48 protein-coding genes (1 of these 48 running past the window's edge) are annotated in these 57671 nt (G+C 40.9%); 8 read left to right on the plus strand and 40 right to left on the minus strand.

From position 1 onward, the window contains the following. Window positions 1-562 precede the first annotated feature (562 nt). The gene (gene rpsT, locus T489_RS0103975) at window positions 563-826 is read left to right on the plus strand and encodes a 30S ribosomal protein S20 (protein ID WP_031578754.1); all 264 of its coding nucleotides are present in this window, start codon (window positions 563-565) and stop codon (window positions 824-826) included. 574 nt (window positions 827-1400) lie between these two features. Here rpsT and tilS read toward each other — a convergent pair. From tilS to rpsB, 18 genes are all read right to left on the minus strand, one after another. Beyond that, window positions 1401-2831, minus strand: a complete 1431-nt coding sequence (gene tilS / locus T489_RS0103980; protein WP_177178484.1) for a tRNA lysidine(34) synthetase TilS — start codon at window positions 2829-2831, stop codon at window positions 1401-1403. Window positions 2832-2959: 128 nt separating this feature from the next. Beyond that, on the minus strand, window positions 2960-3916 hold the full coding sequence (gene accA / locus T489_RS0103985) for an acetyl-CoA carboxylase carboxyl transferase subunit alpha (RefSeq protein ID WP_031578757.1): 957 nt from the start codon (window positions 3914-3916) through the stop codon (window positions 2960-2962). A gap of 667 nt (window positions 3917-4583) precedes the next feature. Beyond that, on the minus strand, window positions 4584-8114 hold the full coding sequence (gene dnaE / locus T489_RS0103995; RefSeq protein WP_031578758.1) for a DNA polymerase III subunit alpha: 3531 nt from the start codon (window positions 8112-8114) through the stop codon (window positions 4584-4586). A 182-nt stretch (window positions 8115-8296) separates the two neighbouring features. Next, a complete protein-coding gene (rnhB, locus tag T489_RS0104000) occupies window positions 8297-8920 on the minus strand; it encodes a ribonuclease HII (protein ID WP_031578759.1) in 624 nt (207 codons plus the stop codon). Window positions 8921-9211: 291 nt separating this feature from the next. Next, complete coding sequence (gene lpxB / locus T489_RS0104005; RefSeq protein ID WP_232218280.1) at window positions 9212-10441, minus strand: lipid-A-disaccharide synthase; 1230 nt, start codon at window positions 10439-10441, stop codon at window positions 9212-9214. Then, on the minus strand, window positions 10425-11213 hold the full coding sequence (gene lpxA / locus T489_RS0104010; RefSeq protein ID WP_031578761.1) for an acyl-ACP--UDP-N-acetylglucosamine O-acyltransferase: 789 nt from the start codon (window positions 11211-11213) through the stop codon (window positions 10425-10427). The genes lpxB and lpxA overlap by 17 nt, the downstream gene beginning before the upstream one ends. Window positions 11214-11236: 23 nt before the next feature. Beyond that, window positions 11237-11689: a 3-hydroxyacyl-ACP dehydratase FabZ gene (gene fabZ / locus T489_RS0104015; protein WP_369791969.1), complete on the minus strand. Its 453-nt coding sequence runs from the start codon at window positions 11687-11689 to the stop codon at window positions 11237-11239. A 13-nt stretch (window positions 11690-11702) separates the two neighbouring features. Then, on the minus strand, window positions 11703-12734 hold the full coding sequence (lpxD, locus tag T489_RS0104020; RefSeq protein WP_031578763.1) for a UDP-3-O-(3-hydroxymyristoyl)glucosamine N-acyltransferase: 1032 nt from the start codon (window positions 12732-12734) through the stop codon (window positions 11703-11705). A gap of 57 nt (window positions 12735-12791) precedes the next feature. Beyond that, window positions 12792-13307, minus strand: a complete 516-nt coding sequence (locus tag T489_RS0104025; protein WP_031578764.1) for an OmpH/Skp family outer membrane protein — start codon at window positions 13305-13307, stop codon at window positions 12792-12794. A 244-nt stretch (window positions 13308-13551) separates the two neighbouring features. Further along, entirely contained in the window at window positions 13552-16005 is a 2454-nt protein-coding gene (bamA, locus tag T489_RS0104030; RefSeq protein WP_031578766.1) for an outer membrane protein assembly factor BamA, read from the minus strand. Window positions 16006-16032: 27 nt separating this feature from the next. Continuing rightward, window positions 16033-17415 carry an RIP metalloprotease RseP gene (gene rseP, locus T489_RS0104035; RefSeq protein ID WP_031578767.1) on the minus strand — a complete coding sequence of 461 codons (1383 nt, stop codon included), beginning with the start codon at window positions 17413-17415 and terminating at the stop codon, window positions 16033-16035. A gap of 8 nt (window positions 17416-17423) precedes the next feature. Next, window positions 17424-18614: a 1-deoxy-D-xylulose-5-phosphate reductoisomerase gene (gene ispC / locus T489_RS0104040; protein WP_031578768.1), complete on the minus strand. Its 1191-nt coding sequence runs from the start codon at window positions 18612-18614 to the stop codon at window positions 17424-17426. 5 nt (window positions 18615-18619) lie between these two features. Further along, window positions 18620-19597, minus strand: a complete 978-nt coding sequence (locus tag T489_RS13450) for a phosphatidate cytidylyltransferase (protein ID WP_037318658.1) — start codon at window positions 19595-19597, stop codon at window positions 18620-18622. Between the two features lie 247 nt (window positions 19598-19844). Next, window positions 19845-20600 (minus strand): isoprenyl transferase, encoded by a 756-nt coding sequence (locus tag T489_RS0104050; protein WP_037318661.1) that lies wholly within the window; start codon window positions 20598-20600, stop codon window positions 19845-19847. Between the two features lie 14 nt (window positions 20601-20614). Next, window positions 20615-21172 carry a ribosome recycling factor gene (frr, locus tag T489_RS0104055; protein ID WP_031578771.1) on the minus strand — a complete coding sequence of 186 codons (558 nt, stop codon included), beginning with the start codon at window positions 21170-21172 and terminating at the stop codon, window positions 20615-20617. A gap of 64 nt (window positions 21173-21236) precedes the next feature. Further along, entirely contained in the window at window positions 21237-21953 is a 717-nt protein-coding gene (pyrH, locus tag T489_RS0104060; protein ID WP_031578772.1) for a UMP kinase, read from the minus strand. Between the two features lie 313 nt (window positions 21954-22266). Next, a complete protein-coding gene (gene tsf / locus T489_RS0104065; protein ID WP_031578773.1) occupies window positions 22267-23166 on the minus strand; it encodes a translation elongation factor Ts in 900 nt (299 codons plus the stop codon). A gap of 76 nt (window positions 23167-23242) precedes the next feature. Then, window positions 23243-23965, minus strand: coding sequence for a 30S ribosomal protein S2 (gene rpsB, locus T489_RS0104070; protein WP_031578774.1), 723 nt, complete (start codon window positions 23963-23965; stop codon window positions 23243-23245). Between the two features lie 481 nt (window positions 23966-24446). Between rpsB and map the strand changes: the two genes are divergently transcribed. After that, window positions 24447-25253, plus strand: a complete 807-nt coding sequence (map, locus tag T489_RS0104075; protein WP_031578775.1) for a type I methionyl aminopeptidase — start codon at window positions 24447-24449, stop codon at window positions 25251-25253. Window positions 25254-25306: 53 nt separating this feature from the next. Here map and glnD read toward each other — a convergent pair whose 3' ends face one another. The 12 genes from glnD to T489_RS0104135 form a co-directional block, all read right to left on the minus strand. Beyond that, window positions 25307-27928, minus strand: a complete 2622-nt coding sequence (glnD, locus tag T489_RS0104080; protein ID WP_031578776.1) for a [protein-PII] uridylyltransferase — start codon at window positions 27926-27928, stop codon at window positions 25307-25309. 372 nt (window positions 27929-28300) lie between these two features. Next, the gene (gene nqrF, locus T489_RS0104085) at window positions 28301-29527 is read right to left on the minus strand and encodes an NADH:ubiquinone reductase (Na(+)-transporting) subunit F (RefSeq protein WP_031578777.1); all 1227 of its coding nucleotides are present in this window, start codon (window positions 29525-29527) and stop codon (window positions 28301-28303) included. A gap of 15 nt (window positions 29528-29542) precedes the next feature. Beyond that, window positions 29543-30136 carry an NADH:ubiquinone reductase (Na(+)-transporting) subunit E gene (gene nqrE, locus T489_RS0104090; protein ID WP_031578778.1) on the minus strand — a complete coding sequence of 198 codons (594 nt, stop codon included), beginning with the start codon at window positions 30134-30136 and terminating at the stop codon, window positions 29543-29545. Continuing rightward, window positions 30136-30792, minus strand: coding sequence for an NADH:ubiquinone reductase (Na(+)-transporting) subunit D (locus tag T489_RS0104095; protein WP_031578779.1), 657 nt, complete (start codon window positions 30790-30792; stop codon window positions 30136-30138). Before T489_RS0104095 ends, nqrE begins: the two co-directional genes overlap by 1 nt. Further along, window positions 30792-31583, minus strand: coding sequence for a Na(+)-translocating NADH-quinone reductase subunit C (locus T489_RS0104100; RefSeq protein WP_031578780.1), 792 nt, complete (start codon window positions 31581-31583; stop codon window positions 30792-30794). The genes T489_RS0104095 and T489_RS0104100 overlap by 1 nt, the downstream gene beginning before the upstream one ends. A 3-nt stretch (window positions 31584-31586) precedes the next feature. After that, window positions 31587-32846, minus strand: coding sequence for an NADH:ubiquinone reductase (Na(+)-transporting) subunit B (locus T489_RS0104105; RefSeq protein ID WP_031578781.1), 1260 nt, complete (start codon window positions 32844-32846; stop codon window positions 31587-31589). 3 nt (window positions 32847-32849) lie between these two features. Then, entirely contained in the window at window positions 32850-34202 is a 1353-nt protein-coding gene (locus tag T489_RS0104110) for a Na(+)-translocating NADH-quinone reductase subunit A (RefSeq protein ID WP_031578782.1), read from the minus strand. 292 nt (window positions 34203-34494) lie between these two features. Beyond that, a complete protein-coding gene (locus T489_RS0104115; RefSeq protein WP_031578783.1) occupies window positions 34495-35898 on the minus strand; it encodes an AmpG family muropeptide MFS transporter in 1404 nt (467 codons plus the stop codon). 285 nt (window positions 35899-36183) lie between these two features. Further along, window positions 36184-36672, minus strand: coding sequence for a YajQ family cyclic di-GMP-binding protein (locus T489_RS0104120; protein ID WP_031578784.1), 489 nt, complete (start codon window positions 36670-36672; stop codon window positions 36184-36186). A 127-nt stretch (window positions 36673-36799) separates the two neighbouring features. Continuing rightward, the gene (dxs, locus tag T489_RS0104125) at window positions 36800-38689 is read right to left on the minus strand and encodes a 1-deoxy-D-xylulose-5-phosphate synthase (RefSeq protein WP_031578785.1); all 1890 of its coding nucleotides are present in this window, start codon (window positions 38687-38689) and stop codon (window positions 36800-36802) included. Between the two features lie 3 nt (window positions 38690-38692). Continuing rightward, a complete protein-coding gene (gene ispA / locus T489_RS0104130) occupies window positions 38693-39583 on the minus strand; it encodes a (2E,6E)-farnesyl diphosphate synthase (RefSeq protein WP_031578786.1) in 891 nt (296 codons plus the stop codon). 73 nt (window positions 39584-39656) lie between these two features. Next, window positions 39657-39908: an exodeoxyribonuclease VII small subunit gene (locus tag T489_RS0104135; RefSeq protein ID WP_031578787.1), complete on the minus strand. Its 252-nt coding sequence runs from the start codon at window positions 39906-39908 to the stop codon at window positions 39657-39659. Window positions 39909-40154: 246 nt separating this feature from the next. Between T489_RS0104135 and T489_RS0104140 the strand changes: the two genes are divergently transcribed. Beyond that, entirely contained in the window at window positions 40155-41030 is an 876-nt protein-coding gene (locus T489_RS0104140) for a ketopantoate reductase family protein (RefSeq protein ID WP_198020412.1), read from the plus strand. 13 nt (window positions 41031-41043) lie between these two features. Further along, window positions 41044-41613, plus strand: a complete 570-nt coding sequence (locus T489_RS0104145; protein WP_031578789.1) for a DJ-1 family glyoxalase III — start codon at window positions 41044-41046, stop codon at window positions 41611-41613. A 119-nt stretch (window positions 41614-41732) separates the two neighbouring features. Here T489_RS0104145 and thiI read toward each other — a convergent pair whose 3' ends face one another. Continuing rightward, on the minus strand, window positions 41733-43223 hold the full coding sequence (thiI, locus tag T489_RS0104150) for a tRNA uracil 4-sulfurtransferase ThiI (RefSeq protein ID WP_031578790.1): 1491 nt from the start codon (window positions 43221-43223) through the stop codon (window positions 41733-41735). 102 nt (window positions 43224-43325) lie between these two features. Then, window positions 43326-43979, minus strand: coding sequence for an FKBP-type peptidyl-prolyl cis-trans isomerase (locus T489_RS0104155; RefSeq protein WP_031578791.1), 654 nt, complete (start codon window positions 43977-43979; stop codon window positions 43326-43328). A 520-nt stretch (window positions 43980-44499) separates the two neighbouring features. On the opposite strand from T489_RS0104155, the gene T489_RS0104160 reads away from it, so the two are divergent. Further along, complete coding sequence (locus tag T489_RS0104160; RefSeq protein ID WP_031578792.1) at window positions 44500-46446, plus strand: ABC transporter ATP-binding protein; 1947 nt, start codon at window positions 44500-44502, stop codon at window positions 46444-46446. 16 nt (window positions 46447-46462) lie between these two features. After that, window positions 46463-47317: a 23S rRNA (adenine(2030)-N(6))-methyltransferase RlmJ gene (locus tag T489_RS0104165; RefSeq protein WP_031578793.1), complete on the plus strand. Its 855-nt coding sequence runs from the start codon at window positions 46463-46465 to the stop codon at window positions 47315-47317. A 272-nt stretch (window positions 47318-47589) separates the two neighbouring features. Here the strand turns inward: T489_RS0104165 and T489_RS14110 are convergent, their stop codons facing one another. Genes T489_RS14110 through T489_RS0104190 form a run of 5 tightly spaced genes read right to left on the minus strand, consistent with a single transcriptional unit; the run spans window position 47590 to window position 50922 of the window. Continuing rightward, window positions 47590-48030, minus strand: coding sequence for a type IV pilin protein (locus tag T489_RS14110; protein ID WP_051621772.1), 441 nt, complete (start codon window positions 48028-48030; stop codon window positions 47590-47592). Between the two features lie 17 nt (window positions 48031-48047). Further along, window positions 48048-48662, minus strand: coding sequence for a pilus assembly PilX family protein (locus tag T489_RS0104175; RefSeq protein WP_031578795.1), 615 nt, complete (start codon window positions 48660-48662; stop codon window positions 48048-48050). A gap of 15 nt (window positions 48663-48677) precedes the next feature. Further along, window positions 48678-49670 carry a PilW family protein gene (locus T489_RS0104180; RefSeq protein ID WP_031578796.1) on the minus strand — a complete coding sequence of 331 codons (993 nt, stop codon included), beginning with the start codon at window positions 49668-49670 and terminating at the stop codon, window positions 48678-48680. Further along, window positions 49667-50278, minus strand: coding sequence for a type IV pilus modification PilV family protein (locus tag T489_RS0104185; protein WP_031578797.1), 612 nt, complete (start codon window positions 50276-50278; stop codon window positions 49667-49669). Before T489_RS0104185 ends, T489_RS0104180 begins: the two co-directional genes overlap by 4 nt. Window positions 50279-50286: 8 nt before the next feature. Continuing rightward, window positions 50287-50922 carry a GspH/FimT family pseudopilin gene (locus T489_RS0104190; protein ID WP_031578798.1) on the minus strand — a complete coding sequence of 212 codons (636 nt, stop codon included), beginning with the start codon at window positions 50920-50922 and terminating at the stop codon, window positions 50287-50289. 679 nt (window positions 50923-51601) lie between these two features. On the opposite strand from T489_RS0104190, the gene T489_RS0104195 reads away from it, so the two are divergent. Continuing rightward, window positions 51602-52762, plus strand: a complete 1161-nt coding sequence (locus T489_RS0104195; RefSeq protein WP_031578799.1) for a type III PLP-dependent enzyme — start codon at window positions 51602-51604, stop codon at window positions 52760-52762. A 200-nt stretch (window positions 52763-52962) separates the two neighbouring features. On the opposite strand, the gene T489_RS0104200 is transcribed toward T489_RS0104195, so the two are convergent. Further along, a complete protein-coding gene (locus T489_RS0104200) occupies window positions 52963-54147 on the minus strand; it encodes a 1-acyl-sn-glycerol-3-phosphate acyltransferase (protein ID WP_084155395.1) in 1185 nt (394 codons plus the stop codon). 335 nt (window positions 54148-54482) lie between these two features. On the opposite strand from T489_RS0104200, the gene crp reads away from it, so the two are divergent. After that, complete coding sequence (crp, locus tag T489_RS0104205) at window positions 54483-55118, plus strand: cAMP-activated global transcriptional regulator CRP (RefSeq protein ID WP_031578801.1); 636 nt, start codon at window positions 54483-54485, stop codon at window positions 55116-55118. Window positions 55119-55251: 133 nt separating this feature from the next. On the opposite strand, the gene T489_RS0104210 is transcribed toward crp, so the two are convergent. Then, window positions 55252-56457: an acetylornithine/succinyldiaminopimelate transaminase gene (locus T489_RS0104210; RefSeq protein WP_031578802.1), complete on the minus strand. Its 1206-nt coding sequence runs from the start codon at window positions 56455-56457 to the stop codon at window positions 55252-55254. 330 nt (window positions 56458-56787) lie between these two features. Further along, window positions 56788-57671, minus strand: the end of a protein-coding gene (locus tag T489_RS0104215; protein WP_051621773.1) for an efflux RND transporter permease subunit. Its footprint extends 2257 nt past the window's final position; 884 of the gene's 3141 nt are visible here — the last part of the coding sequence; the start codon falls outside the window, past its right edge; it ends in the stop codon at window positions 56788-56790.

Below are 57671 nucleotides of genomic sequence, written 5' to 3' on the forward strand. Positions count from 1 at the left end.
TCAGTGTATCATAACCGAAAAGACAATCTCACCGTCCGGACATAATGCTGCAGATTATAATATCTATCTCCCTCATTCTCAAACATAATACTGATTCCGCACAGTTACGCTTTTTGGATAATAATGAAAATATGACGGTTACGCTCAGTATGTACCGCCTTTGCACAGTGCCCGGCCGAGATTTAAATAAATACATCAAAAAACATGACAATCCGGCATGCTTTTGATATAATCCGCACAGTTTATTGTCCAAACCTAGTTTGATTGCAATACGCATGAAATCCTAAATTCCGGGAAGTGTCTCTTTGTGCCGTAAAGCTATCCATAAACAGGGACAAACCACATTACAGTCTGTGACATAACCGGCTAATTATGTCTAAGCGTAATAGAGACTTTTATCTGTTGTTTTTTCAGACAAAGACAATTATAATTGCGTGCATCTGAAAACCAATCAGAATTGAATGGTTTGTGTGTTTAAAGATTAACACTGATAAATTGAACGATAAACCTTAAAAGTATTGTTAAGTTTATCTTTATATTGAAGAATTTTTAGGAGTTTACTTTGGCAAATATCAAGTCTGCTAAGAAGCGTGTAATTGTTTCAGAAAGAAATCGTGTTCAGAATGTTGCTCAGCGTTCAGCTATGCGTACTGCAGTAAAGAAGGTTGTAGCTTTAATTGCTGCTGGTAAGAAGGATGAAGCAAAAGAAGCATTCAACAATGCTCAGGTTCTTCTTGACCGTGCTGCTAGCAATGGTTTAATCCACAAGAACAAGGCTGCTCGTCATAAGTCTCGTTTAAGTGCTCAGATCAAGGCTATCGCTTAATATCTGAAGTATCCTACTGATACAAACATTACGTAAAACCGGCACATTCCATGTGTCGGTTTTATTTTTTTAAATTTATTGAACTTTTTTTAAACTACTCTCTCTAACATAATAGAGCTGAGAGGCTCTCCTTCATAATAATATCTTTCTTAACTCGCTTTAACCTTAATTCTAAAGCGAGTTTTTTCATTTTATCCGGAAAAGTTCTTATAAAATAAGAATAGCTGCCGATAATTCACAGGTAAAACAGACTGTTTAGGTGATATCTGGAGACGGACCCAAATTATCCTCCAAATATAAACAGGTTAATCACAGGTTTATCTACAATGAATTTTTATCGAATTTTAGACTTCTATAACAATTTTCACTGCATTAAACAGAGATTTCATAGAACAACTGAACATATTTAGTTTATACTAACCTAAAATTTTAGATAAATTGTGGAACTTTTTACTTAAGCCATCGTCTAAAATTATACCTGCGAAACGAAGATATAATGTTTATCATTTTCTTTGTTTTTCATTCCGTGTTTTCGGTCATCAAATAAAGCGTATTGATGACCGTTTTTTTTGCCTTACATTTCCTTATCCATAAATTCAACGGTCAGCGTGACTTTACGATATTCTTTATTATTTTCATGAGCACTTTCATCTGCTGTTTTAAAAACTCCGAACACGGCCAGAGGATTGTTCATTGAATCAAAAACTACCGGATGAAGGCATCTCACACCAAGAGGGACGCCGTACTCTTTCCACAACTGCTTTAATATCTGACTGTGATTTCGGCTCTCCGGCTTCAGCCTTAAAGAAGATTTAGGATTAAAACAGAGTCTTAATTCTTTCTCTGCCACATGCATGTAAAACTGTTCTTTTAAGACGGAGCCAACGGAATGAAAGGCCATGTTACCCGAAGCTGCAGTCTGTACTTCATCTGTTTCCGGCTGCAGGCTTATACGGAAATGTCCCAGACAGACAGATTTTCCTGACTCAACTATAATCTCACCGGCTTCACTCAGTTCAGAAGTATCAGGACTTACCACAAGATACCCGCGATAAAGTCCGACAGTCATATTATCAATCATCAGTCTGGCTTTAGCATCATTACTTGTTCTGAACTTCATTATTTCAGCAAGCTGTTTTCTGGATACGCTTAAATTATGATAATGACGCAGAAAAAAACGGATAAACGCACTCTGGTATTTCTCAGACAAATCACCTGTTATATCTGCAAGGGAACCGAGGTTTAGTGTAATCCCGGAATAAAGAGATTTTTCCACATAAGCAGACACCTTTTCATTAAGCAGGTCATCCAGCAGCATAAGATCATCGCAGAGATTTTCCGAAACTCTTCTGGCCCCCGTCAGAATCTGAGGAAATCTCTTCTTAAGAACGGGAACAACCTCATGCCTGAGATAATTTCTGTCATATTTGATACTGGAGTTTGTAGGATCAGTGACGTAATCAAGCCCCCTTCCGTGACAGAATTCCTCAACTTCACTGCGGCTGACAGCAAGCATTGGTCTCGCGAGCATACCTGAAGCAAACGGCTGAGAAGACGGAATTGCGCTCATTCCGGGCAGGCCGCACCCCCTGTTAAGAGCCATAATCATGGTTTCCAGCAGATCATCTGCATGATGAGCGGTAAACAGTACGCAGTTATCCGCGGAAATGTATTTTGCCAGTGCCCTGTATCTCGCTGCTCTGGCATTTGCCTCTATGGAACCGGTTTTTTCCACGGTAACATGCTCAACATGAAATTCCACGCCCAGACCGGCACATTCCTTTTGACAGAAAACAGCCCAGTCATCAGCAACTTTCTGTAAATGATGATGAACATATACAGCCATAATGCCTGACGACAGATGTCTGTTAAGCGAAGCAAGTTCGAGAAGCATTCTGGAATCCGCCCCGCCGCTCAGAGCTATAACCCAGTTTAAATTTCTGTAAGGAGTAAAATCAATCTTTTCAGCTATTGAACAGGTTACATCCTTCTTATCTTCCGTCATAAAGGCCGCCTCTACCTTATCAGTTATACAGTTCTTATGCAGATAATAATAAAAAAACCTTAATGTTGTCATTAAGGTTTCTTATATCTTTTACAAAGACATCTTACAGCAATGCCTTTCCATGTCTTTTAGCAGTAACCGAACGCCATAAGCTTCTTATAACGATTTTCAAGAAGCTGATCTTCAGACTGCATCTTTAACTGATTGAGATCCATCAGAAGTCTGAGCTTGAGATTTTCAGACATGGTCTTGTAATCTCTGTGAGCTCCGCCTAAAGGTTCCTCAATAATATTGTCAATCAGGTTAAGTTCCTTTAATGCGGTAGCGGTAATGTTCATTGCTTCAGCGGCTGTTGAAGCCTTGTCGGCACTCTTCCAGAGAATTGAAGCGCAGCCTTCAGGTGAAATTACGGAATAGGTTGAATACTGAAGCATATTCACGCGATCACCGACACCGATAGCCAGTGCACCGCCTGAGCCGCCTTCACCGATTACTGTACAGATAATAGGTACACGAAGAGAACTCATTACCTTAAGATTTCTGGCAATGGCTTCAGCCTGACCGCGTTCTTCAGCACCAACTCCCGGATATGCACCCGGTGTGTCAATAAAGGTGATGATAGGCAGCTTGAATCTTTCAGCAGTCTGCATTAAACGCAGAGCCTTGCGATAACCTTCAGGTCTTGGCATGCCGAAATTTCTTAAAGTACGCTGCTGAACATCTCTACCCTTCTGATGACCGATAACCATTACTGATTCACCGTCAAGGCGAGCAATGCCACCGACAATGGCATTATCATCAGCATAGGCACGATCACCGTGAAATTCTTCAAAATCAGTAAAGATGTTTTCAATATAATCAAGGGTATATGGTCTTAAGGGATGACGTGAAAGCTGGGAAATCTGCCATGCACCGAGATTTGAAAAAATCTTGGTGGTCAATTCTTCCTGCTTCTTTTTCATAGATTCAATCTGATCACTAAAATCAAGACTATCGCCGATATTGGTACTGACTTTCTTAAGCTCTTCAATATGAGCCAGGATCTCAGCAATAGGCTGTTCAAAATCAAGATAATCCATATTCATAATAAGTAACACCTCATTCCTGACGAGAATTTAAGATTTTGTTCAGAAAAAACCGGCTGTACCGCCATCCCGCATATTCTGAACAACATCTGCATCCGTTATGTCTGACATAACAGATTAAGAATACAACATTACACAGCAAAACAATCTGACCTGTCAGTCATTTTTAGTACGGTCCGCATAAAAGCTTTCCAGCCATGCACGACAGGTTCCTATTACCATAACACACAACACCTGTGCCGCAGGCAAAATAAACACTGTGTTATTTAATGATTCTGAAGTTCGGGACTGAAAATCTTTTATCCACTTCTTGTTTCAAAAAAGTATACCAAACTTCCAGCAACCTTTCGATGAACCGCCCGTAACAACATATGTCACAAGCTTCCTGTTTCAGCTGCCGATGAGCAGGCTTCCCCGCGTCTTGCATGATGTAACAGGCTTTTATTCACGGAATTTCCGTAAACAGGCTCGGATAGTCCTTTTCCTACCTTTTGTTTTGTTGTCAATCCTTCCCCGAAGTCACAAAACCGGGGAGCTCCTAGAACAACATCTTTAAAGTTTTAGTATTTTAAACCAAATATCCCTTAATTTCGACAAATTAATACCACAATGCAATCAAACTCAAACAAACACTGTAAGCGGGTAACAGGTTATCCGCCCCGACAGGCTAATCGTAAATAATTTCCACTCTGTTTTTCACATAATATTCCAGTGAATCTATGATGGAATCACTCGGTATTACATAGTACTGAGTAGGAATAATCATAAATGAACGATCATTGTCTATTGCAAGCTCTAGTCTGGTATTTCCTCCCTGCCCCTCTGCTATCTCCCTAATCCTGCCGGCAATCTTCTGATCCTTAAGCTGTTCAGTATCCATATATACCCTGAGAGACTTTGCGGATCTCTGACGTGCAGTGGTGATATTTTCCACCTTGTCGATGAATATTTTCTTCATGTTCTCTCGATCATCATAACCGATCTTTCCGGTAACAATAACCAGGGTGTTCAGTTCCAGCTTGTCCTCAAAACGGGCAATCTGATCACGCCACAGGGTAAATACCATTCTGCCGGTGTTATCCATGATAACTCCGCTCATCAGGTGATCTCCTTTCGAAGTAACACTGCGCTTAACCTCTATCAGAATGCCTGCAACAGTTGCGGTAGGTCTGTCGGATGCATAACCGCCATATGAAGGAACAAGCGTTCCGATCTTGCTGACCTGCAGATAATCAATCTCATCAAGGTAACGGGACAGCGGATCGATAGTCAGATAGAGTCCGAGATACTCCACCTCACCCTGCAGAAGTTCCTTATCGGAAAAAGGCTTGGTAAACTGATAATCAGGATCCTTGAATTCATCTGCCACGTCAGCGAACATGTCAATGTACCCGCCCTGTTTTTCCTTGGAAGTAGAGTTACACAGATTCAATGCAAGATCCACGGTCTTAAGCAGAGTACTTCTGTCCTTTGGACTCTTGTTGGGACCTATCTTATCCAAAGCCCCGGCTTTAATAAGAGCCTCCAGCACTCGTTTGGAAAGATTACGGTTATCAACACGCCTGCACAGATCAAACAGACTTACAAACGGACCGTTTGAACGCTCCTTCATAATAGCCTCAACCGGAAAATCTCCAACCCCCTTTACCGCACTCAGACTGAATACTATATGACCTTCATCATTCACTATGAAAGAAGTCTGACCTTCATTGATATCGGGAGGATCCACCTTGATTTTCAGGCGACGGCATTCATTGACAAAAACTTCAATTTTTTCCGCATTGGTCTTTTCTGAAGACATCATTGCAGCCATGAATTCAGCAGGGTAATGCGCCTTAAGCCAGAGAGTCTGAAGAGTAACCAGAGCATAAGCTGCAGAGTGGGATTTATTAAATCCGTACATCGCGAACTTTTCCACCTGATCGAATATCTTCATTGCCTTGTCTACAGATATTATGCCCTTCTTCTGCACACCTTCAGAATAGGTTATACGGTGCTTGGCCATAACTTCAGGCTGCTTCTTACCCATGGCTCTTCGAAGAATATCCGCACCGCCCAGAGAATATCCGGCCAGCACCTGAGCGATCTGCATAACCTGTTCCTGATACACGATAATACCGTACGTAGGTCCCAGAACCGGCTTCAGATCTTCATGCTGGAAATCAGGATGAGGATAAGCTATAGGTTCATTGCCTCTCTTACGGTCAACGAAGTTATCCACCATACCGCTGCCCAGCGGACCTGGACGATACAATGCAACAAGAGCAATCATATCTTCAAAACAGTCAGGCTGCATTTTCTTTATCAGTTCCCGCATACCGTTGGATTCAAGCTGGAACACCGCTGTTGTCTCAGCAGAACGCAGAAGTTCAAAAGAAAGCTCATCCTTGAGGTCTATGCGGTTAATGTTTACCGGAGGCTGATTGTTTTTAGCAAGTCGCGCATTAATCATATCAACAGCCCAGTGAATAACCGTCAGGGTACGCAGACCGAGGAAGTCGAACTTAACCAGACCTGCTTCTTCAACGTCATGCTTATCGAACTGGGTTTTAAAGTCACCGCCTTCCTCATCACACATCAGAGGGGCAAAGTCGGTAATAACGGTAGGAGATATTACCACACCGCCGGCATGCTTACCGTGGGAAGTGGTTATACCTTCAAGTTTCAGAGCTATGTCAATAATGTAATGATATTCCTCATCATTTTCATACTTATCAACAAATTCCTGAATACGGTATTCCTCTTTTTTCGGATCCAGCCCCAGTGTTGCCTTCAGAGTTACGTCAGGCTTGGACAGAATGAGTTTAGACAGATTGTCCCCGAAACTGTAGCTCTTCCCCAGAACTCTGCATACACTCTTGACGGAAGCCTTGGCAGCCAGAGTACCGAAGGTAATAATCTGGGATACGGAAGTTCTGCCGTATTTTGAAGCCACATACTTGATTACTTCACCTCGGTTATCCATACAGAAGTCAACGTCGAAGTCAGGCATGGATACACGTTCAGGATTAAGAAATCTTTCGAAGAGCAAATCGTAAGGAAGAGGGTCAAAATCCGTAATCTTTATGGCATAGGCAACCAGTGAACCGGCACCGGAACCACGTCCAGGGCCTACAGGAATATTATTCTTTTTGGACCACTGAATAAAGTCCATCACTATGAGGAAGTAACCAGGGAAGTCCATCTTTATAATTACGTCAAGTTCGATTTCAAGACGTTCAAGATATCTCGGCCTGTTCTTGTTCCTTTCCTCCTCATCAGGGAAAATAACAGCCAGTCGTTCTTCAAGGCCTTCATAAGCTTCTTTGCGAAGATATTCCGCGTCAGTGAGATCACCTGTAGGGAATTTAGGCAGGTAATTGGTACCAAGAGATAATTCCACATTACAGCGTCTGGCTATCTGCCATGTATTCTCTATAGCTTCGGGAATATCACTGAAAAGTTCTATCATTTCCTCTGGGGAGCGCATGTACATCTGATCTGTGTACGGATGAACCCACTTTTCATCATGAATGGTAACCTTGTCCTGAATGGCCACTCTTACACGATGTATTTCAAAGTCCTCTTTTTTGGCAAACATCACCGGATTCGTTGCCACGACCGGTATATTTTCTTCCACGGATTTTTTAAGAGCCAGGGCAATATATTCTTCTTCCTGAGGTCTGCCGCAACGGGAAATTTCAAAATAAAGTCTGTTCGGATAACATTCCCGATAATATTTAAGTCTCTGCTCAAACAGATCCTGTCTTCCTGAAAGCAGGAATTTTGCCAGATCTCCGTTCAGCCCTCCGGTCAGCATGATTACACCGTCACTGTAATCCTTTAACCAGCTCAGATTTACTCTGAACACATGATCCAGAGCCCCCTGCTGATAACCGTATGACTGCAGATCTACGATATTTCTGTATCCAGTAAGGTTTATTGCATAAAGCTTGATTCTGAAAAAGGTATGCTCAGCCGCGTTTTTCTTGGTATCGTCATATACGTTAAGCTCAATACCGAATATCGGTTTTACCCCCTGCCCCATGCCGCATTCATAGAGTTTTACGGCATTGCACTGATTCATGAAATCAGTTATCGATACGGCTTCCATCCCCAGAGACTTTGCATTGCTGACGACCTTCTTCACATCCATTAAGCCGTCACACATTGAATAGTCTGTATGCACGTATAAGTGAACAAATTTGTTATCTGACATTTTTAGTCCTCAATAACCTGGCGACCGAAACACAGATATTGAAACGTTGCTGTTTTCGGGCTTTTATCGGATCATGTTTCATCAACAGTCCGCTCAAATTCCATTGCTGCTAATCAAAAAATACAAGCGTGAACAAAGATTTTACCCTAATTAAGATAAAAACAATACCTGTTATTTTTATCTTATGATCTTGATAGTATTTCTTTAACCGGCTTGTACGTTGTTCTGTAAAGTCCGTCTATTATCCCGAATTCATTTATGGCATTAAGATGCTGAGCCGTCGGATAGCCTTTATGTGAGGCAAAACCATATTCCGGATAGAGTTTATCAAGTTCATCAAGTTCACGATCACGTGTAACCTTGGCAATTATGGATGCGGCACTTATTTCCTTAACCAGCATATCCCCCTTGACCACAGCCTTGGCAGGCATCATCAGATGTTTTGGTATCTTATTACCGTCAACAAGAACCATATCAGGTACTATCTTTAAAGCCTCTACAGCTCTTTCCATTGCCAGCATTGAAGCCCACAGTATATTAAATTCATCTATTTCCGCCGGTGTAGCTATTCCCACTCCAACAGCCAGGGCCTTTTCCATAATCACGTCAAATAAGGCATCTCTCTTTTTCTCGGACAGCTTCTTGGAATCAGCAAGCCCTTCTATCGGATTGTCCGGATCAAGTATTACGGCACCGGCCACAACATTGCCGACCAGAGGCCCCCTGCCGGCCTCATCAGTACCGGCATATATAATATTTTCACCTGACAGAGGATAAACAAAAGGAGTCAGTTCCACTTTTGACATGACGATTCACCAAGCATATATAATTAACAGAATATCTGTCCATTATAAAAAATTTCAGACATTGAGGGCAAAAAAAGATTTTCACAGCCATGTGGATAACATCTACGGCAGAAATAAAACATCAGCCTGATTATTTCCGTACTGTTCACATGCTGTTTTTAATCACATATTATCGGTACTGTACCTACAGGTATTTTTACGACAACTGCCGGAAAACATTCCTGTATCTCATTATTGACAGAGAAAAACCGATCTGCGCTTTCCGATAGAAAATAAAGATATAAAAACTGATTATGCCTGCTTATTATCAGACAATGACACTTTCCTGTCGGAGATAACCTTTAATACGGCATCAGCGGCTATGGAATCAGAATCCATGCAGAGAAGCTTGTGAAGCCGGTTAAACTCCATAAAGATATGACGGTTGTCACTGGTGAATATCTTGTTGATTTCTTCACTGATATTATCCGGAGTACAGTCATCCTGAATCAGTTCAGGAACTATCCTTCTTCCGCTTAACAGATTAGGCAGGGAAAACATGTTAACCTTGAGCAGATGCTTGCCTATCATGGCGGTAATGTTGCTCACTATATAACAGACAACCATGCTCTTATTAAGAAGCATTGCTTCAAGTGTAGCCGTTCCTGAAGCAATTATCAGGGCATTAGAAGCACACATGACTTCCTTTGAGCGCCCAACCCATATGGTTAAGGGAATATTCGGGGCATGCTTCTGCCATATTTTTGAAATGAGCTCTGCCTTCTCTCTGGTTGTTGCGGCACTGACAAAACGCATTACAGGATACTTTCTCTGCAGTTCATAGGCCGCCTCGGCAAACTCAGGGGTCAGAAACTTTATTTCAGCCACACGGCTTCCCGGAAGAATTCCGACCACCTGATTACTCTTCATTGCTTCATCAGAAAAGTTAAGAGCAAGTCTGGCGGCGTTCATTGGAACATTCATAGGGATTTCTTTTGCAAGTCTGTGACCGACATATGTGCATGGTGCATCAAATCTGTCGTAAAAATCCTTTTCAAACGGAAGTATGGACAGCACCATGTCAGTAGCTGCCTTTATCTTGTATATACGATTCTGACGCCAGGCCCATATGGAAGGACTTACGTAATGAACCGTAGGTATTCCGCTCTGTTTTAGTTTTAATTCAACGTGAAGATTGAAATCAGGAGCGTCAATACCGATATAAACCAGCGGTTTGATTCTCTTTAATGATGAGATCAGATTTCGCCTGATTTTAAGAATTCTTGGTAAAGAACGAAGCACCTCACCGATCCCCATTACCGCAAGTTCTTCCATATCAAAAAGCTGCACGGAATTACTTCCGGCTGCTTTTTTCATTTTTGGACCGAATACTCCGATAAAACGGGCAAGAGGATCTTTTTTACGAATGGAACGTATCAGCCCTTCACCCAAAGTATCACCTGAAGACTCACAGGCTGCCACAGCATAGAAATGCTGATTATCAAACGAAGAGCTGTTTTCCATTTTATCGACAAATACCACGGGTGCTTTCTTTCAGAAAATCTACCAAAAGCTGAACTGAAGGTTCCTGTTCACACAATGGCGCAAGCTTGGTGATGGCTTCATCAACCGTCTTGCTTTCCTTGTACACAATCATGTATGCGTGTCTGATTGTAGAAATGGCTTCATTGCTGAAACCACGACGGCGTAACCCCTCTTTGTTGATACCGAAAGGTTTTGCATAGTGACCGGCAGCCATAACAAAAGGAGGAACGTCCTGATTTAAAGCAGCCATGCCGGCAATAAACGCATGATCACCTACACGACCGAACTGGTGAATAGCGGCAAGACCGCCGAAAATAACCCAGTTACCAATATGCACATGACCTGCTAAAGTAGCATTGTTGGCAAAAATACAGTCATCCCCGACCACACAGTCGTGAGCGACGTGAACATTAACCATAAACAGATTTCGACTGCCGACCTTGGTCAGACAGTTGTCCTGAACTGTACCGCGATGGAATGTACAATGTTCTCTGATAACATTGTCATCACCGATTTCCAGAAAAGTCCTTTCACCAGCGTACTTCTTATCCTGACAGTCTTCACCTATAGTAGCAAACTGAAATATTTTATTGCGCTTACCAATCTTGACCGGTCCTTTAACAACGCAATGAGAAGCAATGGAAGTTCCTTCACCAATCTCTACCTCTGAACCGATAATGGTCCACGGGCCAACCGTAACTCCCGGTCCGATCACAGCATCATCACTGACAATGGCAGTGGAATGTATAACCGCACTTTTATCAATCATAGCTACCTGCCTTAACAGAAAAATTAGCCTTTACGCTTAGCACACATTAAATCAGCAGAGCAGACAACTTCGCCGTCAACTGATGCTACACCGGTAAACTTTGCAATACCGCGTCTTTCCTTAAGATATTCAACTTCAAGAACCAGCTGATCTCCAGGAACAACAGGTCTCTTGAAACGAGCGTTATCGATTGAAGCAAAATAATAGAGTTCGTCTGATTCAGGCTTGCCTACCATAGTAAAAGCGAGAATACCAGTTGCCTGAGCCATGGCTTCAAGAATTAAAACACCTGGCAGAACTGGCTTTCCTGGGAAATGTCCCTGAAAGAAAGGTTCGTTAAAAGACACGTTCTTGATAGCCTTGAGGGTCTTGTGTTCACCTTCTGTGCAATATTCAAGAACTCTGTCCACCAAAAGAAATGGATAACGATGTGGCAAAAGATTCAAAATCTGTTGAATATCTAATTCTTTCTGTATAGTGCTCAATTCTTTATTCCTTACCTTGGTTATCTGTAATTTCTGCCAGCTTCTTTTCTACACCTACCAGACGCTTGTAAATCTTTTCGATCTGATACATACGAACCTGGGTTCTGGCCCATGTTGAAGCATCCTGAACAGGCAGATAGGATTCGTATTTACCCGGCTTCTTGATATTGGATCCTACCTGACCCAGAATCTGTACGCCGTCGCAAACAGAAATATGGCCGTTAAATACTGAAGTACCGCCGATTATGCAGTACTTACCAATACTTACGCTACCTGCAATAACAGTGGCACCTGCAATTGCGGTTCCATAGCCAATCTTATCATTATGTGCAACCTGCACTTGATTGTCTATTATAACATTATCTTCAATCACTGTGTCATCTATTGCACCACGATCGACTGTAGTGGAAGCTCCGATTTCAACGTCATTACCAATCACGACACGACCCACCTGAGGAATTTTCACCCAGCGGCCACGTTCATTGGCATACCCGAATCCGTCAGAACCGATTACCGCGCCTGACTGAAACAGACAGCGATCTCCGATAACACAGTTATGATAAATACTTACGTTTGCCCATAATTTGGTATTCTTACCGATGATGGTATTTTTACCTACAAAACAGTTAGGGCCGATCTGAGCCCCTTCTCCGATATGCGCACCTGCTTCAATTACCGCATTGGCGCCTACTGACACGTTCTCCTCGAGCACGGCTGTAGGATCAATCACGGCACTTGGATGAATACCGGTTGCACTTCTGGGTGTAGTATCAAAAATCTGAGCAACCTTGGCAAAAGCAACGTACGGAACATCCACAACAATGTAATTGTGAGAGGAAACCTCATCCACCATATCAGCCTTTACAATAACTGCACCTGCCTTGGTTTCAGAGAGGTATTTACGCATTTTGTCATCAGACAGAAAACTGATCTCATTGCTCTGTGCAGTGGCTAAGTTAGCCACTTTGAAGACTTCATGATTTCCATCGCCAACAACTCTGCCACCTAATGATTCGGCAATTTCAGAAATTTTCATATGTATAAATACCTCGATTATACCGCTTAAACCAATATCAGTAATATATTCAAATGATTACTTAGCCTTGCTTACGCTTTCAACAACCTTTTCAGAAAGATCGATTGAATCACTGGAGATGTAAAGAAGGCTTTCAGCACGAATCACCACGTCAACATTGTTCTGCTTTGCAACTGAGTCGATTGCAGCCTGAATCTTCTTATCAATCTCAGTCTTTTCCTTGAACATTAACTTCTGCTGTTCTTCACGTAATTCGCTGTACTTAACCTGAAGTTCAGTTTCAATTAACTGAAGTTCACGCTGCTTCTTTGCTCTGTCTTCAGGAGAAAGATCATTGTTACCTAAAGCCTTCTGTAAAGCGGCGCCGTCACTCTGAAGCTTATCAAGAGCCTTAGCCTTTGAAGCTGTAGCCTTGTTCACCTTATCTTCTGCTGCCTTAGACTGAGGAATCTTGCTGTAAACATAAGGAACACTTACAGTTGCAACCTTGGTGTCAGCATAGGCTTCAGAGAAAGCCGCTGTACCTAAAACAAGAGAAACACCGATAGCTAAAGAAGATAATGACTTTAACATAATCACTCCTACATAATAATCTTAATCAAAATAAACAACCTATTAAGATATTCTAAAAAAACAAATTATAAAAGGTAAAACTTTAAAAATTGAGATATTAGCATGTTGGTTGCCTAATATTACTCCATCATGCATTAACACAATGTTAGATAATATAAATGCAAAATAATTCCTTTCACATGTAAAAAACTGATGTTTTTCGGAAAAACCTGCATGATTTTCCATGCAGGTTCTTCGTTTCTCATCAGAATGTTCTGCCAAGAGTAAAGCTGAAGAATTCCGTACGATCACCGGTCTTCTTCTTGATTGGTTCAGCAATAGTAAAACCGATAGGTCCCATCGGAGACATCCATACAAGGCTTACGCCATAGGAAACTCTTATATTGTTAGGATCTGAATAATCGTAAAGATAATCGCAGTTACCCAGACACTGCTTCAAGTAGGAATCATCAAAAGTAGTATCCCAGAGAGTACCGGCATCCACAAACAGTGTTGTTCTCAGCTTTGTATCATATCCTTCAGAAGTGAAAGGAGTAGGAACAACGAGCTGGAGACTTCCCGCAACGACTGCATTACCGCCAACAACATCACGGGTGGCGATTACACCGTTATTACCAAGCAGTGAATAGTCATAAAGAGCTCTGGGGCCGATGGAGTTATACTTAAAGCCCCTCATCCATTCATCACCGCCGAGATAGAAGTTCTCGAAGAACGGCAGCACCTGGTCAAAACCGCGCTTGGTACCGTAACCGTTACCATACCCCGCCATGGCCCTGAAATTAATCACATAATCATGATCCTTGTCTATAGGCCAGAAATGAGTGGTATCAGCGGTCAGCTTATAGTACTGCGTGTCAGATCCCGGCACGGCCACGGATACGTTTGACCACTGCTTATTGCCTTCTGTCGGGAACACCCCGCGGTCAAGATAGTTTCTGACATAAGTTACGCTGCCGACATAGTTCTGAAACACTATACTGTTTGAACTGCTGTCGTCATCTGAATACATATCCCAGAATTTCTGAATCTGCACAAATGAATTGGTCTGAGACAGCTTGTTGTTTATATAACTGAAGCCGTACTTGATAAAATTATTTTCATCCAGAGGATAACCGATATTGAATCCGCCGCCCCAACGGATGTTTGTATAGTCAACCAGGTTTGCGTCGCCGGCCTTGAATTTTTCATAGAAGATGTTTTCACCGAGAGACACACCGTCGATAGTAAAATACGGCTCATTGTAAGTCAGTTCAATCTTTCGGTCATACTTATTGGTATTAATTCCCAGGGATGCCTTACCGCCATAACCAAGGAAGTTATCCTGAGAAATTTCACCATTCAGGGTCAAACCTGTTTCTGTACCGAAACCAACACCAGCCTTTATGGATCCGGTCGGCCTTTCCTTTATGGTTGTAACCAGCTCAACACTGTCAGGGTCCATTCCGGTCTTCTTTGGCTCAACTTCAACAGATTCAAAGAAACCAAGCTGATTAAGACGCGTCTTGGAAACGTTTATGGCTTCATTTGACAGCCATGTTCCATCCATCTGTCTTATCTCACGACGGATAACCTCATCCGTGGTAATGCTGTTTCCAACAATCCTTACATTGGTAACATATATACGTCTGCCCGGTTCCACGTGGAAGTTGATATTAACAATACGGTTATCGTCATCAATATCAGTTATGGCTTTTACCTTGGTATAGGCATAACCGAACTTACCCATGTAGTTAGCAAGTATTTCTTCAGCATGAGAAACCTGAGCAGCATTGTAGATATCACCTTTTTCCAAAGGAACAATGCGCTGCATTTCTTCGGCATGACCATAGGTCTCACCGATTATATGGAAATCGTTTAACTTGTACTGTTCGCCTTCCTTTACAGCAATACTTACGTATACACCTTTACGATCAGGTGTCACTTCAACACGGGTTGATTCGACATTAAAACGAACATAACCGCGGTTCATGTAATACGAACGAAGAGTTTCCAGATCTCCGTTAAATCTCTGGCTGTAAAAGTTTCTGCTGGCGATAAAATTCCACCATGGCACGGAATCTCTCAGTTCAAACTGTCCGATCAGCTTTTCTTCAGGGAAAACCTTGTTTCCGACAATGTTTATCTGTTCTATCTTGGCATTAACACCTTCAACAAAATTAAACTTAACGTCAACACGGTTACGCGGAAGATAAACAAGAATGGTATTCACCTTCGCCTGATAACGCCCCATGCTGTGGTAATAATCTTCAAGAGATGCTTCCAGCTCCTTAAGCTTTATTACGTTGAGAGTTTCACCGACCTTAACACCCTGTGAATTAATTATTTCGGTAATCTGGTCTGTCTTAATTGCATCATTACCAGCAAAAGTCAGATTCACGATTGTTGGACGTTCCTTAACATCAATTGTCAGCACGCCGTTTTCGTTAATATACGCATCAACGGAATCAAAGTTATGAGTCGCGTAAATCTTTTTAAGTGATACTGATATATCGTCCTTGGTTACAACATCCCCTACCTGTATAGGCATAGCCAGAAGCACGGCACCTTTAGTAACGCGATATAAACCTTTAACCTTGATATCGGTAATCTGCATCACCGGCTCGGAACCGTCAGCACCGGCAGAAGCAGAATTGCAGAAACACAGGGCATTGGCAATACACACAGCCAACAAACCACGTTTTAAAAACGAATTAAACATTTTTCTATAAACTTTTTATTCAATCAGCTACAAACCGTAGTATAAATCATTAAACACGGCCATTAACATCAATGCAAACAGAAGAACCATACCCACAAACAGAAGTTTCCCCATTACGGCCTGACTCAATGGTTTCCCCCTGATGATCTCAACTACATAAAAGAACAGATGGCCGCCATCCAGCACCGGTACCGGCATTAAATTCAGCAAACCCAAATTCACACTGACCAGAGCCATAAAATTAAGGTAGTACACAAGCCCGAGACTTGCAGTCAAACCAGCCCCCTTAGCTATTCCTATAGGACCTGAGACATTCTTGACTGAAATATCACCTGTAATAAACTTCTTTATAATCTGTAAAGTTACAATCCCCATTCGATAGGTTTTGACAACGCCTTTTGCAACTGATTCATCAAATGAGTACTTTCTTTCAAAATAAATCTCGTCTATAGCTTCGGCCATTTTGGGAGAAATACCTGCAAAACCCGTCACCTTACCGTCGATATTTTTTGATTCAGGAATCAGTGTAAGCTTCTGTTCCACTCCCTTTCTCTCTATAGTCAGCAAAACAGGCTTTCCGGGATTATCACGGATTGTCTGAGAGAAATCACTCCATCTGGAGTATTCCTTACCGTTGTATGCAATAATCGTATCGTCTGCCAATAAGCCCGCCTTCTCAGCAGCTGAATCCTTCTGAACCAGCGCAACGACACTCAATACTCTACTTTTCAGTGAATTAAGACCTATCTGACTCAGGAGATCGGTTTTACGAGGATCGATCTCCCAATCTGAAAGATTTAATGTAATTTCCCTGAGTTCGCCTTTTCCAAGTTCACCACGAACACCGACAACAACATCTTCTTTAACATGACTTATCAGCTCATATAAAGCTTCTTCCCAATCGGCTACATGAACCCCTCCGACTGAGACAATAAGATCGTCATCTTTAAATCCCGCTTTGGCAGCTACCCCGTTCACATCCGTAATTTCCACTGCCGGTTTGAGATCCGGAACTCCATACATAAAATTGAATGTATAGAGAAACCAGGCAAGAACTATGTTACAGAAAGGTCCCGCAAAAACGATCAGAAATTTCTGCCACACCTTCTTTTCACAGAAAGCCCTTCCCTTGTACTGAGGCAGGGTTTCAAGCTTCTGCATTTCCTTTTTTCCGGAATCACTTGAATCCTCACCGTACATTTTAACGTAACCGCCTAACGGTATGGCGCACAACGCATATTCTGTTCCTAATCTGTCTCTGAAAGAACAGATGCGCGGACCGAACCCCAGAGCAAAACGTTCCACATAAACACCGCACATTCTGGCCACAATAAAATGACCGGCCTCATGAATTGCTATAAGTACCGCAAGAGCGATAACAAAATAAAAGATACTGGATAAAACAGCCACGGTTACTCCTAAAGAACAGACAGTTCACTGAATGCTCTGGCTCTGGCCTGAGTATCAACCTCAAGAATAGACTCCAGATCAGGTGCATTTACGCAGGCAAACTGTGAAGCCACCTTGGCACAAACCTTATAAATGTCAGTAAACTTTATCTTGTTATCAAGGAATGCGTAAACCGCAACTTCATTGGCCGCATTTACGGCAGTAGTCATTGCCTGAGAAGTGGCACAGGCATCTATAGCAAGCTTAAGACAAGGATATTTCACAAAATCAGGCTCTCTGAAAGTAAGCGAACCTACCGTAAAGAAATCCAGTTCTCCGACACCGCCGTTAATACGCTGCGGATAAGCCAGGGCTCTGGCAATAGGAGTACGCATGTCCGGTTTGCCCATCTGAGCAAGAACAGAACCATCTACATACTGAACCATTGAATGAATTACAGATTCAGGATGCACAACAACCCTGATATCATCCGGTGAAGCATTAAACAGCCATTTAGCCTCAATGAATTCAAGACCTTTATTCATCATTGTTGCACTGTCTACACTTATCTTCTTTCCCATACTCCAGTTAGGGTGACTCACTGCCTCGGCGGGAGTAACGGCATCAAGTGTTGAAACATCACGATCTCTGAACGGTCCGCCTGAACCTGTCAGAATAATATTTCTGATTCCTGCTTCCTTAAGTTCGCATCTGCCGATACGCTGCTGTTCCTTTTCAGGCAGGCACTGGAAAATGGCACTGTGTTCGCTGTCAACAGGAATAATTCTAGATTTGAAACGTCTTGCAGCATCAATAAAAATATGACCACTCATCACGAGTGATTCCTTGTTTGCCAGATAAACTGTTTTTCCCTGAGTAATTGCTGAAAGTGTAGGCTTCAGACCGGCAGCACCAACAATGGCTGACATTAAACCGTCATATTCTTCACTTGCAGCCACGGTATTGAGATTTTCTGCACCAAACAGGATCTCTGTCCTGCGATGTTCGGTCTGCACCAGTTCCTTAAGCTTTTCGTAGGCGGTTCTGTCCGTCATAACTACAACGCTCGGAGAAAATTCCCTGATGATTGAAGTCATCACGGAGTAATTCTTATTTCCTGTTGCTGCGTAGAGACTGTATAAATCAGGATTTCTTCTGATTACGTCAATTGTACTTCTGCCAATAGAGCCGGTAGCTCCTAAAATAGTAATCTTCTTCATAACAATTATCCTAAAATTCGATCCAACGCAGCAAATGTGATTAAAAATACCGGAAGAGCTGCAAGAAGCGAATCAATTCGATCCAGCATGCCTCCGTGTCCCGGGAAAATGAAACCGGAATCTTTAATACCGCTTTCTCTTTTTAAAAGACTTTCCCATAAATCACCTATAACTGAAAATACAACAGTAACCACTGACGCAACTGTCAGTGCAAACATATTCATCTGGAAAGCCTTTCCGTAACAGCCGAAATATGCAAGAACGGCAAAAATAATCAGAGCAAGAACCACCCCGCCGGCAAGTCCCTCAAAAGTCTTGTTCGGACTGACGTGCGGACTCATCTTGTGTTTGCCACATGCCTTTCCGACAAAATATGCGCCGGAATCTGCTGCCCATACTAGAACCATCACTGAAAGAATTGATACCGCCCCTATTGAAGAATCGGTCACAAAACTTTGAAAACGAAGAATTCCGGCGGCCATGAAGAACGGAATGAAATATATAAATCCGGCAAGAATCTTAAAAATTTTTGAACTGACAATTCCACTGTTTTTAGGATAACGAAGCACCAGAAAAGCAGAAAGAATCCACCACACAGCACTTAGTATAAATACCCACATGACCAGGATGTTGCTTCCTTCAGAGAAAAGCAGATGCAGTCTGGTATCATCCAGCAATATGTAATCCAGATTACTTTTTTCAGTAGCTGCCGTAACCAGCAGAGTACCACTGAAAATTACCACTGATGAATACAGCAGTCTTTGCAGCACTGGCTTCCAGCCGTTCTTTTTTATGTACTCAGAGGGTGATTTCAGCAAATGTTCATCGTTTATTTCACCTCTGAAAATAAACTGAGAATATTCAAAAGCCCCGATAAAAACAATTAAAAGCAGTCCTGCCAGAAAAAACTGAGGGTACGGAGTTGTCAGCCACAATGAGGCAAGAACAATTAAAATTAAGCCTGTGATAATTCTCTGTTTCATTATTTAAACCTAAAAAAATTCTTGAACCACTACCGTCCCATGCTCCGGAACAGATAACGTGTGTCTACCTACCCCGAAACAAACTGTTGTAATATCAAATGAGCAGTAATATATTTCTGGCTGATAATTCTTAAAACAGAGTTTGCAAATCCGTACATAACCGACAGTAATGTGTAAAAATACGGTCAGACTCTGTTACATGCTCAGTCTGTAAACAGACTACAGCCGGAATCATTAATCAGTATCTCTACTGCTTTTCACCCCTAATCTGTTCGCCGGTACAGCCGAAGCGTCTTTCTCTTGAAGCAAAATAATTCACCGCCTTCTGAAAAACATCTTCATTAAAATCAGGCCATAAAATGTCGGAGACGTAAATTTCACTGTACGCGAGCTGCCACAGAAGAAAATTACTGATACGCTTTTCCCCGCCTGTACGTATCAGAAGATCCACATCCTGAGAAACCTCAAGATGCTCTGAAATCATACTTTCATTAAAGTCTTTTATGTTCAGAATATCCGTTGCAGCATCGTTTAGAATCTTTTTTACTGCATTAACGATATCCCATCTGCCACCGTAATTAACGGCGATGTTCAATAGCAGACCACTGTTGTTTTCGGTAAGTTTTTCTGCCTCGTCAATTCTCTTCCTGAAGCTATCAGAAAAAACATCCCGATCCCCAATCACCTTCAGCTTAACCTGATTTTTATGAAGTTTCTTCACCTCATTGGATAAGGCCCAGGCAAACAGATCCATCAGACCGGACACTTCATCTTTAGGCCTTCTCCAGTTTTCAGAGGAAAAGGCAAAAAGAGTCAGTACCTTTATTCCGTTCTGGCAGGCATAGGAAACAGATTTTCTTACAGATTCAACACCTGCCTTATGACCAAAGATTCGTGGCTGCCCGCGATCTTTCGCCCATCTGCCGTTGCCATCCATAATAATGGCAACATGAGATGGAACTCTCTGTTTATTTAATTGCTGGAAGTCTGCTATTTCACTCATAAACGGAACGGAAATTAAATTTCCATCAGCTCCTTTTCTTTTTCAGCTAAAAGAACATCAGCCTTCTTGATGAATGAATCAGTCAGCTTCTGAATTTCATCCTGTGACTTACGTTCATCATCTTCAGAAATTTCCTTATCCTTGAGTAATGCCTTAACTTCGTTGTTGGCATCACGACGTAAATTACGAATCTGAACCTTGCTCTGTTCAACATCAGCACGAACAACCTTGATAAGATCCTTACGACGCTCTTCAGTTAAAGGAGGAAGAGGAACACGGATACTGGTACCTGCAGTAACAGGATTCAAACCTAAACCGCTGTTCATAATTCCCTTTTCAACTGCTGAAATGGAACCCTTGTCAAATACGTTTACAACCAGGGTACGGGCATCTTCAACATTAACCTGAGCAACCTGACGTAAAGGAGTTGCTGAGCCATAGTAGTCAACCATAACGCTGTCTAAAATTGCAGGCTGGGCACGACCTGTACGAATCTTTGCAAGGCTTGACTTTAAAGCTTCCACAGCCTTGTTCATCTTGTCGCTAGTTTCTTTTTGGATTTCTTTAATCATATCTTTACTCCGCACTCTGAAGTGCCATCAAATAAAAAAAAGGTCTAAGACCGATAAATCTGAATTACTTAATTACAGTACCTTCTTCTTCACCTCTGATAACTTTTATCAGAGCACCCTTCTTGTTCATATTGAACACCATTATAGGCATCTTGTGATCTCTGGCCAGAATGAAAGCACTTAAATCCATTACCTTCAATTCTTTTTCGACAACTTCCTTGTATGAAAGTTCATGATAAAGAACTGCATCAGGATCCTTCATTGGGTCTGCGCTGTATACACCGTCAACTTTAGTTCCCTTAATCACTGCATCAGCCTGGATTTCAATACCACGAAGGCATGCGGCACTGTCAGTGGTAAAGAAAGGGTTTCCGGTGCCTGCTGAAAGAATTACTACCTCACCCTTTTCCAGTCTTGAAATCGCATCCATCCATGAATAAGGAGTCGTAATACCCTGAATAGGCATTGCTGACATCAAAGTGGTCTTTATGGAATTTCTTTCCAGAGAATCCCTCATTGCAAGACCGTTCATTACGGTTGCAAGCATACCCATGTGATCACCGACAACTCGATTCATGCCTGATTCAGCAAGCTTTGCACCTCTGAAGATATTACCGCCACCGATAACAAGTCCTACCTGTACCCCTGCCTTCACAAGCTCACCGATTTCTTCAGACATTCTCTGAAGAACATCAGGATCGATACCAAAAGCTTCTTTTCCTTCAAGGGCTTCACCACTAAGCTTTAACAAAATTCTTTTATATGCTACGTCTGAACTCATTTCATTACTACCGTATAATTAAATCCGCATGCTTAGTACAGAGATCTGACAAACTCTCAGCATGCGTATCGAAGTCATGACAGCTTTCATATTCTTCAACAAAAGTACACGCTTCAATGTATCAACTAATAAAAATCAAGTAATTATAATCTATATTTGTATTTTTAGTCCATAGAATACACGTGACATAATTTCCATATTCAACACGGCATGCGTGCAAAAACAGCCTTGTATTTCCATAGAACACGACACAAAAAAAGGACAATCCATCCGGACTGTCCTTTTCACGAAGCAAATTTATAAAAAGTTAAAATTACTTCTGAGCGGCAGCAACCTGCTGAGCAACTTCAGTAGCAAAGTCAACAACCTGCTTTTCAATACCTTCGCCTACTACCATACGAACGAATGACTTAACAACAGCGTTGTTCTTCTTAAGAAGGTCACCAACGGTGATGCTGTCGTCCTTAACGAAGTTCTGAGTGGTAAGAGAAACTTCACCGGTATACTTAGCCATACGACCATTGATAATCTTTTCAACGATTTCAGCTGGCTTTGGCTTAGCAGCTTCAGCATTTTCTTTCATAGCGATTTCAAGCTGAACCTGACGTTCATGTTCAACCTGTTCAGCAGGAACATCAGAAGGGTTTACATACTGTGGAGCAAGACCGCAAACGTGCATTGCTACATCATTTGCTAAAGCATTGTCACCACCTTCCATGTCAACTAAAACGCCAATACGCTTGTTGCCGTGGATGTATAAACCAACGTTGCTGCCCTTGATTGCAGAAATACGGCGAATTGACATGTTTTCACCGATCTTAGCGATAAGATTGTTTAAGAAAACTTCAACAGTTTCACCGTTCGCGTAAGTTAAAGCCTTGAGAGCGGCAACATCGGTAACATTGTTTTCAGCAGCAAGAGCTACAACATTGTTACAGAATTCATTGAAGCTTGCATCCTTAGCTACGAAGTCGGTTTCGCAGTTGATTTCAGCAATGAATACGCCGTTTGCAGAAGAAGCTGATACAATAACACCTTCAGCAGTTACGCGGCCGGCCTTCTTAGCAGCCTTGGCCTGACCGTTCTTACGCATATCATCAATTGCCTTTTCGATGTCACCATCAGCAGCAACCAATGCCTTCTTACAATCCATCATGCCTGCGCCGGTACGTTCACGCAGTTCCTTTACGAGAGCAGCAGTAATATTAGCCATCTTTTAATATTCCCTAAAATTCTTGAGTAAATGAGGAGAGCCTGCTCTCCTCATAATTTACGAGTTAAGTGTCAGATTAAGCTTCAGCAGCTTCTTCCTTGGCACTGGCGGTAGTAGCAGCTTCACGAGCTTCGTTAACAGTTGCAGCTACAGCGCTGAGGTAAAGGTTGATAGCACGGATAGCATCATCATTACCAGGAACTACATAGTTAACCTGATCTGGGTTTGAGTTGGTATCAACAACTGCAACAACAGGAATACCAAGCTTGTTAGCTTCCTTGATTGCAATGTGTTCAACTTCAGCGTCGATTACGAAAAGAACGTCTGGTAAACCACCCATATCCTTGATACCACCAAGGCTCTTTTCGAGCTTAGCCATATCACGGGTACGTTCAAGAGCTTCCTTCTTGGTAAGCTTATCAAAAGTACCGTCGGTAGCCTGAGTTTCGAGTTCCTTAAGACGCTTGATAGACTGTCTTACAGTCTTCCAGTTGGTGAGCATACCACCTAACCAGCGATGGTTAACGTAGAACTGACCACACTGTGAAGCAAATTCCTTAACCTGTTCAGAGGCAGCACGCTTGGTACCAACGAATAATACCTTACCCTTGTCTGCAGCCTTCTTGCTGATGAAGTTTAAAGCATCGTTGAAAAGAGCTTCAGTCTTATCAAGGTTGATGATATGTACACCATTACGTGAACCGTAAATGTACTGCTTCATCTTAGGATTCCAGTAGCGGGTCTGGTGACCGAAATGTACACCAGCTTCGAACATTTCGTTAATTGAAACTTTAGCCATTTTTTAAATTTCCTTTTTGGGGTTATTCCTCCACCGAACGGGAATGTGAACTGTAAACAGCACCCCCACATTTACCTTTTTCATATCCGGTGTGTGTAATAAACAAAAAACCTCTGGTAAATTTAACCAGACTTTTTATACAATTTGAATAAAAAGCGTGCAGATTATACATTACTATCATTATACATTTCAATATATTTTTACTCGTCCGGACAAAGTCATTCCTCATTTGTTCTCTGTGTTCCGAGATACTGATATCACAATAATCAGCAATGTTTTTAAACTTTCTTTCAGTCCTCGACAGGAATTATTTTCAATAGTGCAAAATTGAAAAACAATAATTCTTATCAATGGTATAATACACGCAAAGATTTTATTAACAGATCAACGGATGTTTGCATAAGGAGCAGTCCTGAGGCAGTAATTTGAAATCCGTCGATTCTGCCATTGAAAATGATTTTATTTATAAAAAGATACGAATATGGCCAGTAATATTATTATTAAAACTCCTGAACAGATTGAAAAGCTCAGAGTTGCAGGCAGGATTGCAGCTGAAGTTCTTGAAATGATTGAACCTTATGTTCAGGCCGGAATCACTACAGAAGAGCTTGATGACATCATGCTCAAGTTCATAGAAGATGACAGACAGGCAATTTCCGCATGTCTAGGATATCACGGTTACCCTAAATGCACCTGCATATCCATCAACGAAGTTGTCTGTCACGGTATCCCAGGAAAAAACAAACTGCATAACGGAGATATTGTAAATATCGATGTAACGGTTATAAAAGACGGTTTTCACGGAGACACCAGTAAAATGTTTGTTGTCGGACAGACTTCTCCTAGAAACCACCAGCTGGTGAAAGTGACCCAGCAGTGTCTCTATGAAGCAATCAGAGCTGTAGGTCCTGGAAAGAATCTTACAGAAGTGGGCAGAGTTATAGAAAACATTGCCAAGAAAGAAGGCTTTTCCATTGTCCGTGATTACTGCGGACACGGTATCGGTGAAGGATTCCATGAAGAGCCGCAGGTCGTTCACTACTACCCTAATCCATACAGTCTGATCCTTAAACCGGGAATGGTATTTACCATTGAACCTATGCTGAATGCAGGAACCTGGAAGGTCAAAGTCAACCGTAAGGATGGCTGGACCGTAACAACCTCCGACAAACAGCCTTCCGCTCAGTTTGAACACACCATAGTTATCACGGAAACAGGTTGCGAAGTTCTTACTTTGAGAAAGGAAGAAGAAGAAACATTAGGTCGTTACATCACCAACGCGGATTAATATTTACCCCTTAAATACTGACCGTAAATCATCATGATTTACGGTCTCTATAATCAGTCTTCTGAATTTACGGCATCGAGTTTTGAAACCAGCTGTTCACGAAGAGATTCCTTTCCCTGCTGACTTATAGCATTCCCGTTTTTATCCGTCACGGTGAAAAAGTCATCAGCTCTTTCACCGGTAGTGGTTATCTTTGCCGCATGAATAACAAGTTCATTATCGCTGAATACACCGGCAATTTTTGCCAGAAGTCCGGGTATATCCAGAGTTGATATTTCAAAAGAAGTCACTGATTTATTGCTGTCATCCAGGAATGTCACTATCGTCGGATGTTTAAACTGCTTAAGCTTTTGGGACATCGGCTTTATTCTGGAAGGTTTAAATTCACTGGCTGCAAGCGCCGTTGAAATAGCCTTTCTTATGGCAGGAATTCTGTCGAAATCGATCTGACTGTCGTTGTTATCCACAAAGGTAAAAGTATCCAGTGCATAATTGTTGCTGGTATTTGAAATTATTGAGGCAAGAACATTAAGATTCTTTTCAGCCAGAACCCCGGTTACCCTGGCAAACAGACCATTACTGTTTTTGGCGTAAACAAAAAGTTCCGTTCCATTGGTTGCCTTATTCTGACCAAACAGCACCAGAGGACGGTCTTCTCCCGAATGATTTATTATGTTCTGGGTATGCCATGCTATCTGCTCGGGAAGATATCTGATAAAGTATTCAGGCCTCAGGTTTGTCCATATCTTAAAAATATCCAGAGGATTATTCCCCATGGCTGTAAGTATTTCCATTGCTCTCTTCTGATTTTCTCTTACATGAAGACTCAAATCAGGAGGATTTTCCAGACCTTTTCGTAATGCATCCCTAGCCTCAAAATAGAGTGTTCTGAGCAGAGTATCCTTATAGCTGTTCCATTCGGTATCATTTGTACCGCAGATATCAGCCACGGTAAGACAGTACAGATAATTCAGAAGATTTTCATCACCTACTCTTCTTGCAAATTCCGCCACGACCTCAGGTGATGAGATATCTCTTCTCTGAGCCACCATGGACATATACAGATGATTTCTAACTACCCACGCCACAAGTTTGCTTTCATAGCGGTTATACCCGTGAAGCTGACAGAAATACAATGCTTCGGGAGCACCGAGTTCTGCATGATGTCCTCCCTGCCCCTTGGCAATATCGTGGAACAGAGCGGCAATAAACAGCAGTTCAGGCATACTGATGTGACTGTATATCTGCCTGAACAGACTGAATTCCGAATCTTTCTCATGAGTAAAACTGTATATATTCCTCAATACTCTCATAGTATGTTCATCTACCGTATATGTATGGAACATATCAAACTGCATCAGACCGACAATATTTTCCCAATGAGGCATGTACAGAGAAAGAATGTGGTGTTTATGCATAATAGGCAGGGCAACAACTAGAGCACGTGGATGACTGATGATTCTCTTGAAGGTGTCCCGGCATTCACTTCTTTCATAGAGATGGTAATTTATGCTTCTTCTGGCATTTCTCAGATAACGGATACAGTTAACGTGAATACCGGTAAGTTCTTCCCTCTCTGTCAGAATCAGAAAAAGCTCAAGAATAATCTGAGGGCGGGTTACAAAAATTTTAGGATCAATTACATCAATGAGATTATCCCTGAACAGAAAGTACTGATTAAAGATTTTTCCCTCAATAACCCTTTCAGGAAAAATCTTTTCATACATCAGCTGCATGCTGATTTCATTTAATTCCACCACCCTGTGAAGAGTCTGGTAGAAACGTTTCATCAGTGTTTCCACGGGGGTATTTCCTTCACCGGTATAACCGAGATAGGTTGCCACCTTCTGCTGTCTGTCAAAAGTAAGTCTGTTATCAGGTTTGTTTATTGACAGATGCAGTGCGAATCTCATTCTCCACAGAAAGTCCTGACACTCCTTGAGCTCAAGATACTCCATTCTGGTGAGCAGGCCGTTGGTATACAGTTCCCGAAGACCTGTTATGCCGAACCCCTTGTGTGCTATCCATAGAATATTCTGAATATCTCTTAAACCGCCTGGATTATTTTTCAAATCCGGCTCAAGCATGTAGATAGTGTCTTTATGAGATGAATGTCTGGCATTCTGCTCAGCCATTTTGGCTCTGTAGAAATCAGTAATCGGCCAGAACATATCTGATTCAACTCTGCTCTTGAACATGTCATATGTTTCTTCAGAGCCCGCAAGAAATCTTGATTCAAGATAATTTGTGGCAATAGTTACGTCTTTGGCTCCTTCTTCGAAGCATTCTTCAAGTGTTCTCACTGACTGCCCTATATCCAATCGCAAATCCCACAGCAGACTGGTAAATTTTGAAATCTGTTCATTCAGAGCTTCGGTTATAGGCTCCCTGCTTATAAGCAGTATGTCTATATCAGAATGAGGCTGTAGATCCGAGCGACCGTAACCGCCCACAGCCACAAGACTCAGGGTTTTATATTCATTAAAGTTGAACTGTCTGTAAAGTCTCAGCATCAGTTCATCTATAAACATGGAACGGTTAAGAACCAGTTCATTAACGGTAACTCCGGCAAAAAAAGCTTCTTTCATGTCTTCAAACTGTTTCGCAATAGCTTCGCGACCATTCTGCATCGTGATTTCAGAATCAGGCCAGAACCCTGTGTTACCGTTGTTCATAATTTAATCCTATGCTTATATATTCTTATCTTTAATTCATTATTTCCCAAGTTTATCAGGGAATTCAACTTTTTTCCGCCAACGCAGCCATAGATTTTAAGGTTAAAATCAGCCTCATGAACCAGACTTTTAAGCATGAAGCGGAAACACTGAAATTTTTTGTGAGATTATCAGTAGAGTCATAAATTAGGAGAGAACCTTATCACAAAACAGAAACATGATTACTGTTCACACCGGAATACGCCATAATCATGGAGATACCTGATGACAATCATGCAAATCTGATACCTTTTTTGAAATTACTGCACCATAAAAAAAGCCTTCGCATCAGCGAAGGCTTTTTGAATATGCTTAAAACATCAGAATTGAAAATTAACCGCCGAAGTTATCCAGCAGGATATTTTCATCTTCAACACCAAGGCTGTGAAGCATATCGATAGTAGACTTGGTCATCATTGGAGGTCCGCACATATAGAATTCACAGTCTTCCGGAGCCTTGTGGTTCTTCAGATAGTTTTCATAAAGAACATTATGAATAAATCCGGTGTAACCAGTCCAGTTATCTTCAGGTAATGCATCACTTAAAGCAATGTGCCATGTAAAGTTTGGATGTTCCTTGGCAAGCTGATCAAATTCTTCCTGATAGAACACTTCCTTGAGGGAACGAGCACCATACCAGAAGCTGATCTTACGGTTGGTCTTGATTCTCTTAAGCTGATCGAAAATATGAGAACGCATAGGAGCCATACCGGCACCACCGCCGACGAATACCATTTCAGCATCAGTTTCCTTGGCAAAGAATTCACCGAACGGACCTGAAATTGTTACCTTGTCACCAGGCTTCAGTGACCAGATGTATGAAGACATCTGTCCAGGAGGAAGGGTTAAATCGCGAAGAGGTGGAGTTGCAATTCTCACGTTCAGCATAATCAGCCCCTTTTCTTCAGGATAAGAAGCCATTGAGTACGCACGGAGAATGTGAGTATCAACCTTTGAAACCAGATCACGGAGTTTAAACTTGTCCCAATCATTCAGATATTTTTCAGGAATATCGAAATCACGGTAGTTAACAGTGTGAGGTTCAGCTTCGATCTGAATATAACCACCTGCTCTGAAAGGAACTTCTTCACCTTCAGGAATCTGCAGACGGAGTTCCTTGATGAAGGTAGCCACGTTATTGTTTGAAATAACGGTACAGGTCCACTTCTTAACACCGAATACTGAAGCAGGAAGTTCAATTTCCATATCCTGACGAACACCGACCTGACATGCAAGTCTCCAGCCTTCTCTGACTTCACGCTTGGTTAAATGACCAAGTTCGGTAGGAAGAACATCACCACCGCCTTTAGTCACCTTACAGCGACACTGACCGCAGGCACCGCCACCGCCACATGCAGACGGAACGAAGATACCCTGGTTGGCAAGTGCGGTTAACAGCTTGTCACCTGCAGGAACTTTAATAGCCTTTTCAGGATCGCCGTTGATACCGATGGTTACATCACCACTGTTTACCATGAAATGCTTGGCAACAATAATTGCTGATACAAGCAGCAGCACGATAAGGATGAATAAACCAACACCATATAATACGGTTAACATTTAACTTTATCCCCCTTAAAGCTTAATACCAGAGAAGGACATAAAGCCTAAGGCAATAAGTCCGGCAGTAATGAATACTATGCCTAAACCGTTGAGGCCCTGTGGAGTATGAGCATACTTGAGTTTTTCACGGATTGCAGCGAGAAGAACCAGAGCAATAGCCCATGAAGTACCGGAACCGATACCATAAACCACAGATTCAGCGAAGTTGTATTCACGCTGTACCATGAATGACACGCCACCGAAAATAGCACAGTTTACTGTAATTAAAGGCAAGAAAATACCCAAAGCGGAGTAAAGGCTAGGTACATACTTATCAAGGAACATTTCCAGAATCTGCACCAGTGCGGCAATTACACCGATATAGGTAATAAAACCTAAAAATGACAAATCAATACCGGTCTGGATTGCATTTGGCTTCAACACATAGGTATAAACAAGGTTGTTAGCCGGTACGGCAATGGTCTGTACAACAATTACCGCAATACCTAAACCGATAGCTGTCTTAACCTTCTTGGAAACTGCCAGGAAGGTACACATGCCCAGGAAGAAACTAAGAGCAAGGTTCTCAATAAAGACAGACTTTATAAATAAATTAACGTAATCCATTATGAAGCATCCTTACGTGAGGTGTCATACTCAGGCTTGGTATTAACCTTGTATACCTGATTGGTTAACCATATTAAGAGACCGATTAAGAAGAATGCACATGGAGGCATCAGCATGAAGCCGTTTGGCACATACCAGCCGCCGTCATTTACGGTCTTTAATAAAGTAATATCAAACCACTTGCCTGAACCGAAGATTTCACGAACGGTACCCAGGAAGCAGAGAATGATACCGTAACCGATACCATTACCGAGACCATCCAGGAATGATAATACTGGAGGATACTTCATGGCGAAAGCTTCAGCACGACCCATAACGATACAGTTGGTAATAATCAGGCCCACGAAAACAGAAAGCTGCTTTGACAGGTCATAGCTGAAGGCCTTGAGGAACTGGTCTACAACAATTACCAGAGAAGCAATTACTGTCATCTGAGCAATAATTCTTACGCTGTTCGGAATGTACTTACGTATAGAAGAAATAATCAGGTTAGAGAAAGCAGTTACGAAAGTTAACGCCAGACTCATAACGAGAGCAGTCTTCATGTTTGAGGATACTGCAAGTGATGAACAGATACCGAGTACCTGAATCATTACAGGATTATCCTTAATCAAAGGTCTTGTAAAAACCTCTTTTGCAGAAGGTAAATCACTCATTATTTCACCTCTTTATTCTTTAACTGCTGTAAGAACGGAGCATATACGTCTTCGAACCAGTACTTAACTGAGTTATTCACGCCGTCACTGGTAAGAGTTGCACCGGAAATGGCATCAACCATATATTCACTGTTCTTGTCAGCGTTCTTTTTCACTGCAAACTGATAGGCACTGTTTTCATCGTAAAGCTTCTTGTTTTTCCACTTTGCTGTGTACGCAGGATTTGCAACTTCAGCACCGAGACCAGCAGTTTCACCCTGACTGTAATACTTCAGGCCTTCAATAGTGGTACCATTGGCATTTACGGCAAGATAACCGTACATGGTAGACCACAGTCCCTGACCGTAGAACGGAAGTACAACCTTGGTGGTTGCTCCGTTTTCAACAACAAAATATACAGGCATGTACTTAGCGTGGGTCTTTATACCGGCAGAATCCTTACCTGACTCAATTACAGTATTCTTGCCCGGAAGTTTTGCTTCAGAAACGAAGTTATAGGCACCGGCATCACTGCTGCCGACAACCTTTTCTACTTCTGCATCACTTAAAAGCACGTTTCTGTCGAGATCAAGAAGTCTGGCCTTAACCTTGTCATTGAACAGTGTGGTTATATCTTCACCTTCATAATCAATACCTGCAGCTTCGAGCACGCTCTTCATACGGTCAACATTGATTTCCTTTTCCTGTAAAGGCTTAAGTACAACCACTGTCAAACATACTAAAACAGAACATACAAAGCACAGTAAACCAATTACGGTGAATGTTCTTAATGTACTATCTTTGTTAGCCATTTTTTAATTTACACTCCCCTTTACAAGAACTGGTTTAGCTGCAATGCGCTTACGACGGTTGATATTGAACTGGGATACACAGTAGTCAAACAGAGGAGCCCAGCAGTTCGCAAATAAGATAGCGAGCATCACGCCTTCTGGGTATGCAGGATTGAATACGCGAATCAGACAAACCATCACACCGATAAGGAAACCGTAAGCAATCTTACCTTTCTTGGTAAATGCTGATGAAACCGGATCGGTAGCCATGAAGAAGATACCGAAAGCAAAACCACCAACAACAATATGTTCAATAAATGACATCTGAAGCATGTGGTTAGCAGGGTTTACAGATACCATGGAGTTGCATAAGAATGACATGATAAGGAGACCTAAGAATCCACCTAAAACAACTCTTGCTGAAGCAACGCCCATAATGATAAGAGCAATACCGCCGATAAGAATACCGAGGGTTGAACCTTCACCGATACAGCCAGGAATGTTACCTAAGAATGCATCCATCCATGAGTTCAGTTTGCCGGTCTTAGAGAATTCACTGAGAGCTGTCGCACCGGTATATCCATCAACAGGAACCCATACGGCATCACCTGAAATCTGTGCAGGGTATGCAAAGAACAGGAATGCACGACCAACAAGAGCAGGATTCATGAAGTTACGACCTGTACCGCCGAATACTTCCTTGCCGATGATTACGCCGAAGGAAATACCTAAGGCAACCTGCCATAAAGGAATGGTAGGAGGAACAATAAGAGCAAAGAACAGTGAAGTTACAAACAGACCTTCGTTAACTTCATGCTTGCGGACGATACAGAATAGAACTTCCCAGAAAGCACCTACACCGAAAGAAACGGCATAAATAGGAAGGAAGAATATCGCACCTATAAGCATCTTGCTGTAAATGCCTGCATCAGATGAAAGCGAACCACCCAGCATCTGCACCAGGGCATAATGCCAGTCGGCACTGAACAGACTGAATGAACTTGAGGTATATCTAATGAAATCAGCACTTGATGCAATCGCATTGATTGTCTGATTACCAACATTAAACCAGCCCCAGAACATGCATGGGAATACAGCAAAGAACACCATAATCATCATGCGCTTGAAATCAATAACGTCACGTACATGAGTGGTGGTGTTGTGAGTAACTACGCCCGGAGTGTAAAAGAAAGTTGAAGTACCTTCAAATAAAGGATAAAACTTCTCAAGCTTGCCGCCTTTGGAGAAGAGAGGTTCAAGCTTATTAAGAATAGAAAGAATCATCTGTTACCCCTCTAACTCAATCTTGGTTAAACACTTTCTGAGCAGTCTGCCATACTCGGTCTTACCAGGACATACATATGTGCATAAAGCAAGATCTTCTTCATCAAGTTCCATGCAGCCTAACAGCTTGGCAGCATCGGTATCACCGATTTCAATAGCTCTTAGAAGCATGGCGGGAATAATATCGAGAGGCATGATCTTTTCATAGCTTCCGATTGGAACCATTGCTCTTGAGCCACCGTTAACAGCGGTGTTGATGTCGTAATCTCTAGGAGGCAGGAAGGCACTGAGAACGGTACGGGTTACGGAATGCTTCTTTGCGCCCGGCATAATCCAACCGAGGAACTCACGCTTGTTTCCTTCAGGGATAACACTCACCTGCAGGTGGAATCTTCCAAGATAATCAAAAGCGCCTGCAGCTGTATTACCATTCAGTACGGAACCGGAAATCACACGATAATTTGAACCAGAAAGTTCGTTTGCAGTGATTTCAGATACACATGCACCCTGAATTGTTCTGATTAATCTTGGTTTAATTACATTCGGACCGGCAAGGCTGATTACTCTTTCACTGTAGATGTCACCTGTTCTGAACAGATGACCGATGGCAATCACTTCCTGATAACCGATAGACCACATAACGTGTTCTTCTGAAGCTCTGTGAATGAAGTGAATATGAGTACCGGCAAGACCTGCTGGATGCTTACCAACAAAGATTCTTTCCTGAATGTTCTTTGACTTGTAATCAGTTGGCAGAGAAGCTTCACCCTTACATACGTATACATTACCGCCGGTAAGAGTACTAATTACATCAAGACCGTCACAGAAATCCTTTGCATGGCTGCTGATAACAACCTTAGGATCTCCTGCCAGAGGGTTTGTATCCATTGCAGTAACAAAGATATGTTCAGGAGCTGAATCCACAGCCGGAGTCTTGCTGTACGGACGTGTTCTGAAAGCTGTCCACGCACCTGAATCAACCAGCTGCTTTACAACCTCATCACGACTTAAGGTACAGAGATCTTCATTAGGATAAGCATTAAATTTTCTGCTACCAACAATAGCAGAATCCATTTCGATAACTAAAGACTGGAACGCCCTTTTTTCACCACGGTTAATGGCAACAACCTTACCAGGAACAGGTGCTGTATAGCCAACGCCAGGATTCTTCTTATCTGTAAAAAGAGTCTGACCCTTGTCCACAACATCACCAACTTCAACAAGCATGGATGGCTTTAACCCAGGGAAATCGGTACCTAAAATGGCTACATGCTTTACGGCATTATTACTTGCATTAACCACATTTTCCGGTTTACCGCTGATAGGGAGATCTAATCCTTTCTTGATATTTATCATTGTATTTCCAAAGAATAAATTGCAAAAGAAAGCTCTATGTCTTTACGACACACCCAAAAAATCACGACCCTCCGTCCCTTTGCAAAAAAGACAGAGTAATCGGAATTGTGGTGTAGTTTATCACACAAGTGAATATTTTTGTTATTTTAGTTTTTGGTTATATGGAATATTTATAAATTCTGATGATTATGCAACAATCAGTAAATCACTGTCAGATAAGACTTGTACTAACCGGTATCTGATTTCTAATCAACTTTTTCATGTATTCTGTTTATTCAGAAAACATGAATGATTATGCAGACACTTTTTCCTTTTCACTGTTTTCAGATACAGATTCTCCGTAAGGAGCTATATAAATCAGCATCAGCATACCCGGTATAGCAAGAGCATAACAGATGATAAAGAAGTTTTCATAGCCTACACTGTTGATAATGTACCCTGCTCGAGACGTAAAAAGAGTTTTAGGCAAAGCAGACAGAGCCGTCAGCAGAGCCAGCTGAGTAGCAATATAATTCCCTTTGGTTTCCCTGCACATGTATGCTACGAAACACGCTGTTCCCAGTCCTGCTCCCAGATTTTCACCGCACACGACAAGAGACAGGAGAAAAGAATTAGGAAATTCAAAACTACCAGCCATATCGGAATGGAACGACTCGATTCCCAATCTCCCGAGCGTACCGTTGATAAATCCGTCAGATGAAACAAGGAAGGACACAAAATCCACCTGATTCTGCCAGACATGGGTAATAAAAACAAATCCCAGGATGGTAACTATCTGTGCCAGGCCAAACCACCATAATGCTTTGTTTATACCTATTTTCAGCATTATGATACCGCCGACAATGCTGCCTACGAGCAGGGCCCAGAATCCCACAATCTTGTTTACTGTTCCTATGACTGTTTTTGTATATCCCATTTCCATGTAAAAAGGTGTAACAAGTGCTGTTGCCATGCTGTCGCCGAACTTATAAAGAAAAATAAACATAATCATGGCCAGAAGACCTATTCTGCCCTTGCGATCAATCAGTTCCTTGAATGGTTCAACCACGGATTCCTTCAATGATCGCTTGGCTGTTCTGGCTACCTGAGGTTCTCTTATAAAGAATGTTGTCATCAGACCGACCAGCATAAACAAGGCTGTTATTATAATCGTCAGACTCCACGGCAGATGATCACTTAAAAACAGGGACAGTGTTCCGGGAATCAGTCCGGCAAAACGATAGGCATTAACAAAGATTGAATTGCCCAGTCCCAGCTCCTCATCAGACAGAATTTCTCGCCGGTAGGCATCTAGAGCAATGTCCTGCGTTGCGGAAAAAAATGCCACAGTAAAATATAAAATCATTATTATGTTCAGCTGAAACCCGACCTTCGGCGAACAGAACCCCATCATTATGAAGCAATAAAGCAGAATTATCTGAGTAAGAAACATCCAGGTTCGACGTCTCCCCACACTGTTGGAATAAAACAAATCAAGAGCGGGAGCCCAGATGAATTTCCATGCATAAGGAATCGTCAGAAGAGAAAGAGAACCGATGGTACTAATGTCTATTCCTTCATCCTTAAGCCATGCCGCAACCAGATTATACAGAAAATAAAAAGGCAGCCCGGAAGTAAACCCCAGGCAGATGCACAAAAACATTCTTTTGGAATAAATTCTAGACAATACGGAATTCTGTTTATCTGTTTGAGCCATGATTTTATTATTTTCTTATTCTGTTTAATCTTTAATTATCAACTATTCAGCGTAATATCATCCATTTATTAACATAAACAATGACATTTCAAAACACACAACGATACTCAGGTAAACATCATAGCAAATATTAATTTTTTTTCTCTTAAAAAAACTTATTCAGACCAATATAATTGATAAAAACAGCTAATCATCGCAAAAAATATTTAAGAAAACAAAAAGGCAGAACAAAAGTTCTGCCTTTTTCTTCAAATAATTCACAGGAAACTGCTGATAATCTTCCGACTAGTCCCTGAAATTATTAAACTGGAACGGCTGACCTAGTTCTGAACTGCGAACAAGGGCAATAACTTCCTGAAGGTCATCTCTCTTTTTACCGGTAACACGCACGGTTTCGCCCTGAATCTGGGTGGTAACCTTGATTTTTGAATCTTTAATAAGTTTAACCACCTTCTTCGCCATGGCCTGATCTATACCGCTTTTAAGTTTCACAAGCTCGTTACATCTTTTTCCTGACGGTTCAGGTTCCTGAAAATCAAGAGAAGCAGGATCAATATTACGCTTGGACATTTTGTCACGTAAAATGTCATTCATCTGCTTAATCTGAAAATCAGCATCTGCAGATAATTTAATCTGCTTATCCTTTTCAACTAAGGTAAAGGTGGCATCAACACCTCTGAAATCAAAGCGGTTGGTAATTTCACGATTAGCATTGTCTACAGCATTCTGAACTTCATTCATCTGAAGTTCAGAAACAATGTCAAAAGAAGGCATACTCACTCCATTTATAACATACAGCACGAAGACGAAAGACTTCAGCACCGTTTCAAACATACAACGAATATCAGTCAGGAATCACTGACTGTCCGAAAAGACCATAGGTCCTCACGTTAAATTATTATTACTTAACACGGTTCAGAATATTTTTATAACCGTCAAGAAACTGTTCAGCCTTACCGACAACTGACACGCCGTCCATTCCACACTGTTCATAGATTTCAGAAGCGGTGGCCTGTTCGATAAACTCATCCGGAATACCAAGATTAAGCACAGGACATACCAGATAATTTCTGCTTACAAGCCTTGCAACCTCTTCCCCTGCTCCACCTTGTACAACTCCGTCTTCAAGAGTTACTATAACACTGTGTTTTCCGGCCATGGATACAATCAGTTCTTCATCCATTGGCTTAACGAAACGCATGTCAACAACAGTGTAGTCCTTATGCTGTTCATTTACAGTTCTGTAAATATCATGAACCAAAGGCCCCCATACAATAAAACAGATATCCTTTCCTTCCCTGAGAACATTCCCCTTTCCTATTTCAACAGTAGCATCAGTAACTTCGTTGTCAGAGAATATTCCTCCACCTCTAGGATAACGCACGGCTGCAGGATGTCCGTATGCCAATGCGGTATTAAGCATCTTCCACTGCATTCCAAGCGAACTAGGAGTCATCATAATCATATTCGGTACAGACCGAATAAATGCTATATCAAAAACACCCTGGTGGGTAGGGCCATCAGGTCCTACTACGCCGGCTCTGTCTACAGCCACGACCACGGGTACATCCTGAATTGCCAGGTCATGAATTATCTGGTCATAAGCTCTCTGAAGGAATGTGGAATATACACAGACCACCGGCAGCATACCGCCCGCCGCAAGCCCGCTGGAAAGAAGCAGAGCATGCTGCTCAGCTATGGCCACGTCAAAATAACGGTCTTTGTATTTCTGGGAAAACGGCACCATTCCTGAACCGGAACACATTGCAGGGGTTATACCCATAACCTTTTCATTATGTTCGGCCGCGTACATAAGCCAGTTTCCGAAATTTTCATCAAATGTATTTCGCTTCTTGTCAGATGTTTCCACTCCGACAGGCACATCAAATTTCGGAACCCCGTGATATGCAGTAGGATTTTCCTCTGCAGGCTGATATCCTTTTCCTTTAATGGTACCTACATGAAGAATTCTCGGACCTTTTAACTGCTTGAGGTTCTGAAGTACAGACACCAGTGTTTCTATATCATGCCCGTCAATCGGTCCGACATAGTTAAATCCCAGTTCCTCAAACAAGGTTCCCGGAAGCATCATTCCCTTAAGATGTTCGTGTGCCCTTATGGCAAATTCCTTGATTTTAGGCAGAGAAGACAGGGTTTTTCTCCCCTTCTTCAGCATATTGTTGTACGAAGGGGCACTGAGCCACATGGCCATATGTTTGGACAGACTCCCAACGCTTTCAGAAATACTCATTTCATTATCATTCAGAATGATGAGTACATCTTCATTAAGGTCACCTGCATGATTCATTGCTTCGAAAGCCACGCCGCCGGTCAAAGCCCCGTCACCTATGACAGCAACAACCTTCTTGTCATTTTTCTCAATTCTGTTGGCGATTGCCAGTCCCAGAGCTTCGCTTATGGAAGTACTTGCATGACCTGTGGAAAACACATCATATTCACTTTCCTGTCTCCACAGGAAAGGATGAAGTCCGTTTTTCTGACGTATGGTTTTCAACAGATCTCTTCTTCCTGTTAAAATTTTGTGGGGATAAGCCTGATGTCCCACATCCCAAATAAGCTGGTCATGAGGAGTGTCAAAAACGTAATGCAGTGCAATGGTAAGTTCTACAGCTCCAAGTCCGGAGGCAAAATGACCACTCGTCTTACTCACTGTACTGATTAAGAAATCTCTAAGCTCAGAAGCCAAGGAACTCAGCTTACTCACCGGAAGTTTCTTTAAGTCCTTGGGAGAATCTATCTTACTTAACAGAGGATACTGTTCACTACTCATCTGTTAATGATCCCTTTCTACTATGTACATGGCAAAATCCTGCAGAATTCTGGTATCAAAAGGCAGCGCAGCGACTGAAGCCACTGCTGTTGAAGCCAGAGATTTGGCATATTCCTTGGCTTTTTCTAATCCCATAAGCTTTGGATAGGTGCTTTTGTTTGAATCAATATCCGATCCCTGAGGTTTTCCCAAGGTTTCGGTATCGGAAATTATATCCAAAACATCATCCCATACCTGAAATGCCAGACCTATGCAGTGAGCATAGGTACGGAAACCTTTTTTGATGTTCTCATCAAGATCCTTAACACACAGAAGACCTAATTCCACCGCACTTTCAATCAGTGCTCCGGTCTTGTACTGATGGACCTTCTCAAGTTCACTCTGAGAAACCAGACGGTTTTCAGCTTCAATGTCCAACTCCTGACCACCGCACATCCCCTGATAACCGCTTCCAACGGCAAGCACTTTAAGCATTTCAACCTGATTAGAAAGCATATCCTTTTCAAACTCCGCTTTCGCAAGAACCTCAAAAGCAAAAGCCTGCAGAGCATCACCTGACAGAACCCCGGTAGCTTCACCATACTTCTTGTGCACAGTAGGATGACCTCGTCTCAAATCATCATCATCCATAGCAGGTAAATCGTCATGAATCAGCGAATAGGCATGAATACACTCTATGGCGACAGCCGGAGCATCAGCAAGCTTAAGATCTGCGTTCAAAGCATTGGCTGTTGCATACACCAGAAAAGGACGAACGCGCTTTCCTCCTAATAAAGAGCCGTAACTCATGGCCTCCTTTAGTTTAGGAGCAACGACAGGTAATCCATCTATAGCCTGTTTTAATTTTTCATTAACTCTTTCCTGATACGCTGTCAAAACTTCCTTTAAAGTCATATCACTCACCTATCATATACGTGTATCTGCTTTCTTACATTCATTATACAGATTATTGTTAATATATTCTAAACTATATTCCGGCATTAAAATCAGAAACGACATCATCTCCTGTTTTTGTTCCGTTTGCCAGAGATTGACTGTCGGTTAGTATTTTTACTTTTCCTTCTGCATCCTTTAAAGCTTTTTCACAGTCTTTAATCAGCCCCACCCCCTGTTCAAAAAGACTCAGGTGCTCGGATAACGGCAGTTTTCCAGACTCCATCTTCTTCACAAGTTCATCAATCTGTTCAAGCATTTGTTCAAGAGTCTGAGGATTATCCATAAGTTAATTTCCACCGATCAACACAAAATATTTACTAAAAGGAGGCAATAAGTCCTATAATGCGACCTTAAGAAAGAATGATTATAGCACGGTATCATTTTTCGTGCGATACATCGAACGAATGTGTTACCTCAGCCAGATTATTAACAGCCCCGTTACTACACAGATATGAAAACCATCAGATATCACGGAAACATCCGAAAAGCAAACAACAGAGCTGACTTAAAAAAACTTCACGGGAAACCAGTGGCCTGCATTATAGGAGCAGGAAGTATCGGTCAGTTGACAGCCGAACTGCTCAGACGCAAAGGTTTGTTTAAAACCTGTTTTATTGATACCAGAATCAAAAAAGAAAAACGTGTTACCTGTTCCTGTGAATCAATAAACAGCGGGACAACATACAGATGTTCCAAAGGGGTGTATCCTGAGTCCTTTGTAAAAGCTGCTGATTTAATCATTATCACTGTGAAAGCATTCTCTGTCGCCAAAATCATCAGAGACATAGCTCCTCATCTGAATCGTAAAACGCCGGTTATTCTTATGGTTAACGGTTTCGGAGCCCAGGAAGAATTAAAAAAGCTGACTCACGAAAACAGACTTTATCTGGCTTCCACCTCAAACGGTGCAACTCATAAAAAGTACAGTGTATTTGAAAAAGGACTGGGTACCACCTACGTAGGACCTCTGAAACACGCAAAAGAAACCGAAGTTATAAGATATTTTGTAAAAAGTCTTCCTTCAGGAACATATACTGATGCCATTTATGACGAGCTTCTGAGAAAACTGGCAGTAAATGCCGTAATCAACCCTGTAACAGCCATAAGAAACTGCGTGAATGCCGAAATTCTGCGCGATCCGGAAATTATTAAGAATATCATAACCGAAATAACTCCTGTCCTCAGAAAATTAGGACTCAATGACTCTTCTGAAAGTCTGCAGCGCCGTGTTGAAACCGTAGCGGCAAACACGGGAACAAACTATTCATCCATGCAGCAGGACTATTATTACGGCAGATTATCAGAAATTGATTACATTTTAGGAATTTTAATCAAAAAAGCCAAAATTTATGGTATAAAAACTCCATGTATAGATAATCTTTATCAGAAACTGAAAAACATGTGATTAAGGAGTTCTTATGACCTCAGCTCTTGTAATTATGGCTAACGGTGCGGAGGATGTGGAAACCATCTCCGTAACTGATATTCTATCCAGAGGAGGAATAAAAGTTACCACAGCAGCCGTATCAGACTCTTCAACTGAAATATCAACAGCCCACGGTCTGACCATTAAGACCGATATTCTGCTCAAAAATGCCAATGATAATTATGATGTTGTAGTTGTACCTGGTGGATATGACGGTTCCATAAACTGCAGAAAATCAGAGCTTGTAGGGAACATTCTAAAAAAACAAAGAGAACGTGGAGCCCTTATTGCTGCTATCTGCGCCGCTCCGGGATTTGTTCTGGCTCATCATGGTATCCTTGACAACACTACTGTGGCAACCGGTTATCCTGGAACCACTGATGAAATTCCCGTCAAATCAGACAAGGATGTGGTTATAGACCCTGTTAATAAGATTATTACAGCTCAGGGGCCTGCTTTTGCGGCAAAATTTGCCTTCACAATTCTAGCTGTTCTCAAAGATGTGGATACAGCTAACAAAGTTGCATCAGGAATGCTCTATACTCATGATATTACCGCTTAATTTTAAAGAAGATGAAAAAGACCGGCACACCGGTCTTTTTTCATTCATATTATTACCTGTGTCATATTAACACCTTCCGGAAAATTTGTTTCATTGTATCCGGAAGTTGCAGCAGATACTTAAAGAGCACAGCAGCTCTGCTGTTTTTCTCTCTGACGATATACCTTGACATTCTGGAAGCCCTGATCCTTTAGATACATGGCCTGCATCTTGCTCATAACTCCCTTGTCGCAGTACAGGAGATAGGTTTTTGTCTGATCAAGATCTTTAAATACGGAAGAGATCTTAAAGAACGGAATTGTCAGATGTGGTTTATCTGTCACCAGAGGTTTTGCATCGATTTCATCCTGAGCTCTGATATCAACAACTACTTCATTGCTTGCTGCATAATCAGTAATTTCCACATCTCCGCCAATCATTTCCTTTGTATCTTCTGGAATATCCCTTATATCCATCCATTTTGATGCTTCAGCAAGTTCATCAATAAGAGACATGTCAATCTTGCTTTCTTCAGACTCAACAAAATTGATATCTGCTTTGACTGTCGGACGATCGGATATAACTCCACAGTATTCAGGCATCGTTTCCGCAAAATGGATGGTACCAATCTCTCTTGCCTTATCAATGATGTCCTGCTTGTCGGTCACGACCAAAGGTCTAAGAATCAGAGTATCAGTTACTCTGTCTATCACAGACAGATTGGTAAGTGTCTGACTTGACACCTGTCCGACGCTTTCGCCAGTAACCAGAGCACCGGCGCCAAGCTTTTTGGCTATTATGGATGCAATACGCATCATCATGCGTTTTAAAATCACACCTCTTACACTGTGATCCGTTTTAGTAAGAATTTCACCGACCATCTTTTCAAACGGAACACTGATAAAACGAACCTTGTGAGATGAAGAGAATTTATCCCAGATATAGTAACTTTCCTGCTTAACACCTATTTCATGAGCGTTGCCCCCCATGTTAAAGAACAGGTAATGCACACGACAGCCTCGTCTTATGAACATATATGAAGAAACTCCGGAATCGAAACCGCCGGAGATAAGACTCAGAACCTCTTCCTGAGTAGACAGCGGATATCCTCCCATTCCCTGATAAACGGAAGTAATAAGAAACATGCGGTTATTGTCAATTTCAAGATTTATGGTCATATCAGGATTTTTCAGTTTAACCCCCTTTGAACTGAAATTCTGATTAAGACCGCCACCTACGTATTTTTCAACATCAATAGACTTAAAATCCTGATTTCCTTTTCTTTTTACACGTACACAGAAAGTTTTATCCTGAATCTTTAAACCGTATACGGCAGCTACCTTCTCGTATATATCATGCATTGAAGAATATTCATATTCCTCAGATTCCAGAATCGTATGAATTCCGGGAATACGACAAAGGAATTCGGCGATCTCGGCAGGAGTTTTAGAACAAGGGCTTTCTTCATCTAAACGAACTACAAGCTTATCCCAGCAGTCCTGAATTTTAACCTTGACAGAAGCTCTGTTGAGCACGTTTCTGATATTTCGCTGCAGAACCTTTGACATTTCCTGTCTGACAGATTTGCTTTTTACGATGATTTCAGGGAAAAACTTAATAATGTATTTCATAAGGAGTATAACTATGTGTGTAATAAAAACAAGGACACAAATTCATTGTGTCCTCTAAAATTCCATATCAGAGAAGCAAGCTTTGACTTAAAGCGTTACTTATTACTCATGATCATGCTTGTGACAGCAGCATTCATGTTCTTCATCATGTTCATGATGATGCTTACCGCAGCATTCGTGCTCATCGTCGTGGTCATGATGATGTTTGCCGCAGCATTCATGTTCTCCATCATGGTCGTGATGATGCTTGCCGCAGCATTCATGATCGTCATCATGTCCGTGACAGCAGCCGTGCGCACCGTGAACGTGGCCATGTTCAATTTCTGAATCTGTAGCCTGTCTTACATCAATAATGTCAACCATAAACTTAAGAGTCATACCGGCAAGAGGATGATTTCCGTCAACCACAACAGTATCTCCCTTGATTTCCTTCACGACAATAGGCTTCTTTCCCATGTCTGTATCAGCAAGGAAACTGTCACCGACATTAAGTTCCATGCCTTCAAACATATTGATGTCAATTTCCTGAATTAATTCAGGGTGTCTGATTCCGTATGCTCTGTCCGGCTGAACAAGAACATCAATCCTGTCCCCTTTTTCCTTACCCATCAGTGCATCTTCAAGACCGGGAACAATATTTGAATGACCGATAAGAACTTCCATGGCATCCTGACCATTAGTGGTGTCAAGAACCTGACCATTTTCATCAGTAACAATGTAATCAATTGATACTACAGTATTAGAGGTAATTTTCATAAATGAATAATCTCAGCAAATCATTTTAACCAATTTAGACAAACCTCGCTGATTATAACATAATGAATTGTATTAATACTTTAAGTTCGTTCTTTAAATTTATCTCTGTACACAAATTACTTTCTGAACTCTCACCTTGTGTTTCAATCTAAAAGTATCATCTACCGTCAATTTGAAGGAATATATCATCAAAAAGAAACGCGTTAGGTAATACTGATATTTTTTGCAGTGTGACAGCTTACTTCCTTGTAATCAACTCTTTTACTTCTGTAAAAAATAATTCTTACAATAACTTAATAAGTTCCTGCCCACGAACTCCAACAGAACATAAACTTATCTTTATTTAAAGTATATGATATATTAGCTTGCAGAAAATTTAATACATACCTCTGTACATTATTACTTTTTATTTTAGGCAATACCGGACACTGTTAAAGACGTTTCCGGTACAACATAATGCATAAGCAACCATATCACGTATCAGCGTTATATGTGCTTAAATCAGAATTAAACGAATATCATGATCTACATCAATAATCTGGAAATAATGCGTGGGACAAACTCCCTGCTTAAAGACGCAACTGCCACAATATACCCTCACAAAAGAGTCGGCCTTGTAGGGCGTAACGGGTGTGGTAAATCAACACTATTTGCAGCCATAAAAGGAGAATTATCACCTGAATCAGGAGAAATAATTATCCCTAACGGATGGGTTATAAGTTCTGTGGCGCAGGAAACCCCCGGACTTGATAAAAGTGCTCTTGATTATGTAATTGATGGTGACACCAAATACAGAAATCTGCAGAAGATGATGGAGGATGCAGAAAACTCACACAATGGCATGGCCATGGCGGAAATACATGCAGAACTTGAAAATATCGGAGCATACACTATCAAAAGCCGTGCAGAAACACTGCTTACAGGTTTGGGATTCAGTCAGGAAGAATACAACAGTCCAGTTAAAAACTTTTCAGGTGGATGGAGAATGCGTCTGAATCTTGCTCAGGCCCTTTTATGCCCATCAGACCTGCTACTTCTTGACGAACCGACGAACCACCTCGATCTGGATACTGTAATCTGGCTTGAAGACTGGCTCAAGAACTACAGCGGAACACTGATTATCATTTCACATGACAGGGATTTTCTTGACAATATATGTACCCATATCATCCATATGGAAAATCAGAAACTGAACATGTATACAGGTAATTTTACAAGCTTTGAAGAAGAAAGAGCCCACAAAATTAATCTTCAGCAGGCTCTCTACGAAAAACAGCAGGCTCAGCTGGCACATCTTCAAGCTTTTGTAGATAAATTCAGGTACAAGGCAACAAAAGCGAAACAGGCCCAGAGTCGTCTGAAAGCAATGGAAAAAATGGAAAGAATCGTACTTGCTCACTACGATTCACCTTTTTCTTTCGAATTCAGAGACAGCACTGAACTTCCTCAAACACTTGTAAGAATGGAAAATTTAAGTGCTGGATACCCTGATAAAACCGTCCTTACAGATGTCAAAATCAACCTTGTTCCAGGATCCAGAATTGGCCTTCTCGGTAGAAACGGAGCCGGTAAATCCACCTTTATAAAGACCATTGCAGGAACTTTACCTCCACTTGGGGGCTCAGTAGAAATAGCCAAGGGGATAAAAGTAGGATACTTTGCCCAGCATCAGCTGGAATATCTGGATAATGATGGTACACCATTATCACACCTTACAAAGCTTGCCGATAATCATAAGGAACTGGAGCTTAGGTCCTTCCTGGGAGGCTTTGGCTTCAGCGGAGACAAAGCCCTGGATAAAGTTGAACATTTCAGCGGTGGTGAAAAGGCAAGACTTGTTCTTGCCCTCATTGTTTGGCAAAGACCAAATTTATTACTGCTTGACGAACCGACCAACCACCTTGATCTCAATATGAGAGAGGCAATCATTCTAGCTCTGTCCGACTTCAAAGGTGCTTTAATAGTTGTTTCTCATGACAGACACCTTCTGAAAACAACAACAAATGAATTTTATCTTGTAAGCGAAGGTAAAGTTTCACAGTTTAATGGTGATTTGGATGACTACCACAACTATCTGGTTGAACTTGACAAGAAGAACGAACAGCAGAAAAAAGAACTCAGCAGATCTCAGGATGAAGGTAAAAGCAGTTCAAAGTCAGCATTTAAATCCAAAGAACAGAAAAAACTGGAAGCAGAATTCAGAGAAAGACTTCGTCCTTTAAAGAAAGAAATTGAAAATCTTGATAAAAAAATAACAAAACTAACCTCCGAAAAGAAACAGCTTGAAATTCAACTTACGGATGAAAGCATATATAATGCTGAACACAAGGATGAACTCCAGAAGGTCCTTCTACAACAGAGCAAAGTATCCTCTGAACTTGAAGAAGCTGAAATGCTGTGGATGGAAAAAAGTGAACTGTTAGAACAGCAAACAAACGAATTTAATCAATATCAGAATACAGATTAAGAACAGGAATAGAATTATGCTAAGTTATAGACACGGATTTCATGCCGGAAACCACGCAGATGTGCTGAAGCACATGGTTTTATGTCTTATTCTGCGTCAGTTAAAACAGAAGGGGAAACCACTAAGTTACATAGATACCCATTCCGGTGCCGGGGCCTATTCTCTACAAAGCGCCTGGAGTCAACAGACCTCAGAATATAAAAACGGCATTAACAAAATTTTGAACAATGAGTTACTGCTAAGAGAAGTTCCTGATTACTATAAGATTCTGAATACAGTAAACGATGGCGAGGAAACTCTTAAATACTATCCAGGTTCTCCCATGATTGCTGCACAGATGCTTGATGAAGCTGATAATGCACAGTTTTTAGAATTGCACCCGACAGAATACGACAACCTGAAATACAACCTTTATCATTACAAATACTGCCATGTACACCATCGTGACGCTGAAGAAGGTGTGTTGGCTTTACTTCCACCAGCCATACGCAGAGGTCTTATTTTTATAGACCCTTCATATGAACTCGAAAATGATTATAAACATACCGTCAGCATTGTCAAAAAGGCCTATGGGAAATTTGCACAGGGTGTATATGCCATCTGGTACCCGTTATTGGGAAAAGCCAGTGACCACAGCTACGAACTTGTAAGAAGCCTTACAAAGATCAACATAAAACGTACCATTAAAGCCGAGTTTACGGTATGTGCACAAGACACATTAATGGGTATGCATGGTTCAGGAATGATTATCTGCAATGCCCCGTATAATTTAATGGACAAACTTGAGATAATTCTTCCGGAAATCACAAAATCACTGGCATTGGATAATACCGCAAGATACAGATTGGAAATACTCACAAATGATGATTAATATGCATCAATGTGCGGATTAGACGGTATATACAATTACCTTATGGAAGAGACTTTCATACTGAAATTCTAAAATCACCAGAAAGGAAAGAAACATTTAAAATGATTCTTTCCTTTTTGCGTCTAACGATTTCTTTTTAGGGTAGCCAGACTTTAGGAACTTTTTATTAATTAAAGTTACAGGCTCACTTCAAATCATATACAAAAAAACCCGTTATCAATCACTTTGATTAGCAACAGGCTTTTAGTTATTTGTACTTTATTACTTAAATACTACCAGCAATGATTTGAATCAGCTGATTGTCCTCTACACGCATCAGTTGAACAGTTTGAAAATTTTCTTCCTAAACTGTTAATTGTTAATGTTTGGCAAGCCTGCACATCTCTAGTCTGAGATCCTCTGGCCTGTACAGTAATAAAATACTCATTACCATTATTTGAAATAAACTGTTGATAATTATAATAATTACTAACGCTATCAGGCAAAGGATTAACATTATTGTCAACGCAATTGGCATATGTGTTATTTAGTGAAAAACAGTTTTCAAACGCACTTACCAACTTTGTTAATTCCTGTTCAGCATCAGATCTTCTAGCCTGTACAACATAACTACGATATGAAGGAACAGCAATCATAGACAAAATACCAACAATAACAATGGTTATCAGTAACTCAATTAAGGTGAACCCCTTTCTATTATTTAAATCTACCATATTACCCTCCATACACATTAATCTACTTTTGGTACTCTAACTCTAACATGTGTCTGTACTATAGCTGCTGAACGGTTATTACCTACTCTGTCAAGTCCTCTTGAGGTGATTCGATAATATTCATAATTGAAATTACATTCCGAACCAGTAGCGTCGCAAGGACGAATCTCTCTCTGTTCAATGTAATAGATTGTTGTTCCATTATTTAGAACAACACAATTATTATTAGGGCATAAACTAGCATCCCATTCAGAGGCATTTCTATACCACGGATTATTCTGAGAATTAACCTCATTATTATTCCTAAGCCGTTTAATACCTCTGAAAAAATCAGCAGTATTAACTAAGCTACCGTCAATAGTCCACTGAGATACAGAGGGAGTTCCCTCCTTTTTAAACATATCAGCTCTTTTAGAAAAATCCTTTACATTGCTGGTTGCGGACAAGAAATTTATAGCTCTGTTTACACCTGAAATAGCGCTATTTGAACCCAGTGCGCGACCGTAATAAGAGTTGTCACTCTTCTGACTTTTAGAAGTAACACCTGCGAGAGTAACGGCAATAATTCCAATAATTACCGTTATCATCAATGCGACAACAAGTGCCACACCTCTTTGATTTCTGATAAACATAATATTGAATCTCCCTTACTCAAAATTAGAACCGTTAAACAAAGGAACAGTACCTGAAATTATGCGGTGCATTCTGGTTGTTCTATCATTTGGAACAACGTATTTTCCCATATTATCATTAGATACAGGATTGTTTACACATACGCGTGAACCGGTATAATTCATAGTTGACTTATTAAAGAAGGCGTCTGAAGGGCACGGACCACTAGGGCTAATTTCATTTTGGTCAAATAAAGTCAACTCAACTCGGCCATTATTGGTGTTCTGAGCTTTAATTACATTCTGACCTGTTTCCTGTGATGTAACGAATGAATATTTAACCAGATTTATAAACGGCCAAAAATCACCTACGGATTCTGCAGTAAAATAGGCATCACCCTCACCTGTGCGAGTAGTACCATACAAAATTCTCATACTTACAATTGAACCATCAATGACCTGAGGTGTGCCGACAGGTATATCCCAAGTGGCTGCGTCCCCCTGAAGAGCATGCTGTGCACATACAAGACCATTATTGTTCACAAAAATAAGCATTTCCAATTCCACAGTATCAGGGACACTGATACCTCGACAGTCAAAAGTATAGCCGTTTGCTACAGTGTTCCCGTTGTCATCTCGAACGTCATCTCTTAAGGAAGAACCAAAGAATCTGAACTTAATACTGTTGTTTCCATTGAATAAAGAACCACCATGGATAAAGACATCTCTTCTCCATGCATCTGTATTACTGAAGAAAGTATTTGAGCTAAAGGCTGAGCTCTCAGCCATAAATTTAGCTTTCTCAGCGTATCTTCTGTAGTTCATGTGCCCTGCCTGAAATATAAGATTATTAACAAGGTTATCCACCTGTCGTGCACTTTTTCCTGAACGACCTGTAGCACTGGATATACCAAAATTCAACATACTTGACGTCAGCATCTGATATAATCCCGCAACAATAATTGAGGCAACCAATATGCTTATCATAAGTTCTATTAAGCCAAAACCCTTCTTGTTTGATAAAATCATAACAACACCTCAATTCTATTGCACACAACTCCATGCTCTATACGACGTTTATTAAGAATCTCATCATTAACATTCCCCGTTATCGGACAGTAGTTATCCAAATTATCAAGAGATACAACTATGTCATTGCCATTCTGATCAGTACGATCACCCTTTTTCTTAGGTACATACGCAAAACTTATAGTTAACTGATAAGAATTTAATTTACTGAGAGCTGTCAAATTTCTTGTCAATCTAAACCTAACAGCCTGACTTACAATGGCTGGAGACCTAGCAAGCCTTGTGCAAACGTCCTCAACACCATTTGCCAAAACAGATACAGGAGAAACAGCCTGTCCCTGATATCTCAATTGAGTTTTTGCATTGGCGCAATTAAAATCAATCTCCTGTTCTCCTCCCCAAGCTAAATTACTTACAGAGTAGTTACTTACCTGAAACAACTTAATAAAATCCTGAAAAACTGCAGTTTCAGAAGTTCTGGCATAAGAACTGCTTAAAGCTCTGGAACTATAAGCCTGCAAAGCTGCAAAACCCAGCATAGCAACAGACACGATCAGCATTGAAACGAGAAGTTCCAGTAAAGAGAAACCTTTTTGCTTTCTATTCATAAATCACCTCAGTAGCCAACGCAATCAGTCGCGTTCTGTGTCATTTGTTTGGTTGTGTCGCCAGATGTTCTCATTACTATGGTCCAGGTAACAGCACGTCCGGATATAACACGACACAATCTTGCAGTGACGTTGCCTTGAACTGCCATAACATCTGTCTGAGCAGCCCCAACCAGACCAGACATACCATTCGGCAGAAAACGAATATTTGCATTCGGATTTGTTTGTGCATCAGTACCGACACTAAATCTGATATTGTTATCAGTTATATCAAAATTAGACACGAAATCATCATTATCGGTGAAATCTCCTCGTCCCGTAGCAAAGTTAGAGTTAATAAATGTACCAAACCCTCTGTTCCAGTCCCTTTGGTTAATTGGCTGTATTGTCACTGGCTGATTAGTCTGCTGGGCTGTGGTTCTTGCAAGATCAAATTCAGCAATTACAGCTTCAGCCTTTGTCGCAAGATCCTGCTCTAATTTCCAATCACGCATGTTAGGTATAGCCACCAACATTAGAATTCCTGCAATAACAATAGCCACAATCATTTCTAGTAGAGTAAAGCCCTTGTTATTACAAACTTTTTGAAACGTCACGCTTCCACCTCCTGTGTACAACGTATCCGTCATATTCAGATAAGTCATAATAATCTCCGTTAGACTCAATTTATAATAATCCACACTTTCCAATTTTAATAACTTTTTTAATCTTTGTTACACTTGGGTTAAATATTTGAGAGATAAATACAAAAAAAATTACACCAATGATAATTTTATGTAAAAAAAACAAAATTCTTATGCCAAATTAATCAATTTTTAGAATTTTTCTCTAATGCATCACTCCATAATATGTGATCTATCATTCATAAACAAGTTAAAAAATATACATTTAATTGTGTTAACCTTATTTCTATTTAGTTTTAAATAATATACTGCCAAAACAGTTATTCTCTATGAATTAACCTTTAAAAACTGCTCTCCCGTCTACACGGAATTTAATCTAAACATAATTCATGCATTCTAGTTTTTAAAAACAGACAAATATCGTGATCAATTTCAAAAACTGTTGTGTATTCACATATGTTTTATTAATAAAAAAATCAATATTAACTCATAAAAAAGTACATATTTTATAAAATTTTCTATTTTTTTTTACTTATCCAAAAATATTTATTGCACAAAACTGCATTTTTCACAATAATGCACAAACTAAAAAAATTTTTAACGCTTATTGAGAAGACCAGACTGATTTCGAATCTCCTCTTCTCTACAGCTATCTTTTGGCAGGGGTGCAAACCCATTTGTGAGGTGCTACTAGAAGCCCATGAACAATTTATTCAATACCAAACTTAATTACCGCGAGCTTATTAATAAGCATGGTTCACCTTTATTGATACTTGATAAGGCAACCGTTCGTTTTCAGTATCAGGAGCTCTCACGAGCCCTGCCGGATGTAACTCTTCATTACGCATTAAAACCGCTTCCCAACAAAGATGTTGTTTCTTCTCTTCTTGAAGAAGGAGCCTGCTTTGATCTGGCATCCAAGGGAGAGATTGATCTTGTGAGATCTCTTAAGATCAATCCTATGCAGTGTATTCACACCCATCCTATCAAGAAAGACAATGACATCCGTTATTCTTTAGATTACGGTTGTAATACTTTTGTTGTGGATAACGTGGAAGAAGCCAAAAAATTTATCCCGTACAAAGATGAAGTAAAACTTCTTATCAGGGTGAGCTTTCCTAATCCGGAAACACCTGTGGATCTATCAAAGAAATTCGGCGTCCTTCCCGAAGACTGTCTTGAGTTGCTCAAACTTGCCGGTAGTTTAGGTTTAAATATTCATGGCCTTTCATTCCATGTAGGTTCTCAAGTACCTAATGCAAACAGGCATGTTGAAGCTATTAACGACTGCGCCAAGATCATCAGAGAAGCTTCTGATTCAGGAATCGAACTCAAAGTTCTTGATATCGGCGGTGGATTCCCTGTTGATTATGAAAAAGCGGAAAGTACAAATATTTTCGACTTCTGTGCACCAATCCGTGAAGCTTTGAAGCAGATTCCATCAGAAATCAAGATTATCGCTGAACCAGGAAGATTTCTGAGTGCACCAGCCATGATAAACATATGCACTGTCGTGGGCAAGGCAGAAAGATTCAATAAACCATGGTACTATCTTGATGATGGTGTCTACTGCAGCTACAGCGGTCAGATTTTCGATCACGTGATCTATCCTAAGTTCACTCCTTACGTAGATGGTGACAAACATGAATCAGTTCTTGCCGGTCCTACATGTGACAGTATTGATATCATTGCAGAAAACATTGAGTTACCTGCTCTTGATATCGGAGATATCATCGTCGGCAAGATGATGGGAGCTTATACAATTTCTACAGCCACAGAATTCAACTTTATAAACAAGACTGATATTTTGGTTATAGATACTGAAAGAGATCCTGAATACCAGATTCCTGCTGCAGAATAACAGCACTATAATGCAAATACGTTCCTGCTTAAATACGGCAGAAAAAAAAGAAAGGGATGTTTAGCAAAACATCCCTTTTTCTTGCGTGTTTTAGACAATACATTCCACAGGGAAAAATCAGAGTTATTATAAAAAAACAAATCCCCTTCTTTAAATCCCGAGTAGATTAGAGAAGAGGATTTAATCAGATTACGTTCAGCTTAAGATTTCTTAACCTTTTGCTGGTTATAGTATGGAGCCGCATACATACGCTTTACATAATCACGCAGTTCAGGAGAAATTTTTGACATTCTTTCTTCAAATTTTTTCTTTTCCTCAGGAGCGACACCATCTTCAACGCCGGCTGAAAGAAGACAGGAAGGGAACATTGCATAATTCAAATAAATAAAGTTATCAATTGTCTGCGCAAGCTCTTCAGGTGTTTCAAAATCTCCTGAAAGAGGCTCGCCGGCAGTGATATTTACCCTACCTTTATAACCGTTTATACCGCCAACGATACTGTCAATATCTTCAAACTGAGATTTTACATATGTACCGTTTTTCTCTGTTTCAAATATTTCCTTTGCCTTTGCCTGATCACCAGGATCAAATTCATATGTTATGGAAACAGGAACAATGTTTAATGTTTTCACATAGTCCTTAAAAGACAGTTTTTTCTTTTTTCCATACATATAAAACATCTTGAGGATCGCTTCTTCGGTTTTGTCATTTCCGTCTTTAGCTCGACCTTCTCTCTGGGCAATCCATACATTATGGTTTTCTTCAATTGAACGACCGATGTACTCACTCAAATGAGCCAGGGCTTTAAGTTTGTCTCGTCCCTGAACCGAACGTTTTACTATGAAACTTTTATTCAGACGCATCAGATCGGTAGCCACCTTCATGCGAAGCAGGTTGTCGCCTATTGCAATTTTAACTGTATCAAGATTATTGAAATAGCATGCCATATCAATAAATGCAGGGTCGAGAGAAATATCACGATGATTGGAAATAAAAAGATATCCCTTTTTAGGATCCAGCTTTTCAAACCCCTTACAGGTAAAACCATCAGTGGTATCTCTGATAATACCTTTCATGAATCTTGCAACATAATTCTGAACCTGAGCAATAGTTTTAACCTTGGAAAAACGAAGTTTCAGGATAAATTTCAAAAAAGGCTTACCTAATTTTGACAGAAAATCCGGAAGAAAACCAAAAATTCTCTTGTAAATACCTGTTACTAATTCTTCATTATCCAGAATACTCTTAATGGCATCCTGAACCTCATCATCACGATAATGTCTGATGTCATCAAATTCAGATGATTCAGTTGTTATAACATTATTATCCAAAACAGACTCTTTTTCATTCTGTTCAACATTCTGAGCGGATGAATCTATGCTCATTTAAAATTTCTCCAAATTCAGAAAAATTATTCTTAAAAATGTAAATTTACAAACTGTATATTCCAGCCGATAAGCCAAAACAAACAAATGCTGATTATCAACTTTTTACTCAGCATGATATAATACACTATAGTGATTAATATCACAGGATATATTATGTTTAGCGTAAAGATCTTAATATACTAATGCAATTTTAGCAAATTTTGAGTATTATTCTCATTGAACGTATATTTAGTTATTAAATCTATACTTTATAAAGACAGCATGCTTATGAAAAGATGCTTCTTTTGATATCGCACCTGATAAATGTTGATAGCGTAAATTAAGGATAAAGAATGTTTGGTAAACCTCAATCAGATCCTACTCAGGAATGGTTTCTCTCTCATTGCCATGTACACAAATATCCGGCAAAAAGCACTTTGATTCATGCCGGTGAAAAAGCTGAAACCCTTTACTATATCGTTAAGGGGTCAGTTGCCGTTTTAATTAAGGATGAAGAAGGAAAGGAAATGATTCTTTCATACCTTAATCAGGGTGACTTTATCGGTGAATTGGGTTTATTTGATGAATCAGAAGATCCGGTTCGTACTGCTTGGGTTCGTGCAAAAGGTCCTTGCGAAATTGCAGAAATTTCTTATAAGAAGTTCCGCCAGCTGATTCAGGTAAATCCAGAAATTCTGATGCGTTTAAGTGCTCAGATGGCTCGCAGATTGTCAAAGACCAGTGGCAAGGTTGGTAATCTTGCATTCCTTGATGTTCAGGGTCGTATCGCGCGCACTCTGTTCAATCTGGCTCACCAGCCTGATGCAATGACTCACCCAGACGGCATGCAGATTAAGATTACCCGTCAGGAAATCGGTCAGATCGTAGGTTGCTCAAGAGAAACTGTTGGTCGTATTCTTAAAATGCTGGAAGAGCAGAATATCATCAGTGCTCATGGCAAGACCATCGTTGTATTTAACACTCGTTAATCATACAACAGCATAAGGTATTTCACCCCCTCACTTGAGGGGGTTTTATTTTGCGTATCGTTTTAATAGAACCATAAAAAAGGATGAACAGCCACGAAGCTGTTCATCCTTTTTCAATTATCAGATACCTGTATTACTTGCCGAATACTACTGACAGAGCCTTGTCAAAACGAGCAAAACCTTCGTTAATATCATCTGTGGTAATATTAAGTGCAGGGACGGTTCTTATCACGCTATGACCTGCAGTCAGCACAAATACACCTTGATTCAGACATTCTGAAGTAATCTTCTTTAACAGAGTCTCATCCTTAAGTTCAGCACCAATCATCAGGCCTATACCGCGAACTTCCTTAAAGCAGTCATACTTGGCATTAAGTTCAGCATAATGCTTTCTGAACAGATCAGCCTTAACATTTACGTCCTTTAAGAATTCTGGTCTGTTAACAAGTTCAAATGACTTGCAGCCTACGGAAGTAGCCAAAGGATTAGAACCAAATGTGGTTCCATGTAAACCAGGCTTGAATATTGAAGCAACCTTATCCTTTGCCATCATTGCACCGATAGCTATGCCTGCACCCAGTCCCTTTGCGGAAGTAAGGATATCTGGCTCAACCTGATAATGCTGGTATGCATACAGACACCCCGTTCTTCCGAAACCGGTCTGAACTTCATCAAAGATTAATAAGGCATCATTTTCATCACAAAGCTGACGTACACCTTTAATAAACTCTTCTGTTGCAGGAAGAATTCCACCTTCACCCTGTATAGGTTCCATAATAACAGCACAGGTCTTTTCCTTGGAAATTAGAGACTTCAGCTGTTCCAAATCATTAAAGTCAGCATGAATGATATCCCCTGGTAAAGGTCCAAAACCTTCACAGTACTTAGCCTGTCCGCCTACGGTAACATCAAACAGCGTTCTGCCATGGAAACTGTTATAGAATGAAATAATCTGACTCTTTTCCTTACCGAATTTTTCAAAAGCATATCTACGTGCCAGCTTAAGGGCTGCTTCATTAGCTTCACCGCCTGAATTTGCAAAAAATACCTTGTCAGCAAAAGTACTTTCAACAAGATGCTTAGCAAGAGTAATTGCCGGTTCAGTACACATGTAATTTGAAATATGCCACAGCTTATGAGCCTGCTCTTCCAATGCAGAAACGATTTCAGGATGACAGTGACCAACAACATTAACGGCAATACCGCCACCGAAATCAACATATTCCTTACCTGCATCATCCCAAAATCTTGAGCCGCTACCCTTTACGGCTACAAACGGAGCCGGGCAGTAAACACCCATTAAATACTTGTCAAAATCTGCTCTGGTAACTTTACTCATAAGAATTTATAACCTCACTATCATTTAAGCGTTGAATACTCTTACACGAGAACTCAATTTTACACTGAATACACCGGCAATACCACAAGCTGATGCCGTTCGGATTCCTGTTGCGACGTCCGGTGTATTTTCAAAAGATCCAAGTCTTATGCACGGACTCAACAGGCGTACATTCAGATATGCCCCACACTATTACAGTTATCATCTTGCCAACCGAACATAATGTGTTTTCAGCAAACGAAAAACTATAAAAAACAATCATAATCCATGTTTATGAATTATACTCACTTCTAATATTTATGCAATATTTTTGCATAAATATTCAATTATCTAACTTTTAGTGCCAACATGGTCAACCTCGTGTGTCACCGGCCCGTCTTTGTTTTCTATTTCCGATAACTCATTATACAGACGTTCCTGGTGATACCCAGAATTTTTGGTATACCTTGCTAAAAGATAATAAAAACCCGGCAGTACAACAAGAGTAACAACAGTCGCTATACTCATTCCAAAAAATATCACCGTACCTACTGCTCTTCTGCTTTCAAACCCCGAGCCGGTTGCCGTTATCAAAGGAACAGCGCCGATAATGGCTGTAAGAGAAGTCATTAAGATAGGTTTAATACGTCTGACCGAAGCCTTAATGGTTGCAGTTATCAGATCAGGACTGCCTTTTCTGAGCTGATTGGCAAATTCAACAATAAGAATACCGTTCTTAGTAACCATCCCCACCAGTAACAGCAGACCGATTTCACTGTATATGTTAAGTGACAGTTTCATTATCCACAAACCTAAAAGACCGCCGAATATCCCCAGAGGAATGGTAATCATAATTGCAACAGGGTGAACAAGGCTTTCAAACTGAGCCGCAAGAACGAGATAAGTGACCAGAACAGACAGTAAAAAAACAATCATCATTTCATTTTCACTGTCCCTGAAATTGCGTGACTCACCGTTTAACGCTACGCTCATACTTTTATCAAGATTCTTAGCACACCATGCGTCCATCCAATCCAAAGCCTCTCCAAGACTTTTATCAGCGGCAGGATGAGCTGAAATAGTTATGGCTTTCTGTCTGTCGAAATGCGGTAATTTTCTGGCTTTCGCCACCAGTTTGAATTCTGCCACGCTTCCTAAAGATACCATCTGACCAGAATCTGTTCTGATATTAAGAGAGGCTATGTCAGTAATATCTCTGAACAATTTCTCTTCTG

This window comes from Ruminobacter sp. RM87, from assembly GCF_000701925.1.
GTDB classification, from domain to species: Bacteria; Pseudomonadota; Gammaproteobacteria; order Enterobacterales; family Succinivibrionaceae; genus Ruminobacter; species Ruminobacter amylophilus.

Bases quoted from the DNA above. Each gene is read 5' to 3' on its own strand.
- tilS (WP_177178484.1), bottom strand. From the start codon at position 2,831: ATGACGGAAGATAAGAAGGATGTAACCTGTTCAATAGCTGAAAAGATT.
- accA (WP_031578757.1), bottom strand. From the start codon at position 3,916: ATGAATATGGATTATCTTGATTTTGAACAGCCTATTGCTGAGATCCTG.
- dnaE (WP_031578758.1), bottom strand. From the start codon at position 8,114: ATGTCAGATAACAAATTTGTTCACTTATACGTGCATACAGACTATTCA.
- rnhB (WP_031578759.1), bottom strand. From the start codon at position 8,920: ATGTCAAAAGTGGAACTGACTCCTTTTGTTTATCCTCTGTCAGGTGAA.
- lpxA (WP_031578761.1), bottom strand. From the start codon at position 11,213: ATGATTGATAAAAGTGCGGTTATACATTCCACTGCCATTGTCAGTGAT.
- lpxD (WP_031578763.1), bottom strand. From the start codon at position 12,734: ATGAAAATTTCTGAAATTGCCGAATCATTAGGTGGCAGAGTTGTTGGC.
- T489_RS0104025 (WP_031578764.1), bottom strand. From the start codon at position 13,307: ATGTTAAAGTCATTATCTTCTTTAGCTATCGGTGTTTCTCTTGTTTTA.
- bamA (WP_031578766.1), bottom strand. From the start codon at position 16,005: ATGTTTAATTCGTTTTTAAAACGTGGTTTGTTGGCTGTGTGTATTGCC.
- ispC (WP_031578768.1), bottom strand. From the start codon at position 18,614: ATGAAGAAGATTACTATTTTAGGAGCTACCGGCTCTATTGGCAGAAGT.
- T489_RS13450 (WP_037318658.1), bottom strand. From the start codon at position 19,597: ATGAAACAGAGAATTATCACAGGCTTAATTTTAATTGTTCTTGCCTCA.
- T489_RS0104050 (WP_037318661.1), bottom strand. From the start codon at position 20,600: ATGAGTGAAATAGCAGACTTCCAGCAATTAAATAAACAGAGAGTTCCA.
- frr (WP_031578771.1), bottom strand. From the start codon at position 21,172: ATGATTAAAGAAATCCAAAAAGAAACTAGCGACAAGATGAACAAGGCT.
- pyrH (WP_031578772.1), bottom strand. From the start codon at position 21,953: ATGAGTTCAGACGTAGCATATAAAAGAATTTTGTTAAAGCTTAGTGGT.
- tsf (WP_031578773.1), bottom strand. From the start codon at position 23,166: ATGGCTAATATTACTGCTGCTCTCGTAAAGGAACTGCGTGAACGTACC.
- rpsB (WP_031578774.1), bottom strand. From the start codon at position 23,965: ATGGCTAAAGTTTCAATTAACGAAATGTTCGAAGCTGGTGTACATTTC.
- map (WP_031578775.1), top strand. From the start codon at position 24,447: ATGGCCAGTAATATTATTATTAAAACTCCTGAACAGATTGAAAAGCTC.
- glnD (WP_031578776.1), bottom strand. From the start codon at position 27,928: ATGAACAACGGTAACACAGGGTTCTGGCCTGATTCTGAAATCACGATG.
- nqrF (WP_031578777.1), bottom strand. From the start codon at position 29,527: ATGTTAACCGTATTATATGGTGTTGGTTTATTCATCCTTATCGTGCTG.
- nqrE (WP_031578778.1), bottom strand. From the start codon at position 30,136: ATGGATTACGTTAATTTATTTATAAAGTCTGTCTTTATTGAGAACCTT.
- T489_RS0104095 (WP_031578779.1), bottom strand. From the start codon at position 30,792: ATGAGTGATTTACCTTCTGCAAAAGAGGTTTTTACAAGACCTTTGATT.
- T489_RS0104100 (WP_031578780.1), bottom strand. From the start codon at position 31,583: ATGGCTAACAAAGATAGTACATTAAGAACATTCACCGTAATTGGTTTA.
- T489_RS0104105 (WP_031578781.1), bottom strand. From the start codon at position 32,846: ATGATTCTTTCTATTCTTAATAAGCTTGAACCTCTCTTCTCCAAAGGC.
- T489_RS0104110 (WP_031578782.1), bottom strand. From the start codon at position 34,202: ATGATAAATATCAAGAAAGGATTAGATCTCCCTATCAGCGGTAAACCG.
- T489_RS0104115 (WP_031578783.1), bottom strand. From the start codon at position 35,898: ATGGCTCAAACAGATAAACAGAATTCCGTATTGTCTAGAATTTATTCC.
- T489_RS0104120 (WP_031578784.1), bottom strand. From the start codon at position 36,672: ATGCCTTCTTTTGACATTGTTTCTGAACTTCAGATGAATGAAGTTCAG.
- dxs (WP_031578785.1), bottom strand. From the start codon at position 38,689: ATGAGTAGTGAACAGTATCCTCTGTTAAGTAAGATAGATTCTCCCAAG.
- ispA (WP_031578786.1), bottom strand. From the start codon at position 39,583: ATGACTTTAAAGGAAGTTTTGACAGCGTATCAGGAAAGAGTTAATGAA.
- T489_RS0104135 (WP_031578787.1), bottom strand. From the start codon at position 39,908: ATGGATAATCCTCAGACTCTTGAACAAATGCTTGAACAGATTGATGAA.
- T489_RS0104145 (WP_031578789.1), top strand. From the start codon at position 41,044: ATGACCTCAGCTCTTGTAATTATGGCTAACGGTGCGGAGGATGTGGAA.
- thiI (WP_031578790.1), bottom strand. From the start codon at position 43,223: ATGAAATACATTATTAAGTTTTTCCCTGAAATCATCGTAAAAAGCAAA.
- T489_RS0104155 (WP_031578791.1), bottom strand. From the start codon at position 43,979: ATGAAAATTACCTCTAATACTGTAGTATCAATTGATTACATTGTTACT.
- T489_RS0104160 (WP_031578792.1), top strand. From the start codon at position 44,500: ATGATCTACATCAATAATCTGGAAATAATGCGTGGGACAAACTCCCTG.
- T489_RS0104165 (WP_031578793.1), top strand. From the start codon at position 46,463: ATGCTAAGTTATAGACACGGATTTCATGCCGGAAACCACGCAGATGTG.
- T489_RS14110 (WP_051621772.1), bottom strand. From the start codon at position 48,030: ATGGTAGATTTAAATAATAGAAAGGGGTTCACCTTAATTGAGTTACTG.
- T489_RS0104175 (WP_031578795.1), bottom strand. From the start codon at position 48,662: ATGTTTATCAGAAATCAAAGAGGTGTGGCACTTGTTGTCGCATTGATG.
- T489_RS0104180 (WP_031578796.1), bottom strand. From the start codon at position 49,670: ATGATTTTATCAAACAAGAAGGGTTTTGGCTTAATAGAACTTATGATA.
- T489_RS0104185 (WP_031578797.1), bottom strand. From the start codon at position 50,278: ATGAATAGAAAGCAAAAAGGTTTCTCTTTACTGGAACTTCTCGTTTCA.
- T489_RS0104190 (WP_031578798.1), bottom strand. From the start codon at position 50,922: ATGACTTATCTGAATATGACGGATACGTTGTACACAGGAGGTGGAAGC.
- T489_RS0104195 (WP_031578799.1), top strand. From the start codon at position 51,602: ATGAACAATTTATTCAATACCAAACTTAATTACCGCGAGCTTATTAAT.
- T489_RS0104200 (WP_084155395.1), bottom strand. From the start codon at position 54,147: ATGAGCATAGATTCATCCGCTCAGAATGTTGAACAGAATGAAAAAGAG.
- crp (WP_031578801.1), top strand. From the start codon at position 54,483: ATGTTTGGTAAACCTCAATCAGATCCTACTCAGGAATGGTTTCTCTCT.
- T489_RS0104210 (WP_031578802.1), bottom strand. From the start codon at position 56,457: ATGAGTAAAGTTACCAGAGCAGATTTTGACAAGTATTTAATGGGTGTT.